The sequence below is a fragment of the Serratia sp. 22264 genome, assembly GCF_052045345.1.
Taxonomy (GTDB): Bacteria; Pseudomonadota; Gammaproteobacteria; order Enterobacterales; family Enterobacteriaceae; genus Serratia; species Serratia plymuthica.
This window is the reverse complement of sequence record NZ_JBQEOY010000003.1, coordinates 171,422-228,492: the sequence shown is the minus strand read 5'-3', so window position 1 is coordinate 228,492 and position 57,071 is coordinate 171,422. Positions and strand designations below refer to the sequence as shown.

The following is a 57,071-nucleotide window of genomic DNA, read 5'->3' as shown; positions in this document are numbered from 1 at the left end:
TAAAATAGCGCCCTGAGCGCCGACGTCGAACTGCGTGTAAACGTTATGCGACACACCGTCCGCGCCAGGGCGGTTAATATTCACCACCGGCACCTGATTAGCATGGTCAACCGACGCGCCCCCCGGCTGAGGCGTTATTTGCGCTAACAATGGCGCGCTGGGCATCAGTAAAGCCGCTGCCGACAGCAACAAGGTCTTCTTATTCACCTTCATTAATTTTCTCCTTAAATAACCAGCTCCACTGCCGTCGCCGCCAATAAATATCAACATGAATGATATTTAAAGTCTGGACTATGCAATGGATATATCCTTTTTTGCGATGCGCTTATTCCTGAACGCAACATGAAGGCGTTTGCTCACGAGTGGCCAGCGTGCATTTGAAAGAAGGCACGCGTTCGACAAGCGCCAAGAATGAATTGAGCAGGAAGTCCGCAGACAGAAAGCCGACAGAACCGTCGATTTTCGATAGCTATAATACCGACAACCACTAATAATAAAATCAATAAATACTTAATATATTGAAGATGGATATTATAGATAGAATAAGAGAAAATAATTTTTATATTATTCGATAAAAATATAATTATAACGGTAGGGTTATTCAGTCGCGCAAATCACACGATGCAGGAAAATCGCCGGCGGCGGGCTGCGCCGGCGGGGATGGCTTAAGGGCGATAAACCTTCACATTGGTAAACCCCTGCTCCAGCAGGTACAGCGCCTGCAGGCGGCTCATCACGCCACGATCGCAGTACAGCAGGTAAGTTTTGCTCTGATCCAGGGAGCCAAACTGCGTGCTGAGTTTGTAGAACGGCAGCGGTTTCACCTCAACCTGTTCCAGCTTCAGCGGCTTCTCTTCTTGCTCGTCGTTAGAACGGATATCCAGGATCACTTCGTCAGCGCCAAAGGCCGCCACGGTTTCTACTTCAGCAACCTGTTCCTGCGCCTGTTCGGCGATGGTACGGATATCGACATTCTTCGCTTCACTCACCACGCGGTCGAGAATGGAAAAATCGAAGTGACTTTCCTCTTCTTCAATTTTGGCTTTGATCGCTTTTACCGTCGGGCTTTTCGAGATCACACCACAGTATTCCGGCATGGTCTTGGCAAAGTCTTCGGTGCCGATTTCGCGCGCCACTTTGATGATGTGTTCTTTGTCGTGCGAAATCAGCGGACGCAGGATCAGGGTATCGGACGCATTGTCGATCAAACGCAGATTAGTCAGCGTCTGGCTGGACACCTGGCCCAGCGCCTCACCGGTGACCAGCGCCTGTACGCCATAACGTTCCGCAACTTGCGAGGCGGCGCGCACCATCATGCGTTTGAGCACCACGCCCATCTGGCCATCGTCGACCTTTTCCAGGATCTCGCCGACCACGGGTTCGAAATCGATGGCGACAAAACGCACCTTGTGCGAGCTGGCAAAGCGGTTCCACAGATAATACGCCACCTGCTTGACGCCGATTTCATGCGCCGCACCGCCCAGATTGAAGAAACAGTAATGCACGCGGCAACCGCGACGCATCAGCATATAGCTGGAAACGCCCGAGTCGAAACCGCCGGAAATCAGCGACAGCACGTCTTCCTGAGTGCCCACCGGGTAACCGCCGATGCCTTCGCGGCGCGCTTTTACCAGCATCAGCTTGTCGTCTTCGATTTCCAGGTTGACCGTCACCTGCGGGTGCGACAGCTTAACGCGCGCACTTTCGATGTGCTGGTTCAAACCGCCGCCAACGTAACGTTCCACGTCCTGCGAGTTGAAGTCTTGCTTGCCACGGCGCTTAACGCGCACGCAGAAGGTCTTACCCTCCAATTGCTCGCGGTAGGCTTCCAGCGTCTGCTCGAAAATATGGTGGATATCGGTGTAGCCGCGGTCTTCCACTTCCAGAATATGGTGGATGCCGGGAATGCGCGTCAGCGCGTCGGCAATCACCGGCCGCTGATTTTCATCTTTGGCGCGAACTTCGATATGATCCCAGTGACGGACAACCGCCAGCGTTTCATCATACTGCTTCAGGACGTTGCGGATATTGGTCGAGAGAATCTTGATAAAGCGCAAGCGCACAGATTGACTCTTGATGGTGATTTCCGGGAACAATTTAATGATAAACTTCATGGCGGTCTTTATTGTCAGAATTACGAGGGAAAAGGATTTACAATGTATATGCGGCGCAGAGTATATCACTATCTGGTGAAGCCCGGTGCACAAAACCACACATGCGCGCCATGATTTGCTAATCAAAATCCGCTAGGATAGGCTCTGGCGCCACTGTTCACATGATGATGTAAAAAGAAAATTATGCCGAAAAAACCTGCACAATCAGACAGTACAGAGCAAAGCATCAGCTTTGAAAGTTCCCTCAGCGAACTGGAAAACATCGTGACGCGTCTGGAATCGGGTGAGTTACCGCTGGAAGACGCGCTGAATGAATTCGAACGCGGCGTTCAGTTGGCGCGTCAGGGCCAACAGAAGCTGCAACAGGCCGAGCAGCGTGTGCAAATTTTACTTAACGACAGCGCCGATGACGCCGCGCTGGCGCCTTTCACCCCGGATGCAGAGTAATCGTCATGTCTGAGATCGTCCAACAGGCCGCTTTTTCTGAGCAGTTACAGGCTTTTCGCCAGCGGGCCGACCGCGCGCTGCTGGATTTTATCGCGCCGCTGCCGTTCAATGAAGGCAACATGGTGGCCGCCATGCGCCACGGCGCGCTGCTGGGCGGCAAACGTCTGCGCCCGTTCCTGGTGTATACCACCGGGCAGATGTTTGGCGTTTCACTGAATAATTTGGATGTGCCGGCCGCTGCGGTAGAATGCATTCATGCCTATTCGTTGATCCACGACGATCTTCCGGCAATGGACGATGACGATCTGCGTCGCGGTCAGCCTACCTGCCATATCAAATTTGGTGAAGCCAGCGCGATCCTGGCGGGTGATGCACTGCAGACGCTGGCATTTTCCATTCTGGCCGATGCCGACATGCCCGACGTGGCGCTGCGCGATCGGCTGGCCATGGTGTCCGAACTGGCGACCGCCAGCGGCGCTGCCGGCATGTGCGGTGGCCAGTCGTTGGATCTCGAGGCTGAAGGCAGGCAAATTGATCTGCCTGCGCTGGAACTGATACACCGCCACAAGACCGGCGCATTAATCCGCGCGGCGGTTCGCCTTGGGGCTTTGGCCGCCGGTGAACCTGGCCGTGCAGCGCTGCCGCAGCTTGACCGTTACGCTGCGGCGATCGGCCTGGCGTTTCAGGTACAGGATGACATTTTGGACGTTGTCGGCGAAACCGAGAAAATCGGTAAACGCCAGGGAGCGGACCAGCAACACGGAAAGAGCACCTATCCAGCTTTGCTCGGGCTTGACAGCGCGAAAGCAAAAGCGTGGGATCTCTATCAGGAAGCTTTAGCTGCATTAGACACTTTGGCAGCGCAATCTTATAACACAGCGCCATTGCGAGCGTTAGCCAGCTTCATTATTGAACGCGACAATTAACGTGTGACGTTAACTCCTCTGATATGAGTATCGAATGAGTCTTGATATAGCCAAATACCCGACCTTGGCGCTAGTGGAAAATCCCGATGAACTCCGCTCGCTGCCAAAAGAGAGCCTGCCGAAGCTGTGTGACGAACTGCGGCAATACCTGCTGGACAGCGTCAGCCGCTCCAGCGGCCACTTTGCGTCCGGGCTGGGTACCGTCGAACTGACGGTGGCATTGCACTATGTTTACAACACACCCTTCGATCATCTGGTGTGGGACGTTGGCCACCAGGCCTACCCGCATAAAATTCTGACCGGCCGTCGCGACAGGATTTCCACCATCCGCCAGAAAGACGGCCTGCACCCTTTTCCCTGGCGTGCTGAGAGTGAATATGACGTGCTGTCGGTTGGCCACTCGTCTACCTCGATCAGCGCCGGCCTCGGCATGGCGGTTGCCGCAGAGCGTGAAGGCAAGAATCGCCGCACGGTCTGCGTGATTGGCGACGGTGCGATCACCGCCGGCATGGCGTTTGAAGCCATGAACCACGCCGGGGACATCAACCCGGATATGCTGGTGGTGCTGAACGATAACGAAATGTCGATTTCCGAAAACGTGGGCGCGCTGAACAATCATCTGGCGCAACTGCTTTCCGGCAAACTCTATTCCACCCTGCGCGAAGGCGGCAAAAGAGTGCTGTCCGGCCTGCCGCCCATCAAAGAGTTGGTCAAACGCACCGAAGAACACCTGAAAGGCATGGTAGTACCGGGCACGCTGTTCGAAGAGCTGGGTTTTAACTACATCGGTCCGGTTGACGGCCACGATGTCCAGGGGCTGGTCGCCACGCTGAAAAACATGCGTGATCTGAAAGGCCCGCAGTTGCTGCACATCATGACCAAAAAGGGCCGGGGTTACGCGCCGGCGGAAAAAGATCCGATCAGCTTCCACGCAGTGCCGAAATTCGATCCAGCCAGCGGCACCTTGCCGAAAAGCGCCGGCGGTCAACCGTCCTATTCAAAAATCTTCGGTGACTGGCTGTGCGAAACCGCCGCCAAAGACAGCTCGCTAATGGCCATTACCCCAGCGATGCGCGAAGGCTCCGGCATGGTGCAATTCTCTCGTGACTATCCGCAGCAATACTTTGACGTCGCCATTGCCGAACAGCATGCGGTCACCTTTGCCGCCGGTCTGGCGATTGGCGGCTACAAGCCGGTGGTGGCGATTTACTCCACCTTCCTGCAGCGCGCTTACGATCAACTGATCCACGATGTGGCGATCCAAAAACTGCCGGTGATGTTTGCCATCGATCGCGGCGGTATCGTCGGCGCCGACGGCCAGACTCACCAGGGGGCGTTCGATCTGTCATTCATGCGCTGTATCCCGACCATGGTGATCATGACGCCAAGTGATGAGAACGAATGCCGCCAGATGCTGTACACCGGCTATCACTATAACGAAGGCCCAAGCGCCGTCCGCTACCCGCGCGGTAACGGCACAGGTGCGCAGCTGGAACCGCTTGGCGCGTTGCCGATAGGCAAAGGCGTGGTGCGCCGGGAAGGCGAAAAGGTCGCGATACTGAACTTTGGTACCCTGCTGCCGGAAGCGGCTCAGGTGGCGGAGGCTCTCAATGCCACGCTGGTGGATATGCGTTTCGTGAAACCGCTGGACGAACAGCTGGTGCTGGAACTGGCTGCCAGCCACGAGGTACTGGTCACGCTGGAAGAGAACGCCATTATGGGCGGCGCCGGCAGCGGCGTGAACGAGCTGCTGATGGCCAAACGCCGCGCAGTGCCGGTACTGAATATCGGCCTGCCGGACAGCTTTGTGTCGCAAGGCAGCCAGGAAGAGGTTCGGGTCGATTTGGGCTTGGACGCCGCCGGCATACGGCGACAAATCGAAGCCTGGCTGGCGCAATAATCCCCGCGCCTGATTGACCGACGCCTCCGCTTTGCGGGGGCGTTTTCGTCTCAGTCATCCCGATAATCCACTACAGTTATAGATCTGTGCTGACACTCGGAGGCAAGCATGAAGTATCTGAAACTGGGTAACACCGATCTGAACGTCTCGCGCATCTGCCTGGGTTGTATGACCTACGGTGAACCCAACCGCGGCAACCACGCCTGGACGCTGCCGGAAGAAAGCAGCCGTCCGCTGCTGAAGCAGGCACTGGATGCCGGCATCAATTTCTTCGACACCGCCAACAGCTACTCAGACGGCAGCAGCGAGGAGATCGTCGGCCGGGCGCTGAGGGATTACGCGCGCCGTGATGACGTGGTGATCGCCACCAAAGTCTATTTCCCCCTGAGTAATCTGGAACGCGGGTTGTCGCGCGCCAAAATCATGCAGTCTATCGACGACAGCCTGAAACGATTGGGCACCGACTATGTCGATCTACTGCAAATCCACCGTTGGGATTATGAAACGCCCATTGAAGAAACGCTGGAAGCACTGCATGACGTGGTCAGGGCCGGTAAAGCGCGCTATATAGGCGCGTCGTCGATGTATGCCTGGCAATTCGCCAAAGCGCTGTACACCGCCGATCTGCACGGCTGGACGCGGTTTGTCAGCATGCAGGACCAGTACAACCTGATTCAACGTGAGGAAGAGCGCGAAATGCATCCGCTGTGTGCCGCCGAAGGCATCGCGGTGCTGCCGTGGAGCCCGCTGGCTCGCGGCCGTCTGACTCGCCCATGGGGTGAAACCACCGCACGGCTGGTGTCCGATCAGGTCGGCAAAAATCTGTATGACGAAACCGAAGGTATCGATGGCATTATCGCCGAACGCGTCGCCACCCTTGCACAAGAACGCAGTGTATCGCGTGCACAGATTGCGCTGGCCTGGCTGTTGAGCAAACCGGTGGTCAGTGCTCCTATTATCGGCGCCTCGCGCCAGGAACATCTGGAAGACGCCGTGGCCGCCGTCGATCTGGCATTAACGCCCGAAGAGATTGCCGAGCTGGAAACGGCCTATGTGCCGCATCACGTGACGGGGTTTGAATAACGCGGAGGTTTCAAGGGCGCAGCCGTGTTGAACTGCGCCCCTGCAATCAAAACAGCCCGAGCGGCCAGTGGTGGCCAATCAGGTAGATGATGCCGGCCGAAAGCACCCCGGCGACGATGTCGTCGACCATGATGCCCATACCGCCATGCACGTTGCGATCGAACCAGCGGATAGGCCAGGGTTTCCACATGTCGAGAATACGGAAAATCACAAAACCTGCGGCTACCCACTGCCAGTCGTTAACCGGCAACGCCATCAGCGTGATCCACATGCCGACAAACTCGTCCCAGACGATGCTGCCGTGATCGTGTACCCGCATATCCTTGGCTGTCTGGTGGCACAAATAGACGCCGATACAGATGCTGAACATCACCAGCAGCGAATAGAGCTGCCACGGCAGTTGGATCAGCAGCAACCAGAACGGAATTGCCGCCAGCGATCCCATGGTGCCCGGCACCACCGGTGACAGGCCGCTGCCGAAACCGGTAGCCAGCAAATGCCACGGATTGCTCATCCGCAGACGGCGTTTAGCTTCATCCATGTTACGCCTGCTCCGCGCTGAAATGATCGAAGCCCTTCCACGGCAGCTCCACCGCTTCATCGTTGCGGTAGAATTTAATGCCTTCGGAAAGCGGACCAATCTGGCCAATACAGGTGTAATCCGCGCCCAGATGGCTCAGCGCCACTTCCAGCGCACCGCGATTGATTTCCGGCACCGTAAAGCACAGTTCGTAATCCTCACCGCCAGTCAGCGCCCAGCGCAGCGCTTGTTCAGCGTCCGTATGGCTGCTCAACACCTGCGACAGCGGCAGCTCATCCAGAACGATGCGCGCCCCGCACTCGGAGGCTTTCAGCACGTGCTTCAGATCGGAGATCAGCCCGTCGGAAATATCGATCGCAGAGCTGGCCAAATCACGCAGCGCCTGCCCTTGCAACACCCGTGGCTGCGGCCGCAGATGGCGGCCAATCAGGTAATCGCGGGCGTCGGTATCCGCTACCTGCAGGCGATCCTGCAAGATAGCCAGGCCGGCGGCGCTGTCGCCCAACGTACCGGTAACGTAGATCCAATCACCGATGCGCGCACCGCTGCGGGTCAACGCCCGGCCGGCCGGGATCAAGCCATGAATGGTTAACGTCATGCTCAACGGGCCGCGCGTGGTGTCGCCGCCAATCAATTGCATACCGTAATAATTAAGCTGTTCGAACAGGCTGTCGCTGAACGCCTTCAGCCAGGGCTCATTCACGTCAGGCAAGGTTAACGCCAGTGAAAGCCAGGCCGGATCGGCGCCCATTGCCGCCAGATCGCTCAGGTTGACTGCCAGCGCTTTGTAGCCGAGATCGGCCGGATCGATATCCGGCAGGAAGTGAACGCCCGAAACCAGGGTGTCGGTACTGACGGCCAAAAGCTGTTTTTCTGCCACTGTCAGGAGTGCGCAGTCATCTCCAATGCCCAACTGTACGTCCCGGCGCAGACTCTTAAACCGGTCAAAATAGCGGGCAATGAGGTCAAATTCGCCGCATGCCATGGTCGATATTCCAATAGAAGAAATTAAGGCCGGCGATGCCGGCCTTAATTTTTTATTTTTTCTTGCGAATGCTTGGTGCTGCTTTATCCAGCACGCCATTCACAAACTTGTGGCTGTCTTCGGCGCCGAAGGTTTTCGCCAGTTCGATCGCTTCGTTGATAGCCACTTTGTAAGGCACATCCTCACGCATTTTCAGCTCAAACAGCGCAATACGCAGGACGGCTCTTTCTACCTGGCCCAGCTCTTCGAGCTGACGCGACAGGAAAGGTGCCATCAGGCCATCTAGCAGACCCGCATTCACCGCCACGCCGGACAGCAGCTCCCGAAAATAGGCGATGTCCACATCTTTGACATCTTGCTCCGTCAGGAACTGGTGTTCAACATCGGCAATGTCATTTTTAGACAACTGCCAAGAGTAAAGCGCTTGAACAGCGCACTCACGAGCGCGGCGACGAGCAGCAGGTTTCACGGAATTCCCCTTAACTAAATTCAGGCTTTAATAGCTTTGATAACATTAATCATTTCAAGTGCGGTCAGAGCCGCTTCAGCACCCTTGTTGCCCGCTTTGGTGCCGGCACGCTCGATAGCCTGTTCGATGCTCTCGGTGGTCAGCACGCCAAAGGCAACCGGGATTTCAGCGTTCAGCGAAACATTGCCGATGCCGGAGCTGGCTTCGCCCGCTACATATTCGAAGTGCGCGGTGCCCCCACGGATAACGGTGCCCAACGCGATAATCGCATCGTATTTGCCGGTGTTGGCCAGCACGCGAGCCGTCAGCGGCAGCTCGTAAGCGCCCGGGACCCAGACAACGGTGATGTTGTCGTCAGCAACCTGACCAATGCGCTTGAGTGCGTCGATGGCACCTTGCAGCAGGCTGTCGTTGATGAAATTGTTAAAACGTGCAATTGCGATCGCCACACGGGCATTTGGAGTAGCAACAACACCTTCGATAACTTTCATGGGCTTTCCTTAAAAATGGGTTCGATACCCCGCAGGGGGGCGGATTCTATCACATTCTTTATCTGCCTGCGCGGCGGTTTTGTAAAACGCCAATCGGAGCGGCAAACAGACTTTACATTCAGTATTTCGGCTTCAGCCGCAAGCGCAGGTCGGGGCCGATTTGCCGTACTTCGCTGAAGACGAATTCCGGCGCATCGGCCAGGTTTTCAAGGCCCGGCAACCGGCACAGGCCGCGCCCATTATCGCCCATCAGTTTTGGCGCGATGTACAAAATGAGCTCATCAACCAGCCCTGCCTGCAACAACGCGCCGGAAAGCGCAGCGCCGGCTTCTACCCAGATGGAATTCACCTGGCGTTTCGCCAGTTGCATCATCATCACAACCAGATCCACCCCGCCGCCGTGCGCCGGAAATGTCAGTTGTTCAACCTCCTGCGGCCAGTTCTGATCGTCCGGCTGCAACCGCGCCAGCCAGGTCGTTCCCGGCTGCTGCACTACCCGATGCTGCGGCGTTACGCGGTTCTGGCTGTCGAGGATAATGCGCAGCGGCTGGCGCAGATTTTCACGCGGGTAGAGGCTCTGAGTGGCGGTATCCAGCTCATCCCAACGCACCGTCAGCGATGGATCGTCGGCCAACACGGTGGCGCTGGTGCTCAGGATGGAGGCGCTTTGCGCTCTCAAACGCTGCACGTCCTGCCGCGCCTGCGGTGAGGTGATCCACTGGCTCTCGCCGGAAGCCATGGCCGTGCGGCCATCGAGCGAGGCCCCCAGCTTCAGTTGCACATAAGGAAAACCGGTGCGCATGCGTTTGAGAAAACCCGGATTCACCGCTTCCGCATCGCTCAGCATCAGGCCATGGCGCACGTCTATACCCGCCTGTTGCAGCTTGTACAGGCCACGACCGGCAACCTCCGGGTTGGGATCCTGCATCGCCGCAACCACGCGGGCAACACCGGCGGCGACCAGCGCATCAGCGCAAGGCGGCGTGCGCCCGTGATGGCTGCAAGGCTCCAGCGTGACATAAGCGGTGGCGCCGCGCGCGCGCGCGCCCGCCATGCGCAACGCATGCACTTCCGCATGAGGTTCGCCGGCGCGCAGGTGATAACCTTCACCGACGATTTCGCCGTCACGCACGATAACGCAGCCGACGTTCGGGTTCGGTGCGGTAGTGAAACGCCCCAGCCGCGCCAACTCAAAGGCACGTGCCATATAAAATTCGTCGTTATGCATGCGCTATCCCTTAGTCTTGCAGACGGGCGATTTCTTCGCCGAATTCGCGAATATCTTCAAAGCTGCGGTAAACCGAGGCGAAACGAATATAGGCCACTTTATCCAGCTTCTTCAGCGCGTCCATCACCAGGTTGCCGACCAGCTTGGTCGGTACTTCGCGTTCACCGGTGGCGCGCAGCTGGGATTTGATGTGGTTAATCGCATTTTCCACGTCGTCGGAGCTGACCGGACGTTTTTCCAACGCTTTCAACATGCCGCGACGCAGTTTGTCTTCGTTGAACGGCTCACGCACTTCGTCGCTTTTTATCACCCGTGGCATCACCAGTTCAGCCACTTCAAAGGTGGTGAAACGCTCATTACAAACCAAACACTGGCGGCGACGGCGCACCTGCGAACCATCGCCCACCAGACGGGAATCAATGACTTTGGTATCAACGGCGGCGCAAAAAGGGCAATGCATAACACGTCCTGATAAACGTTTTCATAGTTAAGAGCAGTTTACCCCGAAGTGCGGTCACAACAAAGGCCGTCGACCATTTGTTGCGAGCCGCGATACCGAATGGCGCTAAAACGGCGGCGCGCATGACTTTCCTCGCCGGGCGGGCTAAGCTGATAACAGGAGATATTGAATAGGAAATCGCCGCCATGACAACCCCTTATCCGAAAGTTTTCCTGCTCAGCGCGCTTATTCTGCTGGCGGGCTGTGCGCAAACTCACGAGGTGCCGAAGCTCCGCCACCAGGTGGTTGAACTGAATCAGAAATTAACTACGCTGACCCAGCAAGCCACCGTGCTGGAACAGCAGAACCAGCTGAATCAGAGCTCTACCAGCGGCGTCTACCTGCTGCCTGCGGCCAATAACGCCGCGCGCCTGCAAAGCAGCATCGGCGAACTGAGCGTGTCGCTCAGCCACGTAAAAGCCGAAGCCAACGGCACCCAGGCATTGCTGCACGTTCGCACGCTCTCGCAGGCTTCGCTGCCGGCATTTAAAGCGGTGGTGGAATGGGGGCAACTGGATGCCGTCACCGGTAAACCGCTAACCGCCGACTCGCTGTCACAACCGGTCGCCAGTGCAGACTCGCTGTTGCCGAAGCCGGAGCAGAATTTCGAACTGCGCTTTAGCGGCCTGACGCCGGAGCAACTGGGCTTTGTCCGGCTGCACAGTATCGTTCCGACCGCCCAACCGGCGGTGGTACAGCAACACTGATCCGCACTCCCTCGCCGCAGGCAAAAAAAAGGAGCGCCAAACGGCACTCCTTTTTATTTCACCGAAAAATCAGTGTATTAAGGCAGAATCGAAGGCTGATCTGCGCCCTCTTTTTCCACTTTCTGTTGCAGCATGTGCTCGCGTTTCATACCCAGTTTCAACGCCAGCGCGGACGCTACGTAGATAGAGGATACGGTACCGATAGACACGCCGATCAGCATCGCCAACGAGAAGCCCTGCAGCATGGCGCCACCGAAGATGTACAGCATCAGCACCACCATCAAGGTGGTACCGGAGGTCATCAATGTACGGCTCAACGTTTGGGTCAACGACACGTTCATGATTTCGTAAGGCGTTCCGCGACGGATCTTGCGGAAGTTCTCACGAATACGGTCGGAAACCACGATACTGTCGTTCAGCGAGTAACCGATAACCGACATCAACGATGCGACAATGGTCAGGTCAATCTCGATATGGAACAGCGACAGCACGCCCATAGTGATGATCACGTCGTGCGCCAGCGCAATAACCGCCCCCAGCGCCAGGCGCCATTCGAAGCGGAAACCGACGTAGATCAGGATACAGATCAACGCCACCAGCAACGCCATGCCGCCGGTCTGCGCCAGTTCACTGCCCACGCTCGGGCCGACGAACTCGATACGCTTCACGGTGGCGTTTTTATCCACCGCGCCGTTGATCACGCCGATCACTTTATTGCCCAGTTCCTGGCCTGCAGTGCCGGTCGCCGGTGGCATACGCACCATCACGTCACGGCTGCTGCCGAAGTTCTGAATAATCGGGTCCTGGAACCCGGCTTTTTCCAGCGTATCGCGCATCAGATCGAGGTTAGCCGGCTTTTCCAGGCTGATTTCGATTACCGTACCGCCGGTAAAATCCAGACCCCAGTTAAACCCGCGTACCGACATGGTGGCGATTGACGCGACCAACAGCAGCAATGAGATGCCGAAGGCCACGTAATCCCAGCGCATAAAGTCATAGACTTTACGGCCGTAGTTGAGTTGTTCAACAGTATAATCCTGTGCCACAACGCACTCCTCAGATAGACAGCTTGTTAATGCGTTTGCCGCCGTAAAGCAGGTTGACGATGGCACGGGTACCGACAATCGCGGTGAACATGGACGTCGCCACACCGATTGCGGTCGTAATCGCAAAGCCCTTGATCGAACCGGTGCCCACTGCGTACAGAATGATGGCGGTGATCAGGGTAGTGATGTTGGCGTCAACAATACTGGAGAACGCGCCTTTATAGCCTTCATGGATCGCCTGTTGAATGGAGCGTCCATTCTTCAGCTCTTCCTTGATACGTTCGTTTATCAGTACGTTGGCGTCGACCGCCACCGCCAGCGTCAGCACGATACCGGCAATGCCCGGCATGGTCAGCGTCGCCCCCGGCAACAGGGACATCACGCCGACAATCAGCACCAGGTTGGCCACCAGCGCCGTCGTGGCGATCATGCCGAACTTACGGTACCAAACCACCATGAACACGATGGAAGCCACCAGGCCCCACAGACAGGCTTCCAGACCTTGGGTAATGTTCTGTTGCCCCAGGGTTGGGCCGATAGTACGTTCTTCCACGATCTGGATAGGTGCAATCAGCGCACCGGCGCGCAGCAGCAGCGAGAGCTGACGTGCTTCGTTCGGGTTGCCGATACCGGTGATACGGAAGCTGTTGCCCAAGCGTGACTGAATGTTCGCCACGTTGATCACTTCTTCCTGCTTCACCAGAATCGCACGGCCGTTGGCGTCTTTCTTGCCGCTGTCCTTATATTCCACGAACAGGGTCGCCATCGGTTTGCCGATGTTGTCCTTGGTGAAGTTGGACATTGACGTGCCGCCGGCGCTGTCGAGCGAGATATTAACCTGCGGCTGGTTGTATTCGTCGGTGCTGGAGGTGGAGTCGGTGATGTGGTCACCGGTCAGGATCACACGCTTATACAGCACTACCGGCTGGCCTTCGCGCGTGTTTTTCACCTCGGAATCACCTGGTACACGGCCGTTGGCCGCGGCTGTCGCATCCGCGTTGGTGTTGACCAGACGGAATTCCAGCGTAGCGGTAGCGCCCAGAATCTCTTTGGCGCGTGCGGTGTCCTGGATACCCGGCAATTCAACCACGATACGGTCAGAGCCCTGGCGCTGCACCAGCGGTTCGGCAACGCCGAGCTGGTTGACGCGGTTACGCAGGATAGTGATGTTCTGCTGCACCGCATATTCGCGCGCTTCGCTCAGACGAGCATCCGTCAGGCTGGCTTTCAGGGTATTGGTGCCATTGGCGGAAAGCACCAGATCGCGCTGACGCGGGGTAATGTAGCTGATGGCCTGATCGCGAGCGGCATCGTCACGGAAGCGAACTTCCACGCCGTTGTTGTCCAGCTTGCGGATAGACGCATAAGGAATGCCCTTTTCACGCAATTCGCTGCGCAGGGTATCCATGGTTTGTTCCTGCAGCTTGCCCAGCGCGGTGTCCATGTCCACTTCCATCAGGAAGTGCACGCCACCACGCAGGTCCAGGCCCAGCTTCATCGGCTCGGCGCCCAACATGGCCAACCAGGCCGGCGTGGCCGGAGCCAGGTTCAGCGCGACGACGAACTTGTCGCCCAGCTCCGCCATCAAGGCTTCACGGGCACGCAACTGAACGTCAGGATCTTTAAAGCGAGCCAGGATGGCGCCATTTTCCAACGCAATCGACTTGCTCGCGATATTGTCTTTTTCTAATACGGTACGGACTTGGTCCAGCGTAGTTTCACTGGCGGCGACACCGCGCGCGCCAGTGATTTGTACAGCCGGATCCTCACCATAGAGGTTGGGAAGCGCATAAAGCAGACCGACGATGATCACCACGATCAGCATCAGATACTTCCACAAAGGATAACGGTTTAGCACGGCAATTCCCTTCGGGAAAACAAAATTACAGGGCCTTCATGGTACCTTTCGGCAGAACGGCCGCCACGAAGTCACGCTTGATCATCACTTCCGTGGTGTCGTTCAGCGCAATGGCGATGATGCCGGTGTCAGCCACTTTGGTTACGCGGCCAATCAGGCCACCGGTGGTCAGCACTTCATCACCCTTGCCAATCGAGTCCATCAGCTTCTTGTGCTCTTTAGCGCGTTTTTGCTGCGGGCGCAGGATCATGAAATAGAAAATCAGACCAAACACGACCAGCATAATGATCAGAGAGTACGGGCTTCCCTGAGCCGGGGCCCCTGCGGATGCGACGGCGTCAGAAATGAAAAAGCTCATTGAAATTCCCTCATTAAGTTATCAATTATTAATTCAAGCGTTTAAAGGTGGAATCGGTTTGCCGATCCGACCGTAGAAATCCGTAACAAACAGCTCTAATTTACCCTGTTCAATAGCCTGGCGTAAACCCGCCATCAGGCGTTGGTAGTGGCGCAGGTTATGAATGGTATTCAATCGGGCACCCAGTATTTCGTTGCAACGATCGAGATGATGCAAGTAGGCGCGGCTGTAATTGCGACACGTGTAGCAATCACAGTCTTTATCCAGCGGAGAAGTATCATCCTTGTGCTTGGCATTACGGATTTTTACCACACCGTCAGTCACGAACAAGTGGCCGTTGCGGGCATTACGCGTTGGCATCACGCAGTCGAACATATCGATACCGCGACGCACACCTTCAACCAGATCTTCCGGTTTGCCTACGCCCATCAGGTAGCGTGGCTTATCTTCCGGAATTTGCGGGCAAACATGTTCGAGAATACGATGCATATCCTCTTTTGGCTCGCCTACAGCCAAGCCGCCAACAGCGTAACCATCAAAGCCGATATCCACCAGCCCTTTTACTGAAACATCTCGTAAATCTTCGTAAACACCGCCCTGAATAATGCCGAATAAGGCGTTTTTATTATTCAGCTCGTCAAAACGTTGACGGCTGCGCTGCGCCCAGCGCAGTGACATCTCCATCGAGCTTTTGGCGTAATCCCAGTCGGCCGGGTACGGCGTACACTCGTCGAAGATCATTACGATGTCGGAACCCAGGTCATACTGGATTTCCATCGATTTTTCCGGGCTGAGGAACACTTTATCGCCGTTAATCGGATTACGGAAATAAACGCCTTCCTCTTTAATTTTGCGCATCGCCCCCAGGCTGAATACCTGGAAACCGCCGGAGTCGGTCAGGATCGGGCCGTGCCACTGCATGAAATCATGCAGATCGCCATGCAGTTTCATGATCTCCTGCCCTGGACGCAGCCACAGGTGGAAGGTGTTGCCCAGCAGGATCTGCGCGCCGGTCTCTTTCACTTCTTCCGGCGTCATGCCCTTTACCGTGCCGTAGGTGCCGACAGGCATAAAGGCCGGGGTTTCCACCACGCCACGTTCAAATACCAGGCGGCCACGGCGGGCGCGGCCATCGGTTGCTTGTAATTCGTACTTCACAAAACCTCCAGCGCCAGAGAAACAGTCTGGCGTCGTTAAAACAGGGCCGCGCCAAATGCGCAGCCCAGGGAATCAGGCGCCGACGGACTCGTGTTCCGCCTGCGGGTTACGGCTGATGAACATCGCATCGCCATAGCTGAAGAATCGGTACTGCTCGGCCACCGCCTGCTGATAAGCATGCATGGTGTTTTTATAACCGGCGAAGGCGGATACCAACATGATCAGCGTCGACTCCGGCAGGTGGAAATTGGTCACCAGCGCGTCGATCACCTGGTAGTGATAGCCCGGGAAGATAAAGATGCTGGTATCGCCGAAGAACGGCGCAATCAGCGCGTCCTTGCTGGCGTTGGCCGCGCTTTCCAGCGAACGTACGGAGGTGGTTCCCACCGCCACTACGCGCTTGCCCCGCGCCTTGCAGGCCAGCACCGCATCAACCACTTCCTGCGGAACCTCGGCGTATTCCGCGTGCATCACGTGCTCTTCGATGGTTTCCACCCGCACCGGCTGGAAAGTGCCCGCGCCCACATGCAGGGTGACAAAAGCCATCTCAATGCCCTTCGCGCGCAACGCAGCCAGCAGCGGCTCATCGAAGTGCAGCCCGGCGGTCGGTGCCGCAACGGCGCCCGGTTTCTCACTGTAAACCGTCTGATAAAGCTCGCGGTCGGCGTCTTCATCCGGCCGATCGATATAAGGCGGCAGCGGCATATGGCCAACGGCATTGAGGATAGTGAACACATCGCGCTCATCGTTGAAGCGCAATTCGAACAGCGTATCGTGGCGCGCCACCATGGTAGCGGCAACGCTTTCGTCATCGCCCAGCAGCAGTTCAGCGCCCGGCTTTGGCGCTTTTGAAGCGCGCACGTGCGCCAACACCCGATGATCATCCAGCACGCGCTCGACCAACACTTCAATCTTGCCGCCGCTGACCTTGCGGCCAAACATGCGCGCCGGGATCACCCGAGTATTGTTGAATACCAGCAGATCGCCGGCTTCCAGGTTATCCAGCAGATCGGTGAATACGCCGTGCGTCAGCGCCCCGCTTGGCCCGTCCAGCTGCAGCAAACGGCAACCGCTGCGCTCAGGCTGAGGATAATGGGCAATCAGGGACTCGGGAAGTTCAAAGGAAAAATCGGCGACGCGCATGGGTATTCACTTCTTCAATATAAGACTGGTTGGTAAAAAACAAGCGGCCTAGTCTAAAGCCGCGGGCGGTCAGCAGCAAGAAATAAGGAGGATTTGCACGACTTCGGATACAATGCCCGGATGAACTTCCTTGCACATCTCCATTTGGCTCAGTTGGCGGAAAGCTCGCTGCTGGGCAACCTGTTGGCCGACTTCGTGCGCGGCAACCCCGCAGGCGAGTACAATCCCGAGGTAGTGGCCGGCATAATGATGCACCGCCGCGTCGACGTACTGACCGACAGCCTGCCGCAGGTGAAGGTCTGTCGTGACTTCTTCAGTGACGAACACCGCCGCGTGGCGCCCATCACGCTCGACGTGGTGTGGGACCATTTCCTGGCACGCCACTGGCAGCAGTTGGAGCCGTCCCTCAGCCTGCACAGCTTTACCCAAGAAGCCCGCAGCCAGATCGTGCCCCATTTGCCGCTGACGCCGCCGCGCTTTCAGAACTTAAACGGGTATTTATGGCAGGAACGTTGGCTGGAGCGCTACGCCGAGCTGCCGTTTATCGGCACCGTGCTGGCGGGCATGGCCAGCCGCCGCCCACGCCTGGCCGCTCTGGCCGGTTCCTTCGCCGACGTGGAGCGCCACTATCATCAGCTTGAAACACAGTTCTGGCAGTTTTATCCGCAGATGATGCGGCAGGCAAAAGATAAACAGCTTTAACGTCAAACCAAACCCATTGAAAATGCGACGCTTTACAAGAAATCGGGTTTTAAGCCTTGCCCTTTTGCAGGAAAAGGTTACTTTTAAAGCTTGCTAAATTTAATCATCGAATTCGATAGGTAAAAGCTATCTCATCGATTGGTCTTTTACCCTTTATTCGCCGAGTCTTGGTCCCTATACTGGCCCTTGCTTTTACATCAACCCCTTAACACCTATTACAGGAGTAATTATGGTCCTGGTAACTCGTCAAGCCCCTGACTTCACTGCAGCTGCCGTATTGGGCAGCGGCGAAATCGTTGAAAACTTCAACTTTAAGAAGCACCTGAACGGTAAACCAGCCGTACTGTTCTTCTGGCCGATGGACTTCACCTTCGTATGTCCTTCTGAGCTGATCGCTTTCGATCACCGCTATGAAGAATTCCAGAAGCGTGGCGTTGAAGTGGTTGGCGTTTCATTCGACTCAGAATTCGTTCACAACGCATGGCGTAAAACCCCTGTCGAAAATGGCGGCATCGGTGAAGTGAAATACGCCATGGTTGCTGACATCAAGCGTGAAATTCAGAAAGCTTACGGTATCGAACACCCAGAAGCCGGCGTTGCGCTGCGCGGTTCTTTCCTGATCGACAAAGACGGTGTGGTTCGTGCTCAGGTTGTTAACGACCTGCCAATCGGCCGTAACATCGACGAAATGATCCGTACCGTTGACGCGCTGCAGTTCCACGAAGAGCACGGCGAAGTGTGCCCGGCTCAGTGGGAAAAAGGCAAAGCAGGTATGGGCGCATCTCCAGACGGCGTAGCTAAATACCTGTCCGAGAACGCTTCCAAGCTGTAATTTCAGCCTGCAAGTGAATCAACCGGCCCTCGAGGCCGGTTTTTTTTGCTCTTTTTTAGGGCAGCCTGCCCCTCATTCGGGCTTTATTTCCCTGTTTCCGCTCACATTTTCGGCCCTGAACACCGCGTAATCCCCCACCTGTAGCTACTATAAATAACGCTGGCTCGCTCTTTGCAGGGTAAAACGGCAAGCCAATCACAATAAGAACACTGACAGGGTAGGAATAACTATGTTTTTACAGAAATGGAGCAAGCCGCTGACCATGGCGGCGCTGCTGGTCAGCAGCAGCCTGTATGCCGCCTCCAACCCGGCGGTCGAAGCCAAAAATGGCATGGTAGTGACATCGCAACATCTCGCCTCGCAGGTTGGCGTCGATATCCTCAAGCTGGGCGGCAACGCCATCGATGCCGCAGTGGCGGTCGGCTATGCGCAGGCGGTGGTGAACCCCTGCTGCGGCAATATCGGCGGCGGCGGTTTTATGACGGTACACCTGGCCGACGGTACCGACACCTTTATCAACTTCCGTGAAACCGCCCCGGCGGCGGCCAGCGCCAACATGTATCTGGACGCCGAAGGCAACGTGAAAAAAGGCGCCAGCCTGTATGGTTATCTGGCGGCGGGCGTGCCGGGCACCGTGCTGGGCATGGAAACCGCACGCCAGAAATACGGCAAGCTGAGCCGTGAGCAGGTGATGGGGCCGGCGATCAAACTGGCGCGCGAAGGCTTTGTACTGACCCGTGCCGATACCGATATTCTCGACACCACCGTCGCCCGCTTCAAACAGGATCCGGAATCCGCCAAAATCTTCCTTCGCCCGGACGGCACCGCACTGCAACCGGGCGACCGTCTGGTGCAGAGCGATCTGGCCAACACCCTGGAAGCCATCGCCAAAGACGGTCCGGACGCCTTCTATAAGGGCAAGATCCCGCAGGCCGTGGAGGCCGCAGCCAAACAAGGCGGCGGCATCCTGACGGCGACCGATTTCGCCAATTATAAAGTCACCGAAACGCCGCCCATTACCTGCAGCTACCGTGGCTATAAATTCGTTTCTGCACCGCCACCCAGCTCCGGCGGCGTAACGTTGTGCGAAATCCTCAACGTGGTCGAAGGTTATGATCTGAAAAGTATGGGCTTCAACTCGGCGGCGGCCATTCACACCCTGACCGAAGCGATGCGCCACGCCTATATGGACCGTAATACCTACCTCGGTGACCCGGAATTCATCAAAAACCCGATAGATCGCTTGGTCAGCAAGAGCTACGCCGAAGAGATCCGCAAGAAAATTGTTGCAGACAAGGCCACGCCGTCAGAGAACGTGCAGCCGGGCATGGAACCCCACGAGAAACCGGAAACCACCCATTATTCGATTGTCGATCATGACGGCAATGCCGTCTCCACCACCTATACCGTCAACGGCCGCTTTGGTGCGGTAGTGATAGCACCGGGAACAGGTTTCTTCCTCAACGATGAAATGGACGATTTCACCGTTAAAGTCGGCGAGAAAAACCTCTACGGACTGGTGCAGGGCACCGCCAACAGCATTGCCCCCGGTAAGCGCCCACTATCGTCGATGAGCCCGACGCTGGTGACCAAAGACAACAAAATCTTTATGGTGCTCGGCTCGCCGGGCGGATCGCGCATCATCACCATCACCCTGCAAACCGCGCTGAACGTGATCGACCACGGCATGGCGCCGCAGGAAGCGGTGGATGCACCGCGTATTCACCATCAATGGCTGCCGGACGAAGTGTATTACGAGCAGCGTGGCGTCTCCGCCGATACGCTGAAACTCCTCGGCGGCATGGGTTACAAGATGGTCGAGCAAACACCGTGGGGCGCCGCCGAGCTGATTCTGGTGGGTTTGCCGGGTGCCGCGGGCGTCAGCCCGGCCAATTCCGGCAACGACTCTGCGGTTTCCGGCAAGGTACGCGAAGGTTATCTGTACGGTGCCAATGACGTGCGCCGCCCGGCGGGTTCAGCGGTAGGCTATTGATCTTATGGGAAGTGTGAACGCACACTAACTTAATCAGGGGCCGGCTTATCGGCCCCTTCGCTGCCTTAGCCTACCCGTCGCCACAAGGTGACCGACTCTTCGCCCAGTTGCAGCGTCATGCCATTTTGCTCTTCTCTCAGCTCACCATGCCCTTCCAGCCGCTGCCATTTGCCTGCGGCCAGCAGCGGGCTGTACGGCAATGCCACTTCACCGCTGCCGCCACGCTGTAACGCCACCACTACCTGCTCCCGTTGATAAAGGCGCACGAATACCAGCGTTTCACCGGCAGCATATAACACCTGGCAACCACCGCGACGCAGCGCCAGACTCTGTTTACGCAGCGCCGCCATCCGTTGGCATAGCGCCAGCAGACTCTGATCCCACTGATTTTCATCCCACGGGAACGGCTTGCGACAGAACGGGTCGTTGGCGCCATCCAGGCCAATCTCGTCGCCATAATATAAGCAGGGAACGCCAATCCAGCTCATCAGCCACACCGCCGCCATCCGCATGCGCGCCTGATTGCCCTGCAACAACGTCAGGAAACGCGCAGTATCATGGCTGTCGAGCTGGTTAAACTGAATCAGTTGGCTGCCGTGCGGCAATCCGGCACGGTAGCCGTCCATCCACTGCGCGCAGTCCGCAGCATCCATCTGCACCGGGTGATGCGCCACATCCAGTCCGGCAAGGAACCCCCTTACCGGCAGGGCGAAGCCCATATAGTTCATCGCCGCGTCTTCTACGCCGGCATGCAGCCAGCGGCGCGCATCGCCAAAATGTTCGCCCAGTACGTAGGCCTGCGGGTTTTCCTGTTTAACCGCCTGATAAATGCCGGCAAGGTGTTGGAGATTGCCGGTAGCACCGCCGTTCTCACCCAGCATATGCACCACGTCCAGCCGCCAACCGTCGATGCTGTAGGGTGGGCGTAACCAGTGGCGCACCACGCTACCCTCGCCGCGATAAATCCTCTCGGCCACCTGAGGTTCGGCAAAATTGAGCTTCGGCAGGCTGGCGTTGCCTTTCCAGTCCAGCGCCCGGCCGTCAGGGTAGAAATTGAACCAGCCGCGGTACGGTGAATCCGGGTGGTGGCAGGCGCCGTTGTCGCCCTGCTGGTGACGATCAAACCAGGGGTGGGAATCGCCGGTATGGTTAAACACCCCGTCCAGCACCAGTTTCATCCCCACCTTGTGAGTACTCACTCGCAAACGCTGCAAGGCAGCATTGCCGCCGAAATAGGGATCGACCTGGTAATAGTCTTCGGTATCGTATTTATGCACGCTCGGCGCGGTGAAAATCGGGTTCAGGTACAACGCCGTGACGCCCAGTTTCTGCAGGTAAGGCAGCTTTTGACCGATGCCATCCAAATCGCCGCCATAGAAAGTGGAAGCGGCATCCCGGTCTTCCAGCGGATGCTGCCAGTCGCGACGCACCACGTCGCAACCGGCCGCGTGATGGCGATAGCTGCCGTTTTGAATACCGTGCTCACCACCGCTGCTGGCGAAACGATCGGGAAAAATTTGATAAAATATCTGATCCGCCACCCAGGTCGGGCTGCGGTCAGGTTCGTCGAGCGCAAACTGCGCCAGTTGGCCCGGCGGGATCAGCGACCACCCCTGAGGCCCGAACCATTGTTGACGATCGGCCCACACCAGTTTGAAGCAGTAGCGCCGCGTGGCCTCTCCTTCGTTCAGCGTCAGGCTGGCCTGATAACGCCACCGGCCTTCAGCGCTGTGCGCTTTCATGATCAGCAGCCATTCTTCGTTATCCGGCTCGGCGCGTAAAAATACCCTCTCAGGCAAATCATCACCCTGTAACCACAGCGTGATATCCAGGCGTTGTCCCTTCTTCACCACAAAGGGCGGGACCGGTTGATGCCAGGCGTTAAGCATACTGTTCTCCTGCTGTACAAAACGAAATCGACGACGTTATTCAATGCCACGAACAATGCCACGTTGAGTGCAAGTCCCCCTCCTCTTTGGCCGCTAAACTCGGGGAGGAGCCGGGGGGTGGAGATAGGCAGCCGACGGCAACCCTATGTAAAAAAGGGTAAACAGCCGCACATTATGGCCTGCAGCCATTAGGCTAACGTCTTTTGAGTGTATTGGATATTTTTTGCGCATTTTTTAAAGGAGCGATAATGCAACAACAGATAACACTGTGGCTGGAGAAATTCGGGCTGGAATTCAGCGGGGTGATGTCTCTGCTGATGGTGCTCGGGCTGATCGTCCTGATTTCGGTGGCCATTCATCTGGTGCTGCACCGCGTGGTGCTGGCGACGATCCAGCGCCGCGGCCAGCAGTCGCAGCGCGTATGGCAACAAGCGCTCACCCAGTACAAGCTGTTTCAGCGCATGGCGCTGTTGCTGCAAGGGGTCATCATCAATCTGCAAGCGGTGTTGTGGCTGCACGCCGGCGGCGAGACGCAGGCATTCATCGTCACCGCCGCACAGGTCTGGATCATGGCCTTTGCCCTGCTGTCGCTGTTTTCGCTGCTGGATACGCTATTGGCGGTGCTGCGCCAAAGCCCACTGTCGAATCAACTGCCGCTGCGCGGCATTTTCCAGGGGCTGAAACTGGTAGCCGCCATTCTGATCGGCATCATGATCGTTTCATTGCTGATGGGCAAATCGCCATTGCTGCTGCTCAGCGGCCTGGGTGCGATGACTGCGGTGCTGATGCTGGTGTTCAAGGATCCCATCCTCGGGCTGGTGGCCGGCATTCAGCTTTCCGCCAACGATATGCTGAAAATCGGCGACTGGCTGGAGATGCCGAAATACGGCGCGGACGGCGCGGTCATCGACATCGGCCTGACCACGGTAAAAGTCCGTAACTGGGACAACACCGTCACCACCATTCCCACCTATGCGCTGATCTCAGATTCCTTCAAGAATTGGCGCTCAATGTCGGAATCCGGCGGACGACGCATCAAGCGCAGCATCAATATCGACACCACCAGCGTGCATTTTCTGTCCCCGGAAGAGCAACAGCGCCTGAATCGCAATCCGCTGTTGCAGCGTTATCTGAACGATAAAACGCAAGAACTGAGTCACTATAATCAGCAGAGTGCCGTGGATCTCAGCTCACCGCTCAACGGCCGTCGCCTGACCAATCTCGGCACGCTGCGCGCCTATCTGGTGGCTTACCTGCGCGCTCACCCCAATATTCATCAGAGCATGACGCTGATGGTGCGCCAAATGGCACCGACGCCGGAGGGCTTGCCGCTGGAGATTTACGCCTTCACCAATACCACGGTATGGGCGGAATACGAGAGCATTCAGGCCGATATCTTTGATCATATTCTGGCGGTGATTAACGAGTTCGATCTGCGCGTGCATCAAACGCCCACCGGCAACGACATGCGTAGCATGCTGAGCCAAATGCGAGCGGCGGCGGACATTTCCTGACGCAGGCTGACATAATTATGTCTGCTGGTAATAATTCCCTGCCGATTGCCAGCAGATGTCTCAAGGCGCTTTTCTTCTGCGATTAAAACGGCGTTAATGCTTTTTCCTCTACTGCACAGAAGAAGAGACGCCTTTGCTGAAATCGTTAAAACACCGGTTGTTTACCCTGCTGGCCACCCTGATGTTTATCGGCTGCCTGCATAGCGCCTCGCTGGATGAAAGCCGCATGAGCCGCACGCTGCAACCCTCGTTAAGTGCCCTCAGCAGCAGCATGCAGGATATCCGTGAAGTGCTGGCGCGCTGCGCCGGCGAGGGCAAAGAAGAACGACTGTGCGGCAGTAGTTTGCGCGTTGAAGCACGCGCCTCGGGTGACGATGAAACGGAAGATAAAAGATAAAAAAACACCGGCTCATGGCCGGTGTTTTCATTTTCAATCCTGCTGTGGCGCCAACACCGCCCGCTTTTTCTGACGGTTGATCTTGAAGTAGTAACCCGCCAGCAGCACCGCAACCCATACCAGGCCGGCGTACAACGAAACGCGGGTGGTTGGGAAATAGCCAATCAGGCCAATGATGAACGCCAGGAAGATAATCGCAATCACCGAGGTGAACACGCCGCCGCGCAGCGGGAACGCCAGCTTTTTCACCTGCTCTTTGCTCAGACTGCGGCGGAAGGCAATCTGCGAGCACAGGATCATGATCCACACCCACACGGTGGCAAAGGTCGCCAGCGAGGCAATCACCAGGAACACGTTTTCCGGCATGATGTAGTTGAGGTAAACAGCCAACAGCAACGCCAGCATCATCACCAACACCGTAACCCACGGAATGCCGCGCTTCGACACCTTGCTGAACATCTTCGGCGCATGGCCCTGCTCGGCCATCCCGTGCAGCATGCGGCCGACGCCGAACACATCGCTGTTAATCGCCGACAGCGACGCGGTGATCACCACAAAGTTGAGGATGCCCGCAGCCACGGTAATCCCCATGTGCTGGAAGGTCAGCACAAACGGGCTGCCGTTGGTGCCCACCTGATTCCACGGATAAATCGACATGATGACGAACAGCGTACCGACGTAGAACACCAGGATGCGCCACGGCACCGAATTGATGGCCTTGGGAATCGACGTTTTCGGGTCCTTGGCTTCACCGGCGGTGATACCGATGATCTCGATGCCGCCGTAGGCGAACATCACCAGTTGCAGCGACAGGATCATGCCGATAAAACCATTGCTGAAGAAGCCACCGTTGGACCACAGGTTATGGATACCTGTCGGTTGCCCACCGTTGCCAATCCCCCAAATGATGATGCCGATACCGGCGGCAATCATGATGATGATGGTGGCGACTTTGAAGAACGAGAACCAAAACTCAAGCTCGCCGAACACCTTCACGCTCATCAGGTTGATGGCACCAATCACCAGCACCACGCTCAGCACCCAAATCCAGTGCGGCACCTCGGGGAACCAGACGCCCATATAAATGCCGAACGCGGTCACGTCGGCGATGGCGACGATCAGAATTTCAAAACAGTAGGTCCAGCCGGTGATATACCCGGCCATCGGGCCAAGATAGTCCTGCGCATAACGAGAGAACGAGCTGGCCTGCGGGTTGTTGACCGACATCTCGCCCAAAGCGCGCATGATGATAAAAGCGACGACGCCGCCAATCAGGTATGCCAGCAAAACGCTCGGGCCGGCCATTTTAATGGCGTCCGCCGAACCGTAGAACAGGCCGGTGCCGATGGCCGAGCCGAGAGCCATAAAGCGGATATGACGCGTGCTGAGACCGCGCTTCAGCTTATTGGCCGCAGGGGCGGAGGGTGACTGTTGTTGCATGAAAATAACCCGTGTTTTTTAAACGTAAAAAGGCCACGGACAAGTCCGTGGCCCAAAATTCAGCCGGGGGATTATGGGTGCGCGGTCACTTCCGAACGCGTACAAACCCGGTCATAAATCGCGACCAACACCAGCATCAGCAGAGAAGGCGACAGCCATGCCAACCCCTGCGCAGCCAATGGCAGGTGATTGGTCCACTCCGGCAACAGGTGCTGGAAGGTGGACGCTTTCACCGCGTCAAGGATACCAAACAACAGGCTGACCAGCATCACCGGCGCTATGATGCGCGTCGCGCTGTTCCACCAGCGCAGGGTGAAGCTCAATACCACCAGCACGATACACGGCGGGTAAATCGCGGTCAGCACCGGGATAGAGATCTGGATCAGATGGCTCAGGCCCAGATTGGAAACCACCATCGAGAACAGACCCAGAATAAAGACCAGCGTTTTATAAGAGAACGGCAGGTACTGAGCAAAGAACTCGGCGCAGGCACAGGTCAGGCCTACCGCAGTCACCATACAGGCGATGAAGATCAGCGCCGCCAGGAAGAAGCTGCCCAACCCACCGAAGGTGTTTTGCACATAAGCGTGCAGGATCACCGCGCCGTTGGTCGCGTCCGGCACCAACACGCCACTGCCGGAACCCAGCTTGAACAGGCTCAGGTAAACCAGCGTCAGGCCCACACCGGCGATCAGGCCAGCCAAAATGGTGTAACGCGTCAGCAGGCCGGCATCTTTCACGCCGCGGGAACGCGCAGCGTTAACGATGACGATGCCGAACACCAGCGCGCCCAGCGTATCCATGGTCAGATAGCCGTTGACGAAGCCGGAAGAGAAAGGAACGTGCTGATAAATTTCGGTAGCCGGAATAGGCGTGCCCGCCGGCCAAACCAACGCCGCAATGCCGAGTGCGCCGAGCGCAACGATTTTCAGCGGAGCCAGCACGTGGCCCACGGTATCGAGCAAGCGGCCCGGATACAGTGAAATGCCGATTACCAGCGCGAAATACACCAGGCTGTAGATAAACAGCGGCATGGCGCCGTCGCCGGTCAGCGGTGCAATACCCACTTCAAAGGACACAGTCGCGGTACGCGGGGTGGCGAACAGCGGGCCAACCGCCAGATAGCAGACCGTCGCCAGCAGCAAACCGGCACTGCGGCCAATCGGTGTGCTAAGGGCGTCAATACCGCCGCCAACGCGAGCCAGAGCGATAACGGTTATCACCGGCAAACCGACTGCGGTAATCAGGAAACCGATTGCTGCGGTCCAGACGTGCTCACCGGATTGTAGACCGACCATCGGCGGGAAAATGATGTTCCCGGCACCGACAAATAAGGCAAAGGTCATAAAACCCAGCGCAATAATATCTTTTGACGTTAAACGATGACTCATACGATGTCGTGTTGCCTGTTCAAATGAAAAAAAGTACCCGATATCGTGGTGGCGTAATGCCCCCACCCGGTTGCCGGCTTGCCCTTTCATCGTGAGACCAATAAGAGCAGAAAACGCGTAACGTCCGGCGTTTTGTCCTTATTCGAAATTGACCACTCATGATGATGGACAGAGTTTTAGGAGTTATAAATGGAGGTTTAGTCCGACAACGGGGGGTAAGTTAAACGTTTATAGCGTTGAAAGGCAAGTCGCGTGACAAAAACCAGAGCTATCGACCAGATAATCTTTTGTCACCAGTCGATCATATTGGCTATCAATAAATATACACTACATGATTTGTATCATTTTTGAGCGTCGCATTCACAAACCGTGAAACATCCGGCTTGAGACCGCGCGAAAACGCCAATAAACGATCGGTTTTCGCGTGGTCTGAACGGGTTCTGTGCGCTTACCAAACCTCTCGGGCAATATTCACCACGCTTTGCAGCTTATTCCACTGCTGCTGTTCGCTCAGGCTATTGCCCTCTTCGGTCGAGGCAAACCCGCACTGGGTGCTGAGGCACAACTGGCGGCGATCGACAAACTGCGCGGCCTCCTCGAGACGCTGTTTCACCTGTTCCGGGTTCTCCAGCTCGCCGTTTTTGGTGGTGATCAGGCCGAGCACCACCTGCTGTTTACCGGGTTTGATAAAACGCAGCGGCTCAAAACCCCCGGAGCGCTCGTTGTCGTATTCCAGGAAGAAAGCGTCGATATTCACCTGGCCGAACAGGATTTCCGCCACCGGCTCGTAGCCGCCTTCAGAGATCCAGGTAGAGCGGAAATTACCGCGACACACGTGCAAGCCGATGGTCAGATCGTCCGGCTTGCCGGCGATCGCCGCATTCAGCACGTCGGCGTAGATCTTGGCCAGACGATCCGGATCCTCACCGCGCTCGCGGATCTGCCGTCGTTGATCGTCCGAGCACAGATAAGCCCAGACGGTGTCATCCAGTTGCAGATAACGGCAGCCTGCATCATAAAACGCCTTGATCGCATCACGGTAGGTCTGCGCCAGATCGTCAAAATAGGCATTCAGATCCGGGTAAACCTGGCTGTCGATGGCCTTGCGCCCGCCGCGAAAGTGCAGCACGCTCGGGCTGGGAATGGTCATTTTCGGCACCGCATCGCCGGCCGTCGCCTTCAGGAAACGAAAATCCGCCAGCATCGGGTGCTGGGGGTTAAAGCCCACTTTACCGACCACCTTGATGCTGCGTGCGCGGGTTTGCACGCCGTTGAACTGGATCCCCTGATCCGCATCATAACCTTCCACACCGTCCAACCCTTCCAGGAAGTCAAAGTGCCACCACGCACGGCGGAATTCGCCGTCCGTCACCACCGCCAAACCGAGGTCTTTCTGTTTTGCCACCGCCAAACGGATCTGCTCGTCTTCAACCGCGCGCAACCGGGCGGCATCGATTTCGCCTTGCTGGAACTGCTGGCGAGCGGTTTTCAGCGCCGCAGGGCGCAACAGGCTGCCGACAACGTCAGCGTGAAAGGCGTGGTGGCAATCGCACATATTTATGACTCCCGGTGACAGGCAAAGGATCGGGCCTCTTTGCTTCAATGATTGACAGTGTGAACTATTACGCTGAGTTACTTTGGACATCCAGACGTCCAAAAAATCCATTGGGGGGCATCCTGTCACGCCGCTTGTCGGGCGGCAATAGAATAATTTTCATTGGTGTTGAGAGATATTCATGTTGGGCGCCACTCGGCGCCCGTTGGAGGATTACTTCAGGCCCAGCGCCAGCCGGGTTTTGCGCAGCGTATCGGGTGGCAGCGGCAGATAACCGTCATGATTAACCAGCTTTTGCCCGGCATCGGACAGCACGCGATCGAGAAAAGCGGCGGTCAGCGGCTCCAGCGGTTGGTTGGGGGCCTTGTTGATGTAAATATACAGATAGCGCGACAGCGGATAGCTGCCGTTGCGCACGTTGGTATCATTGGGGACAACATAGTTTTCACCCGACTCCGCCAGCGGCAGCAGACGCACGCCACTGGCGCGAAAACCGATGCTGGCGTAGCCAATGCTGTTCAGCGAGCCGGCCACCGCCTGCACCACCGAGGCCGAACCGGGCAGCTCATTGACCCGCGGCATAAAATCGCCGCCGCACAGGGCGCGCAGTTTGAAATAGCCGTAAGTGCCGGAGGCGGAGTTACGCCCGAAACGTTGGAGGTCTCGCTGTTGCCAACTGCCGGTCAACCCCAATTCGCCCCAACGCATCAGCGGCCGGCTTTCGCCGCAGCGCCGGGTAGCGGAGAAAATGCGGTCGAGCTGCTGCAGGTTCAGGCCACGCAACGGGTTGTCCTGATGCACCAGCACCACCAGCGCATCCACCGCTACCGGCACGGCCAGCGGCGCATAACCATAACGGTGTTCGAACGCCGACACTTCCGCCGCCTTCATCGGCCTGCTCATTGGCCCAAGCTGCGCTGCGCCCGCCGCCAGTGCGGTAGGCGCGGTTGAAGAACCGGCGGCCTGGATCTGCAAATTGACGTTAGGGTAGTGCTGACTGAAGTCCTGCGCCCACAGCGCCATCAGATTCGCCAGCGTATCGGAGCCGACGCTCGACAGGTTGCCGGACAGCATACCGTCCGGCTGCGCCAGTGCGCCGCGGCTCGCCAGCAGCGCCAGGCACAGCAACAACCATCGGGTAATTCGGATCATGCCAGCCTCTCGCGCGTTAATTTTTCACCGCATTCTCTGATAAAGCTGCAGGAACAATCAACCGGTTAGGCAAGGTAAAGATGAAACGGGTGCCGATCCCCTGCTCGCTGAGGATCTCCAACCGCGCATCGTGGTGGCTGAGCGCATGCTTGACGATCGCCAGCCCCAGCCCGCTGCCGCCGGTCTGGCGTGAACGGGCTTTATCGACGCGGTAGAAACGCTCGGTCAGGCGCGGAATATGTTCGGCGGCGATGCCCGGCCCGTTGTCGCTGACCTGGAATTGCGCGCCGTTTGGCGTCTGTTGCCAGCTCACCTCAATATGGGTGCCTTTCGGCGTGTGATTGACGGCGTTATACACCAGATTCGACACCGCGCTGCGCAATTGGTCATCGTTGCCGAACACCTTGAGCTGCTCGTTCACCCGGAAGGTAATCTCATGGTTGTCGCCGCTCAGCGACTGCGCCTCACGCTGCAACACCCGCAGCATCAGCGGAATATCGACCCGCTCGTTCATATCGACGTTAGGTGCCGCCTCAATGCGCGACAGCGTCAGCAGCTGTTTGACCAGCCCGTCCATACGCCGGGTCTGTTCCTGCATGGTGCCCAGCGCCTTGCCGCGCAACGAGCCGTCCAGCTCCTCGTCGCTCATCATCTCCAGGTAACCCTGCAATACCGTCAGCGGGGTACGCAACTCATGGCTGACGTTGGCGAAGAAGTTGCGGCGCGCGCCTTCAAGCTGGCGCATTTGGGTGACGTCGCGCGCCACCATCAACAGTTGCCCTTCCGAATAGGGCATCACGCGGAACTCGACGTAGTGCTCGTTATTGAGTTGCAGCGTCAGTGGCCGCGTGAATTCCTGCTGTTGCAGATAGTGGCTGAACTCTGGGTAACGCAACAGGTTAAGGATGTGCTGGCCGTTGTCTTCCGGCCAGCGGAATCCCAGCAGATGCTGCGCCAACCCGTTGCACCAGAAGATATTGCCTTCGACGGTGGTCATCACCACCGCATCGGGCAGCGATTCCGCGCCGCTGCGAAAACGTTTGATCAACAACGCCAGTTCACGGCGACGTCGACGGTTGCGCTGTTGCATCTGGTAGAGGCCGTAAAACAGCGGCTCCCAGCTCCAGCGCCCAGGCGGCGGCGTCATGCTGCGATCGACCCACAGCCAGTGGGAAAGTTTGAGTTGGTTGTAGAAATTCCAGACCAGCGCCGCCAGCACGGCGGCCAGCAGCAGCCAGGGCAGATAGCCGAAAATCAGCCCCAGCAGTAAGGCAGGTAAACAGAAAAGAGCCAGCTCCAGGGCCAGCCTCTTCCAGGAAAGGCGTTCTAGCACAGCATATTCTCCAGCGCGACGCGATCAGTAACGCGTTGAGAATCGGTAGCCGGTGCCCCGAACGGTTTGAACCATTTTGTCATGACCAGTGGTCTCTAACGCCTTGCGGAGCCGGCGGATATGCACGTCAACGGTGCGGTCTTCCACATAAACGTTAGTGCCCCAGACGTGATTAAGCAACTGTTCACGGCTATAAACACGTTCCGGATGGGTCATAAAGAAATGCAGCAGTTTGAACTCGGTCGGCCCCATATCCAGCGCCTGCTCATTAGCCATTACGCGATGTGAGGAAGGGTCCAGGCTCAGCCCTTGCATTTCAATCACTTCTTCCACCGCCATCGGCGAAATGCGGCGCATTACCGCTTTGATGCGCGCCACCAGTTCCTTCGGCGAGAACGGCTTGGTAATGTAATCGTCCGCACCCACTTCCAGGCCGCGCACCCGGTCTTCTTCTTCACCGCGTGCGGTCAGCATCATCACCGGAATATCGCGGGTCAGCGCTTCACGCTTCATGTGTTTGATAAACTGGATACCGGAACCGCCGGGTAACATCCAGTCGAGCAACACCAAATCAGGGAACGGCTCAGACAGGCGCGTCACGGCGCTGTCATAATCCTCGGCTTCCAACGGTTGGTAACCATTCTGTTCCAACACAAAGCACACCATCTCACGGATCGGCGCTTCGTCTTCCACCACCAGTATGCGTCTTGCCATCGTCAATCCTGCCAATGTGTTAGCGATCACAGTTGATTGCGGGCGCCATTATGCGTCAGTTTTGTGACACTTTTATGAAAAAACCAGCCTGTTATAGCCAGTAAGCATAGCGATTATTTCCAGCTTCAAAGAAAAATCATTCAGTTGTCATAATCATTGCGTCACGACAGGAGAGTCTGCCCCCTTTATAATCCCCCCATTAGTTTATCGCCCCGGGAGTGTCATGCGCCTGATCCACACCTCTGACTGGCATCTTGGCCAGTACTTTTTCACCAAAAGCCGTGCCACCGAGCACCAGGCTTTTTTACGCTGGCTGATCGAGCAAATTGAACAGCAACGGGTGGATGCGCTGATCGTCGCCGGGGATCTGTTCGACACCGGGTCGCCGCCGAGTTACGCCCGCGAGCTGTATAACCGCTTCGTGGTGGAGCTGCAGCGTACCGGCTGCCAACTGGTGGTGCTGGGCGGTAACCATGACTCCGTGGCAACCCTGAATGAATCGCGTGAATTGCTTTCTTGCCTGAATACAACGGTGATCGCCAACGCCCAAAGCGACATCCGGCAGCAGATCCTGGTACTTAACCAGCGCGACGGCCAACCGGGTGCGGTGTTGTGCGCCATCCCGTTCCTGCGCCCGCGCGATCTGACGACCAGCCGCGCCGGCGAATCGGGCGCGCAAAAGCAGCAGGCGTTGCAAGAGGCCATCGCGGAACACTATCAACAGCTCTACCAAGCGGCCTGCGCACGCCGCGATGAACTGGGGCTAACCTTGCCGATTGTCGCCACCGGCCACCTGACCACCGTGGGGGTTACCACCTCCGATTCGGTGCGCGATATTTACATCGGTACGCTGGATGCCTTCCCGGCGCAGGCGTTTCCGCCGGCCGACTACATTGCGTTGGGGCATATTCACCGGGCGCAAAACGTCGCCAAATCCGAGCATATCCGCTACAGCGGTTCGCCTATCCCGCTCAGTTTCGATGAGCTGGGCAAACCCAAGAGCGTGTTTATGGTGGATTTCGCCGAAGGCGCCCTGCAACAGGTCACCGCACTGGATATCCCCAGCTTCCAGCCAATGCAACTGATCAAGGGTGATTTGGCGCAGATCGAGCAACAATTGCGGCAGTTCGCCGATTATCAGGGGGAGCTGCCGGTATGGCTGGATATCGAAGTGGCCACGCAGGATTACCTCAGCGACATTCAGCGCCGTATTCAACTGCTGGCGGATCAACTGCCGGTGGAGGTGGTATTGCTGCGCCGCAGTAAAGAGCAGCGCCGCCAGGCCCTCGAACAGCAGGACAAGGAAACGCTCAACGAACTGAGCGTCGATGAGGTCTTCGAGCGGCGGCTGGCGCAGGAGACGGAAATCACTGAGCCTCGCCAGCAGCGGATGCGCCAAATGTTCCATCAGGTGGTCGAGGCCGTACGGCACAACGACGAGGAGCCGACCCAATGAAAATCCTGAGCCTGCGGCTGAAGAACCTCAATTCATTGCAAGGCGAGTGGAAGATCGATTTCACCGCTGAGCCTTTTGCCAGCAATGGGCTGTTCGCCATCACAGGGCCAACCGGCGCGGGCAAAACCACCCTGCTGGATGCCATCTGCCTGGCGCTGTACCACCAGACACCGCGCCTTAACGTGACACCTAGCCAAAACGAACTGATGACGCGCCACACAGCCGAATCGTTGGCGGAGGTCGAATTTGAGGTCAAAGGCGTCGGCTACCGCGCCTTCTGGAGCCAACGCCGCGCCAAAAATGCGCCGGACGGCAATCTGCAAGCGCCAAAGGTGGAGCTGGCGCTGCGTGAAGACGGTAAAATCCTGGCGGATAAAGTCCGCGACAAGCTGGATCTGACCGCCGCGATCACCGGGCTGGATTTCGGCCGCTTCACCAAATCGATGATGCTGTCCCAGGGGCAGTTCGCCGCCTTCCTCAATGCCGATGCCAATGACCGGGCCGAACTGCTGGAAGAGCTGACCGGCACCGAGATCTACGGCCAACTTTCCGAACGGGTTTTCGAGCAGCACAAACAGGCCAAAGCCGATCTGGACGCCTTGCATCAACGCGCCAGCGGCATTGAGCTGCTGAATGACGAACAGCGTCAGCAATTGGAGAGCCAATTAGCTGAGCTGAGCGCGCAGGAAACCGCCCTCAGCGGGCAGACCCGGCAACAGCAACAGGCGCTGAACTGGCTGCAACAGTGGCAGCGAACGCAGCACCAGCAGCAGGAATACCAACGCCAGTTGAGCGTCGTGCAACAGGAGCAGGCTGCGGCCGAACCGCAGTTGCAGCAGTTGGCGCGCAGCGAACCGGCGGAGAAACTGCGGCCGCTGCATAACGACCGTCACCGCTGCCGCAGTGAGCAGCAGGCGCTGCAACAGCAGATCGCCCAAATGGCGCAGCAGCAGGAACATCAGCTTGCGCAGATGGCGCCATTGCAGCAGGCAGTGGAAAAAGCGCGCGCCGAGCAGCAGGCGCAGGCCGAGCGCCAGCAGATCCAGCAGCGGCTGATCGACGAGCAGATCGTCCCGCTCGACCACCAGATTGCTCAGTTGCAAAAAACGCAGACGGAATTGCAGCAGGCGTGCGACAACGCCGCCCGGCAGTGCCATCAGCAGACAACGGATCTGGAGCAGTTAAACGTTCAACGCAGCCAATTGACCGCACAGGCCGGGCAACATCAGGAGAAGCTTAACGGTCTTAACGCGGCGTTGATGGCGCAGCAACAGCAGCAAAATGCGCTGGAAACGCAGTCACCGCTGGCGGCGCTGCGCCGGCGTCAGACCGCGTTGGCCGAGCTGCGCCCGGCACGCCAGCAGCTGTTCACCCTTTCCTCGCTGTTCCGCCAGACCAGCGAGCGGCTTGAACAACAGCGCAAAGAGTTTACCGCCCGTCAGGCGCAGCTTGGCGAACATGAGCAACAGCTGGAAGAAACGCGGCGGCACTACAAGCAGCAAAAAGCGCATCAGTTGGACGTGGAAAAAGCCCTTGAGCTGGAAAAACGCATCGTCAGTCTGGAGGCCGAACGCGCACTGCTGCAAAGCGGCGAGCCCTGCCCGTTATGCGGTTCCGCCAGCCATCCGGCCATTGAGCAATATCAGGCGGTAAAACCGTCCGAGACGGCATTGCGCCTGGCGGAAATGCGCGTCAAAACCGAGGCGCTGTACACCCAGGGCACCGAACTGCGCACCCGTTGCGAAAGCCTGAAGGAGCAGCAACAGCGCCAACAACAGCAAATAGAGCAGGACGAGCAGCAACTCGCCGCCCAGCGCCAACAGTGGCAAACCCTCAGCGCGCCGCTGGCGTTTGATTTCGATCTGCAAGATGCCGAGCGCCTGAGCCAGTGGCTGAACGCCTGCGACAACGAAGAACGCCAGGGCCAGCAAGGGCTGGCGCAGCACGAGCAGGCAGCACAGGCGGTACAGCAGGCGAAAGATGCACTGGCCGAGCTCCAGGCGCAGCAGCAACAAGCGCAACAGCAACAAGCGCTGCTGGACGAGCGCTTCACCCTGCTGGAAAAAAACCACGCCGACGCGCAGTTGCAACAGCAGCGCTTGCAACAACAGTGGCAAGAGGGCGAGAAAACCCTGAGCGAACACCGCGCGCAGCGGCTGGCGCTGTTTGGCGAACAACACATTCCGCAGGTGCGCGAACAGCTGCGTGCCCAACTGGCCGCCTGCGAGCAGGCCAGCCATCAGGCGGCGGAACAATGGCAGAAAGCTCAGGAACAGCGCGATCGCCTGGCCGGCCAGCTTGCCGGCCTGCAACAACAGCAGCAAAGGCAGAGCGAGAGGCTGCAACAGGCGGAACAAACCTGGCTGGAAGCACTGGCCGCCAGCGAATTCAGCGACGAAGCCGCATTCAGCGCCGCGCTGTTGGATGAGGCACAGCGCCGGCAATTGCAGCAGCATAAAGAACGGTTGCACCAGCGGCAGGTGGAGGCCAGCGCCCTGCTGGCACAGGCGGTTCATACGCTGGAACAACAGCGGCAACAGCGCCCGGAAGGGCTGGATGAAACCCAGGCCGACGCGCCAGCCCTGAGTCAGAGCCTGGAGGCGTTGGCGCAGCAATTGAAAACCTTGCAACTGCGTCAGGGCGAAGTGCGCAACCAATTGGAAAGCGACGCCGCACGCCGTCTCAATCAGCAATCGCTGTTTGAGCAAATCAGCCAGAGCCAGCAGCAGTACGACGACTGGAGCTACCTCAATCAGCTGATCGGTTCCAAAGAAGGCGATAAGTTCCGCAAATTTGCCCAGGGGCTGACGCTGGATCACCTGGTATACCTGGCCAATAACCAGTTGGGGCGGCTCCACGGGCGCTACCTCTTGCAACGCAAAACCAGCGACGCGCTGGAACTGCAGGTGGTGGATACCTGGCAGGCGGACGCGCTGCGTGACACCCGCACCCTGTCCGGCGGCGAAAGTTTCCTGGTCAGCCTGGCATTGGCGCTGGCGTTGTCTGACCTGGTCAGCCACAAGACCAGCATCGACTCGCTGTTTCTCGACGAAGGCTTCGGCACGCTGGATGCGGAAACCCTGGATACCGCGCTGGACGCCCTCGACAGCCTGAATGCCTCAGGTAAAACCATCGGCGTGATCAGCCATGTCGAAGCGATGAAAGAACGCATTCCGGTGCAGATTAAGGTGAAAAAGGTCAACGGACTGGGTATCAGCCGGCTGGAGCCGCAGTTTCGGCTGGAAAGTTAGGCCGGCAGTTGCCGCCACTGGCGTGGACTGATGCCAAACCAGCGGCGAAAAGCGCGTGAAAACGCGCTGACGTCGGAATACCCCAGCAGCAGCGCCAACTCGGCAATCGGCAGGTGGCGCTGCTGCAAATAATGAGTCGCCAGCTCGCAGCGCACCTTGTCCACCAACGCGGTAAAGGTCGCCCCCTGTTCACGCAGGCGGCGCTGCAACGAACCGGCGGACAGGCCCATTTTCTCGGCGATGATTTCCAGCACCGGTTCTCCGCTCAGCAGCGCTTGGCGCACCTGGGCGCGGGTACGGTCCACCAGCGTCAGTTCGGCATTGCGCCGTTGACACAAAATCACGCCGTGCTCCACCGAATAGTCGAAACGATAGCCTTCCCTCTTGTTCTCCCGCCGCGTCAGACCGGCTTCCAACTGAGTGCATGCTTCCGGCTGGCAGGAAAGCGCTGTCGGCATGATGTATTCCACTGTGGTTGTAACGGTGCAGGGAGGTAAGCAACTTCCGTACCAGCTTACCGGTCCGCCTCCCGCCGCTGCACCGGTCAAAAAATCACCAACAAAGCACAGTTTCGTCGCCACGCTGCCCACTTTTGGTGCGCGCTCAGGCGGCCCTTAAGCCACGCCCCCGTGCTGGCAGAGAGGCGTCGTCATGGCATAAAACCTGCAGCGTTGTGAGTGGATACCTTCTTTATCAGCGCAGGCGGTTTTTTCGATCGGGAGAGCAACATGACAATGCAACTTAAACCTACCCTGGGCACCCTGCATCTTTGGGGCATTGCCGTCGGGCTGGTGATTTCCGGGGAATATTTTGGCTGGAGCTACGGCTGGGGCGTGGCGGGGACGCTCGGTTTCCTGATCACCACCCTGATGGTGGCGACCATGTACGGCTGTTTTATCTTCAGTTTTACCGAGCTGACCACCGCCATCCCTCACGCAGGCGGGCCTTTCGCCTACAGCCGCCGCGCCTTTGGCGAAACCGGCGGCCTGATCGCCGGGCTGGCGACGCTGGTGGAATTCGTGTTCGCACCGCCGGCGATTGCCATGGCGATCGGGGCTTATCTCAACGTGCAATATCCGGCGCTTGACCCCAAGTGGGCGGCGGTGGGCGCCTACGCCATTTTTATGACGCTGAATATCCTCGGCGTTAAGCTGGCGGCGCTGTTCGAGCTTTGCGTCACCGTGCTGGCGGTTTTTGAGCTGCTGGTATTTATGGGCGTAGTGGCGCCGGGCTTTAGCTTCAGCAACTTCGTGCTCAACGGCTGGGCGGGCAGCGATCATTTCGGCAGCGCGGCGCTGTCCGGTATCTTCGCCGCCATTCCGTTCGCGATCTGGTTTTTCCTGGCCATCGAGGGCGCGGCAATGGCGGCGGAAGAGGCCAAGGATCCGAAACGCACCATTCCGCGTGCCTACATCTCCGGCATTCTGACGCTGGTGGTATTGGCGCTGGGCGTGATGCTGCTGGCGGGCGGCGCAGGCGACTGGAGCAAACTGTCGAACATCAACGATCCGTTGCCGCAGGCGATGAAAATGGTGGTAGGCGAAAACTCCGGCTGGATGCACATGCTGGTGTGGATTGGCCTGTTTGGATTGGTGGCCAGCTTCCACGGCATTATTCTCGGCTATTCGCGCCAGTTCTTCGCGCTGGCGCGCGCCGGTTACCTGCCGACCTCGCTGGCGAAACTGTCGCGCTTCCAGACGCCGCACCGGGCGATCCTGGCCGGCGGCGTGATCGGCATCGCTGCGATCTTCAGCGACAGCTGGATCAACCTTCAGGGCATGAGCCTCACCGCCGCCATGATCACCATGGCCGTATTCGGTGCCATCGTGATGTACCTGATGAGCATGCTCAGCCTGTTCAAATTGCGCCGCATTGCGCCGGAGCTGGAGCGCAGCTTCCTGGCGCCGGGGTACCCGCTGGTACCGGCCATCGCGCTGGTGCTGGCGCTGGTATGCCTGATCGCCATGCTGTGGTTTAACCCGGTGATCGGCGGGGTATTTATCGCCCTGATGGCCTGCGGTTATCTCTATTTCCTGCTGACCAAAACCCAGCGCCGAAATGCGCCGCAGGACCTGATGTTGTCCGGCAGCGACTGAGAAGTGTGACCACAGCGGCACTCCCTGGCAAAAAGCGTTGAGCCGCCGCTGACAAGGGTTATGATGCTGCTGATAACAGGATTGCTACTGTATACCTAAGAATTTCAAGCTGCAGCCTTGCCCGGTGACTCTGACTCCAGGCGTAGTATGCAGCTCCCCTGCCAAACCAGGGGAGAGAGATATCCGAATACAGGCAAAACCTGACGCAGGGGATCGCTCCCGTGCGTCAGGTTTTTTCGTTTTCAGCGCGCTGAAACAGCAGGGAACAACCATGAAAATCGCAAAAATACTTAATAATAACGCGGTGATTACCTTGGACGACCGTCAGGAAGAAACGGTAGTGATGGGTCGCGGCATAGGGTTTAAAAAGAAAGCCGGCGATCTGCTGGACGAAAGTCTGATCGAGAAGATCTTCACCCCCAACGGCGGCGAGATGGGCGAACGCTACAAAGAGCTGCTGGCGGAGATCCCGCTAGCCTGCGTGACCACCGCCGACAAAATCATCACCCTTGCCCGCCAGCGCCTGCCGGGCAAGCTGCACAACATCGTCTATATCACGCTGACCGACCACATTCACTTTGCACTGCAACGCCACGACCAGGGGCTGGACATCAAAAACGTGCTGCTGTGGGAAATCAAAAAGCTTTATCCGGCCGAATTTGCCGTCGGACTGGAAGCGCTGGATCTTATCACCCAGCGGCTGGGCACCGCCCTGCCGGAGGACGAAGCCGGGTTTATCGCCCTGCACCTGGTCAACGCCCAGTTGAACGACGAAATGCACAACACCCTGCACATCACCCGCGTGATGCAGGAGATCCTTAACATCGTCAAATACCATTTCCGCTTCGATTACAACGAAGAAGCGCTGAGTTACCACCGTTTTGTCACTCACCTGAAATTCTTCGCTCAGCGCCTGCTGGGGAAAAACTACGTCGACAGCGACGATGATTCGCTCTACCAGGTGGTGAAAGAGAAATACCGCGAGTCATTCGCCTGCGCCGGCAAAATCAATCAGCACATCGAAAAACATTACCAACACCAGCTAACCAGCGAAGAGATGATGTTTTTGACCATTCATATCGAGCGGGTGCGCAGCGAGAGCGAGGTGAAATAGGATCGGCGTCAGCATGCGATCGCAAGGATCGTCGTGGTGCGGCAATTGCCCACTGCGGATGGATTAAAGCGCGAACAGGCTCGCGCTTTTTTGCAAGGGTTATCTCTGTGGCCACAGCCAGGCCGCGCCGCGCACGCCGCTGGAATCGCCGTGGATCGCTTTGCGTATTGGCGTTTCGCATTCGCCGCCGAATACCCAGGATTTCACCAACTGCGGCACGTGCTGATACAAGCGATCCACATTGCTCATGCCGCCGCCCAGCACCACCACGTCCGGATCGAATATATTGATCACATGCGCCAGCGATTTCGCCAGCCGCAGTTCATAGCGGCCGATGGCCCGCTCCGCCAGGGCATCACCTTGCGCCGCCAGGGTCATGATCTCATGGCCTTTCAGCGGGTTGCCGCTCAGGCGCGCATAGTCGGTTGCAAAACCGGTGCCCGAGATAAAGGTCTCGATGCAGCCTTGCTTGCCGCAGTAACAAGGCACCTCGGTGCGAAAACGCAGTTCGTCGTCATCCATCCAGGGCAAGGGGTTATGCCCCCATTCGCCGGAAATACCGTTGCCGCCGGAATGCGCCTGCCCGTTAATCGCCACGCCTGCGCCGCAGCCGGTGCCGATAATCACCGCAAACACGGTTTTCTGACCGGCCGCCGCGCCATCGGTGGCTTCCGAGACCGCCAAACAGTTGGCGTCGTTGGCGATGCGCACTTCACGCGCCAACATCGTCGACAGGTCCTTATCCATGGGCTGGCCGTTGAGCCAGACCGAGTTGGCGTTTTTCACCAGCCCGGTATAAGGCGACAGCGTACCGGGAATGCCGACGCCGACAGAACCCTGCTGCCCGGTCTTTTCTTCCGCCAGCTTCACCAGGCCGGTGATTGCATCCAGCGTTTGCTGATAGTCATGACGCGGCGTAGCGATACGATGACGGAACAGCTCATGCCCGTCGTTGGCCAACGCGATCACTTCAATTTTGGTGCCACCCAGATCGATACCAATGCGCACGATTTCTCTCCTCAATGCACAACAACATTGCTACAGACTACTGTAACCGGCATGCCGGATCATCCCCTTGCCGCCGAATGTGACGGCGATGGCAATTTCCGCATCAGACACCCTGCCGGCTGCCGCTTATTAATTAGCCATCAGGTACACTGTTTTTAAACAGTTCCACATAATAAATCCGGAGAGCAGCGATGAAACCTGCCGTACTGATCGTCGATGACGACCCCGCTATCTGTGACGTGCTCTGCGACGTACTCAATGAACACGTATTTACCGTTCATGCCTGCCACCGGGGTAGCGAAGCGCTTGCCTTACTCAACCAGCAGCCGGACATTGCTCTGGTGCTGCTCGACCTGATCCTGCCGGATACCAACGGCCTGCTGGTGCTGCAACAGATCCACCGCCTGCGCCCGGATTTGCCGGTGGTGATGCTGACCGGCCTCGGTTCCGAGTCTGACGTGGTTGTCGGCCTGGAAATGGGCGCCGACGATTACATCGCCAAACCCTTCAACCCACGCGTAGTCGTGGCCCGCGCCAAAGCGGTGCTGCGGCGTACCGGCGCGCTGGCGCTCGAGCCGGTTGCGGTTGGCCAGGGCAAGCCCGAAGGCTGGCAGTTCAACGGCTGGTGTCTGGACGCCGCCCGCTGCACCTTGCACAATCCGCAGCGACAACTTGTCGATCTGACTCAGGGCGAATATGGCCTGCTGCTGGCGCTGGTGCAGCATGCGCGCAAAGTGCTGACCCGTGACCGCCTGCTGGAGTTGACCCACAGCGAAACGCTGGAGGTCTTCGATCGCACCATCGACGTGCTGATCATGCGGCTAAGGCGCAAGATCGAGATCAATCCGCATCAACCCGAACTGATCCGCACCATTCGCGGTCTGGGCTATGTGTTCGCCGCCGACGTCAGTCAACCGGTGGCTGCCGCCTGATATACGCCTGCAGTTCCGATAACGGCCGTGCGCCGTCGATAGCATTGGCGCACAGCAGATTGAAACGCGCGCAGGCGTGCGCCAGTTGCAATGTCTCCACCAAAGGCCAGTCTTCATGGCTGGCGTACAACACCCCGGCACAAAACGCATCCCCGGCACCGACGCTGCCGACAATCTCGCCCTCGTTCAGGCGCCATGAGGGCTGCCAGCGCGCATCACCGCCATTTTCCAGCCCGTACGCCCCTTCCGGGCAGTGGATCACCACCCGTCGCCGCACGCCGGCCTGCAACAGCTGCTGCGCGGCCTGCGCCATCAAATGCGGCTGCAAAGCGCCGTTGGCTGATCGCAGCGCCAGCCCGGTAAACTCCCCGGCCTCCAGTTCGTTGATCACCAGATAATCCAGCCAGCGCAGCGCCGGCAAGACCAGCGGCCGGTAGCGCGGATCGCCCTGACGCGACACCAGATCCAGCGACGTCCGGTAACCGCGCTGCTGCATCTGCGCCAGCAGCCGCGCGCTGCGGGTGCCGAACGCCTCATCCGGGCGATCCAGGCTGTCGAGCAGCAGCAGATAACCGAGATGGAAAATTTTGTGTTCGCTGTAGAGCCCGTCGAAAGCGTCCAGATCCAGCAGCCGATTGGCGCCCGGCGCATGGAAGAAGGTTCGCTGCCCACCCGGTTCGGTCATCACCTGCGACATGGAGGTCATCGCCCCTTCGCAGCGCTGCACCCAACTGCCATCCACCCGGTGTTGCGCCAGCATCTGCATGATGTAATCGCCGTCCGCGTCGCAGCCGATCAGCCCGATTGCCGCCAGCGGCAGCCCGGTTTCCATCCGCGCCAGCGTCAGCAGCACGTTAAGCGGCGCGCCGCCGGTGGCGCGCTGGCTGCGTTCAATCTCAACCAACCAGCCGGGCTGCGGCCAGTGAGCGATGTGATGTACGTGATCCACCAGCATATTGCCGGCCGAGACAATGCCATGCCGGGTCATTACAACCGCCCGGCGCTGCCGAAAATATGCATCTGTTGCTGCACCACTTCGCTAATCGACTGCTCCACCGCCAGCAGTACTTCGGCGAACTCATCGTAAATTGCGTGGCGCTGCGTCATCCGCTGCTCGATCGCACCCAGCGCCGCCTGAGACATACCGGTGTAGAAATTGATCTTGTGAATGCCCAAGCCAATCGCCCGCTTGAAATCCGCGTCGCTGATACCGGAACCGCCGTGCAATACCAGCGGAATGCCGACCTGCTGCTGGATCGCCGCCAACCGGTCGAAATCGAGCTTCGGCTCGCCCTTGTATTTACCGTGCGCATTGCCAATCGCCACCGCCAGCGCATCGATGCCGGTCAACCCGACAAACTCGCGCGCCCGCTGCGGATCGGTGAATTTATTGCTGTCGGCCTCGCCGTACAGCGCGCCGCCTTCGTCGCCGCCGACCGCGCCCAGCTCAGCCTCGACCGAAACGCCGGCCGCGTGGCACATGCGCACCACTTCCTGCGTCTGGCGCACGTTCTCTTCATAGCTCAGGCCGGAGCCGTCGAACATCACCGAACTGAACCCCAGGCGCAGCGCCTGTACCACCGCCTCGAAATGCAAACCGTGATCCAGATTCAGCACCACCGGAATAGCGTGCTGCGCCGCTTCGCTTTTAATCGCCGCCACCAGCGACTCCAGCGAGACGTACTTAAAGTGCACTTCGGCAATATTGATAATAAACGGCGATCGCGCCGCCTGCGCTGCGGCAAACAGCGCACGCAGGAAGTGGCTGTCGAGCACGTTGAACGCGCCAAGCGCATAGCCGTGCCGACGAGCGTGCGCCAATCCCTGCGCCAGTGAAATCAGTGCCATAGCTGTTCTCCTTTAATCGATAAAGCGCGAATATTCGTTGCACAGCAACCACTGCGGCGGCTGGTCTTCCGTTATTTGGCCAAAGCGGCTGAGCGGCGTCAGGAAACGGTTGTCGTTGTCGTCATCGTTGACCGTCGAGACTTCGCCCACCAGCACGTCACCAAAGCCCTCCTCACCCCAAAAGCTGTGATAAATGCCCGGCGTCAGGCAGATGCTTTCTCCCGGCGCCAGCCGCAGACGCGAACCGGCGGCATGGGTCTGCCGGCAACCGTCCAGGGTAACGGTCACCGCTCCCTCAGCCAGCCGTTCATCGGCATCGGCGTTGTGCAGTTCGACGATCAGATTGCCGCCGCCGCGGTTGATGATGTCCTCGCGTTTGCGCCAGTGGAAATGCATTGGCGTCACCTGCGCTTCGCGGCAGTGCATGATCTTCTCCGCATAACATTTGGCATAGGGCTGGCCGCCGGGCGAACCGTTGCGCAGCGTAAACAGCGTCAGGCCACTGTGCGCAAAGTCATCGCCGCCGAACGCGGTGACATCCCAACCGAGTTTCAGATCGAAGACCTCCTGCCACGGCTGGCGATCGAGCTGCCGCCAGGCCGACGGGCTAAAATGAGCGAAAGGCGGCAGATGGACGTCGAAGCGGGCAAAAAAGTGCTGGGTTTGCTGCAGGATCCGGTTCACGGCGGAACGGTTCATGGCACCTCCGGGCGTGGTGATGAATAAGGGGGCCGGACTGAGCCGGCCCCTGGCGGCAGAAGGTTATTTCACCGTCCAGCCTTTGTAGCTGCCGATATTGTTTTTATCGATCATGGTCACCGGGATCAGCACCGGGCCGGTTGGCGCGGGTTTGCCCTGCAGAATGTCGTAACCGATCTCGACCGCCTTGGCCGCCATCACCTGCGGATCCTGCGCCGGCGTCGCCACAAACAGCGAGTTGTCGCGCTTGAGCGCCTCTTCACCGTCCGGCGAGCCGTCTACGCCGACGATAAAGAACTCGCTGCGCTGCGCCTGCTTGGCCGCCAGATCGGCGCCGATCGCCGTCGGATCGTTAATCGCGAATACGCCGTCGATCTTCGGATTGGCCGCCAGCAACGAGGTCATGATCTCCAGGCCGCCTTCGCGGCTGCCCTTGGCGTTCTGGTTATAGGACAGCAGCTTGATATCCGGGTGTTTCTTCAGCTCGGTCATGCAGCCCTCCACCCGGTTTTGCACCGCAGAAACCGGAGGCCCGTTGATGATCACCACGTTGCCTTTCTCTTTCAGGCGATCGCTGATGTATTTACAAGCCATCGCACCCGCCTGGGTGTTATCCGAAGTGATGGTCGCGTCGGCGCCTTCGGCCGCCACGTCTACCGCCACCACCACAATGCCGGCGTCCTTGGCGCGTTTGACCGCCGGGCCGATGCCTTTGGAATCGGCGGCGTTGAGGATGATCATATCGACCTTGGCGGCGATGAAGTTGTCGATCTGCGCCACCTGCTGGCCAAGATCGTAACCGCTCGACACCAGTGTCACATTCACCTTGTCACCGGCCAGCTCACGCGCTTTCAACTCCGCGCCCTTGGTGATCTGCACAAAGAACGGGTTGGCCAGATCGCCCACCGTCACCCCGATCGATTTCAATTCTTTCGCCTGGACCACAGAGGCGCTGCCGAGCGCGGCGGTAACCAACAAAGCGGTAATCAATGGCTTGAAACGCATAGTGTTTTCCTCATTATTATCCAGATGTTATGAAGCACTGCGATTAGTGTTGATAGTTTCGGGTACGGTATTTATCAATCAGCACCGCTATGATGATCACCGCCCCTTTGATCACCAATTGCCAGAAATAAGAAACCCCCATCAGCGTCATGCCGTTGTTCAGGGTCGCGATAATCAGCGCCCCCACCAGCGTACCGGTAATGGTGCCGATACCGCCGACGAAGCTGGTACCGCCGAGGATCACCGCGGCGATGGCATCCAGCTCATAACCCATGCCCAGGTTGCCGTTGGCGCTGTAGAGCCGGGAGGCGCTCATCACCCCGCCCAGCCCGGACAGCAGGCCGCTCATGCCGTAGACGAACAGCAGCACCGCGCCCACCTTGATGCCGGTCAGGCGCGCGGCCTGTATATTGCCGCCCACCGCATAGATATGAACCCCGAGCGTGGTGCGACGCAGGATGAACCAGCACAGCGCGATCACCGCAAAGGCGATAATCACCAGCCAGGGAATCGGCCCCAGATAAGCATTGCCGATCCATTCAAAACTGATATTCGAGTTGATGATGGTGGTGCCGTCCGCCAGCAAATAAGCCGCGCCGCGCAGGGCGGTGTAGGTACCCAGCGTAACGATAAACGGCGGTAAACCGGCGTAGGCCACCAGAAATCCATTGAACAGCCCCATCCCCAACCCGGCCAGCAGCGCCAGCGGGATCGACAGCCCGGCCATACCCGGCATCAGCGAAACCGCCATCGCCACCACCGCCGTGGTGCCCAGCATCGAACCGACCGAGAGATCGATACCGCCGGTAAGAATGATGAAGGTCATGCCCGCGGCCAACACGATGTTAATCGACGCCTGACGGGCGATATTCAGCAGGTTGGCATCGGTAAAGAAATTCGGCGCGACAAAACCGAAAACCGCGACGATCAGGATCAGGATCGGCAGAATGCCGACGGTTTGCATCATATCGCCCAAGATCGCCCGTTTCAGCGTGGGATTTTTTGCGCCAGGCGGCAGCGGATTCGAAGTCATGGCAGGCTCCTTGAGCGTACGGATTGAATTATTCATGGTCGGCGGTTTCCACGGCGGTTTCGACGCCGGTAGCCAGCGTCATGATGTTTTCCTGAGTAATGTCGCTGCCGCTCAGTTCACCGGCGATACTGCCTTCGTGCATGACGTAAACCCGATCGCTCATACCGACCACCTCCGGCAGTTCGCTGGAGATCATCAGGATCGCCACTCCCTGCTGCGCCATCTGGCTCATGATGCGGTAAATTTCGCTCTTGGCGCCGACATCGACGCCGCGCGTGGGTTCATCGAGGATCAAAATGCGCGGGCCGATCGCCACCCAGCGAGAAATCAGCAGCTTTTGCTGGTTGCCGCCGGACAGGCCGCCGGCGCGGACCTGAGCATGCGGCACACGGATATTCAGCAAGCCGATAGCGTCGCTGGAAATGCTCTGCGCCTTGCGGCGATTCAGCAGGCCGTAGCGGCCATCGCGCTCCAACGTTGCCATAACGATATTTTCATGCGCCGCCAGATCGAGAAACAGACCCTGCTCCTTGCGGTTTTCGGTGAGAAAACCGATGCCCTGAGCGATGGCGTCGCGCGGTGAATGGATATTGGCCGTTTTGCCGTCAATCTCCACAGTGCCGCCGCTCGCCTTGCGCACGCCGAAAATCAGCTGCGCCAGTTCGGAGCGCCCGGCGCCCACCAGTCCGGAAAGGCCGACAATCTCGCCGGCGCGCACCTGCAGACTGACCGGCTTCACTTTCTTGCCGTCGGTCAGCCCGCGCAACGTCAGGCGCGGTTCACCCACCGCAATCCCCTGTTCCTTATTGAACAGATCGCTCAGCGGGCGGCCCACCATCATGCGCACCAGCTCGCTAGCGGACAGCTTGTCGCGCGTCAGGCTACCGACGTACTGGCCGTCACGCAGCACGCTGACGCGATCCGACAGTTCGTACACTTCCGCCATGCGGTGGCTGATGTAAATGATCGCCATCCCCTCATCGCGCAGGCGCTTGATCAGCTCGAACAGCCGATGCGTTTCACGCGAAGAGAGCGCCGCCGTAGGTTCGTCCATCACCAGGATGCGGCTGTTGCGATGCAACGCGCGGGCGATTTCCACCTGCTGCTGCTCGGCGATGGTTAATTTCATGACCCGATCGCCGGCGCTGAACTGCGCGCCCAGCCTGTCGATCACCTTCTGCGCTTCCAGCAACATCTGTTGGCGTTTCACCAGGCCACCGCGCTGGATCTCGCTGCCCAGAAAAATGTTCTCCGCCACCGTCAGATTCGGTGCCAGATTCATTTCCTGGTAAATCAGCGTGATACCTGCCGCCAGGGCGTCTTTTGGCCCTTTGATGGCGAACGGCTGCCCATCGATAAAAATTTCCCCGCTGCTGGCGATATACGCGCCGGCCAATATTTTCATTAACGTGCTTTTACCCGCGCCGTTTTCACCCATCAGCGCGTGGATCTCACCGCGATACACCGTCAGGTCGACGCCTTTCAGCGCATAAAACTGACCAAAACTCTTGGCGATGTTGTGCATTTCCAAAATCGGGGTCACGCTCATCGTCATACCTCAGGTTGCGGTTCGGATTACATGCAGTTAACCACGCATAAATAAATGCAAAATGTCAGCGCCCGTTCATGTTTGTCATATTGTTAATGGAACGGGGATTTATACTGCGAACAGTCAGTTACGGGAGATACGATGCGCAGACTGCCTTTCCTTGCCGGTGCGCGTGGGCGCCTGCTGATGTTCAACCTGCTGGTGGTGGCGGTGACGCTGATGGTCAGCGGCGTGGCGATCGTCGGCTTTAAACATGCGGGCAAGCTGCAGGAACAGGTGCAGGCGCAAACGCTGAAAGAGATGAACGGCAGTATGGCGCTGAGCCGGGATACGTCGAACGTCGCCACCGCCGCCATTCGGCTTTCGCAGGTGGTTGGCGCGCTGGAGTACCAGAGCGAATCCGCCCGGTTGAAACAGACCCAGTTGGCGCTGCAGGCGTCTCTCAACCGGCTGGCGGACGCCCCGCTGGCCCACAGCGAGCCGGCGCTGGTCAAGCGCATCATCAGCCGCAGCAACGCCCTGGAAACCAGCGTCACCCGCATGCTGGAACTCGGCCACGCGCGGCACCTGCAACGCAACATTCTGCTCAGCGGGCTGTACCAGGCGCAGAGCACGCTGCGGCATATCGCCAGCCTGAGCCAACGCGATAATCTGGACCAGCCTTCGCAGCCGCTGCTCGGCCAGATCGACCGGCTGCTGGCCATCGCCATTCAGACCCCAACGCCCAAGGCGGCCGCCCAGCAACTCGACAGCGTCATGGTCTACTGGCCGCAGAGCAGCCCGGATGCGCTGGTGGACGAGAAAATGCGGCAGTTTCGCGCCAGCGAACAACGCCTGTTGCCCGAAACGCTGGAACTGGAGCAAAGCGACCTCGCCCTGGCCTATTATACCTACCATATCAAAGCGTTAGTCGCGATGCTCAACGACGACATCAACCTGTACGTGCAAAAAGTGGCAAAAGAGTCGGAGCTGCGCACCCACCAGACGCACCACGAGCTTAGCTCCATCAGCGTATTTATCGGCCTGTTCGCTTTGCTGGCATTGGTGATTACCGGCTTCGCCGGGCTGTATATCTACCGCAACCTCGGTTCTAACCTGACGGCGATCGCCAATGCCATGACGCGGCTGGCGCGCGGTGAACATGACGTCAGCGTGCCGGCGCTGCAACGCCGCGATGAACTGGGCGAACTGGCGCGGGCTTTCAATGTGTTTGCTCGCAATACCGCCTCGCTGGAACAAACCTCTCGCCTGTTGAAAGAAAAAAGCACCCAGTTGGAAACCACCTTTCTGGCGATGCGCGACGGCTTTGCACTCTTTGATAACGACGGACAACTGGTGGTGTGGAACCCGCAATACCCGCTGCTGCTGGGGCTGGACGAACACCAGTTGCACCGCGGCCAGCACTACCGCGAGTTACTGCAGCACGTAACGCCGCCACGGGGCCAGCGCTGGGAGGCGGTGCTGGCCAATCTGTCCAGCGAACTGCCGCAGCCGCAGGAACTGCGTCTGGATGACGGCCGCACCGTCGAACTGCGTTTCAGCCCGGTGCCCAACCGCGGGGTGGTGAACGTGGTGCTCGAACGCACCGAGCGCAAGGCGCTGGAAGAGGCGCTACTGCACAGCCAGAAAATGAAGGCGGTCGGTCAGCTTACCGGCGGCCTGGCGCACGATTTTAACAACCTGTTGGCGGTGATTATCGGCAGCCTGGAACTGACTACCGGGCAAACGCAGGACGCGCAAACCGCACAACGCATCGCCCGCGCACTGAAAGCCGCCGAACGCGGTGCGCAACTCACTCAGCGCCTGCTGGCGTTCTCACGCAAACAGGCGCTGCACCCGCAGGCCATCGCACTGCGCACGCTGGTGGAAAACCTGCAGGAACTGCTGCGCCATTCGCTGCCCGCCACGCTGTCGCTGACCATTGAGGCGCAACAGCCCGGCTGGCCGGCGTGGATCGATGCCAATCAGTTGGAAAATGCGCTGATCAACCTGGTGGTCAACGCGCGGGATGCGATGGAAGGCCGCAGCGGGGTGGTGAAGATCCGCATTTATAATCAGCGGGTGGTGCGCAGCAGCGGCAAAAAACAGGACATGGTGGCGCTGGAAGTGATCGACACCGGCTGCGGGATGTCGGAGGAGGTCAAGGCGCAGGTGTTCGAGCCCTTCTTCACCACCAAGGCGGTCGGTAGCGGCAGCGGGCTTGGCCTGTCGATGGTTTACGGTTTTGTCCGCCAGTCCGGCGGGCGGGTACAGATTGAAACCGCACCGGGCAAAGGCACGCTGGTGCGCCTGCAATTGCCCCGAGCCCCCATGCAGGCGGTAACGGAAACGCCGCTGCTGCCGCTTGACGACAGTGACGGCACCGACAATCTGGTGCTAGTACTGGAAGATGAGAACGACGTGCGCCACACGCTGTGCGAACACCTGCACCAGCTCGGCTACCTGACGCTGGACAGCGCAGACAGCCAGGAAGCGCTGGCGCTGCTGCGCCAGACGCCGGATATCGCGCTGCTGATAAGCGATCTGATGCTGCCGGGCGAACTGAACGGCGCGCAGGTGATTGAGCAGGCGCGGAAGATCAATCCCCACCTCTGCGCTCTGCTGATCAGCGGCCAGGACATGCGCCGCCACTCTCAGGGAGATCTGCCTGAGCTTGAGCTGCTGCGCAAGCCTTTCAGCCAGCGGCAACTGGCGCTGGCGCTGCAACGGGCGCGGAGAAGAAACGCGGTCGGCGACGCAATTCAGAGGGAATGAGGCGATTTTTCGCCTCTGATTCGTTATCATGCCGCCCTGCTTTTGATGAACAAGCGTGCCGACTGCACGCCCAGCCAGGGACAACATTATGCTGTGGTTTAAGAATTTGATGGTTTACCGTTTGAGCCGCGAAGTTGCGCTAAACGCGGATGAAATGGAAAAACAGCTCAGCGCTTTTGCTTTCACCCCTTGCGGCAGCCAGGACATGGCGAAAACCGGCTGGGTCTCCCCAATGGGTTCCCACAGCGACGCCTTGACGCACGCGGTTAACGGCCAGATCGTCATCTGCGCGCGCAAAGAAGAAAAAATCCTGCCTTCGCCGGTCATCAAGCAAGAATTGCAGGCCAAGATTGAGCGGCTGGAAGGCGAACAACACCGCAAACTGAAAAAAACCGAGAAAGACGCGCTGAAAGATGAGGTGCTGCACAGCCTGCTGCCGCGCGCCTTCAGCCGTTTCAACCAGACCTTTATGTGGATCGACACCGTCAATGACCTGATCATGGTTGACGCCGCCAGCGCCAAACGCGCCGAAGATACCCTGGCGCTGCTGCGTAAAAGTCTGGGTTCGCTGCCGGTAGTGCCGCTGACCATGGAAAGTCCGATCGAGCTGACGTTGACCGAGTGGGTGCGCTCCGGCGAGTTGCCGGCCGGTTTTATCATTCAGGACGAAGCGGAACTGAAGGCGATTCTGGAAGACGGTGGCGTGATCCGCTGCAAGAAGCAGAACCTGATCAGCGACGAAATTGCGGTGCATATCGAAGCCGGCAAGCTGGTGACCAAACTGGCGGTGGACTGGCAGGAGCGCATTCAGCTGGTGCTGGCGGACGACGGCTCGCTCAAGCGCCTGAAGTTTGCAGACGCGCTGCGTGAGCAGAATGACGATATCGATCGTGACGACTTCGCCCAACGTTTTGACGCTGATTTTATCCTGATGACCAGCGAACTGGCGGCGTTAATCAAGAACACCATCGAAGCCCTCGGCGGCGAAGCCCAGCGTTAAACACACAAAGGCGCAAATCACTGCGCCTTGCTCTAGATACGCCGCTTTTACAAAACAAACAGCATACCCAAATTAATTGGAGTTGCAGCTAGGCGGCAAGTGCGGGAGTCCCCAGGAGCTTACTCAAGTAAGTGACTGGGGTGAGCGCACGCAGCCAACAACGCTGCAGCTTCAAGTAAGAAGGGTATGGACTACTAACTTAAATAACGGCACAGATAGGCGGTTGCATCAGCAACCTGCAGGTTGAACTCACTGTGAGCCGGTACGAAGAATTTCTCACCCGGCATAAACACCTGCCAATCCGGCGAGCCCGGCAGCAACACTTTCAACGCGCCGGTAATCACGGTCATCTCTTCCGGCTGGGCGGTGCTGAAGGTGTACTCACCCTCTTCCATCACACCGACGCTGGCAAGGCCGATGCTGCTACTATCGAAACCGATAGACTTCACTTTTCCGGCAAAATACTCGTTCACTTTCAGCATAGACTGGCACCCGCATAATCAACTTTATGAGAAATCCATATTGGGGGATTGCGCTTGATCTGTCACTGGTTTTTCACGCGAAATGCGATCGTGGCGCAGAGTAAAATTCTGCCCGGCGATCGGTCGTCAGCCTTCCGTTCTGAATCCGCAACAAAAATAGCGCCGGGCCACCGCCGGACAGTCAGCGCCATGGCATTTTATTAGTATTCGAATCAGATAATTAACTCAGCGGCCGGCAAAAACAATGCGCACGAAGCGGCCTTAAGCAAAAGGCAAAAAAAGAAACCGGCATCGCGCCGGCTTCTGTAGGGTACAGGTTAATCTTCCAACGCCTGATCCTCGTAACGATGCTTGGCGTCGAGCGCTTCCTGCTCGGTCGAGTGCTCACTGAGCAGCGTATTCGGCTCAATGTCGTCGGTGCGCACCTCAAAACGATGGATATGCAAGCTGGGGTCGCCCCGGTCAACTTCGACCACCCGAGCGCTTCTCGGATAGCCTGGTCGGTTATTTTCGCGCATGCTGTTCTCCCGTGTGAATCACACAGGGTTAAGTATAGCAGCCGAGTTTATGCCGACACGCGCGATCCCAGATCGCGATCGCCATGTTCGCCTTCCAGCAGTTGCGTCAGCTCATCGCAGGCACAGATCTTGCCGTCACGTACGGTGAAATGCGCCAGCACTTTGACCAGGCTGCGGCCACCGTCGCGCTTTTCCACCCGCACCTGATGATGCGTCAGCACCGCCTCCCCCTGTCCGGCGACGGCGATAATGTCCAACGCCATGCTGCGGGTGAGCTGCTTCAACAGGGCCATATGCTGCATAAATTGCGCATAATCGAGTGATTTTCCGTCCACCTGCTGGCGATAATCTTCGCTGAACAGTTCGGCTATCAGCGCCGGCTGGTGTTGCGAGCAGGCAACCACCCGTTGCAAGGCGTCGAGTACCACGGCTATTGAGGGGTTTTCGTTCATAGAGGATATCCAAAAATGGAATGAGACGGGGATCATAGCGAAGGCAGGCGGTGGCATAATAACCGTACCTGGACTTTTTATACCGGTAATCGGCCAACATGATGATCCTGCGCAGCGAACGGCTTTTGCATGAGAAAAAACACCTCACGCCCTGGCACCACCATGCCGACGGGCAGATCTATCTGTTAACGCACGGCATGATGGCGCTGGAAACCGCAGGGAGGCAATGGGCAATGACCGCCGGCAGTATCGGCTGGTTGCCGCCACACTGCGCACACCAGGCGTTGGCCTGCGGTAACGTGGCGGGCTGGATCCTGTATCTGGGAGAACAACGCGGTGCGGCGTTACCGGAGCACCCCCGGCTGAGCGCCGCCTCAACGCTGATTCAGGCGCTGGTCGAGCGTATCGCGCAGTTTGCCGGGCAGCCGCTGAGTGCATCGCAACAGCGGATGTTGCAGGTATTGCTGGATGAAATGCACGTTCAGGAAAGCCCCCCGCTGCAACTGCCGCTACCGCAAGATGCGCGGCTGCTGAAAATCGCCCGCGCACTGCTGAACGAACCTGCCGGCGAGCGCACTCAGCGTGAATGGGCCGACTGGGCCGGGTTGAGCGTCCGTACCCTGAGCCGCCGTTTTATCGGCGAAACGGGCGTGACTTTTTCGCGCTGGCGCCAGCAAGCCAGGGTACTCCGCTCGCTGGAACCGCTGTCACGGGGGGAACCCGTCGGCCAGATTGCCGCTGACTGCGGTTACGACAATGTCAGTGCCTATATCGCCGCCTTCCGCGAGCGTTTCGGCACCACGCCGGGGCGGTATTTTACTCAGCGTCCGCCGGCAACAGCGCCTGACGCGCCGCGTTGAGAAACTGTTCCGACAACTCGTCGCCGCGAGTCGCCCGCGCCAGCGTCAGTGCCCCCACCAGCATCGCCATCTGCGCCAAAGCCTGCTGATGCCGCTGCTGTTCATCTACCGATGGCGACAGCGACTCCAGCCGCGCCAGCATCGATTTTGCGCCGCTCAGGTAGGCCTGGTGCACGGGTTTATCGGCCCCTTCCCGCGCCACGTCGGCGGCCAGCGCGGTGACCACGCAGCCTTCGGCGGGGCAGTCACGGTGTTTCACGTTCAGATAGCTGTCAACCAGGGTTGGCAAAGTGTGTTTGCCGGGCTGGCTGCTCAGCGCCTCCCAACGCTGGTCCGACTCCTCCGCCGCTCTGCGGCTGGCTACCGCCGCCAATTCATCCTTGGAGGCAAAGTGACCATAGAAACCGCCGTGGGTCAGCCCCACCGCCGCCATCAGATCGTTAACGCTGACGCCGTTCAGGCCACGTTCCCGAAACAGTTGTGAAGACACCCGCTCGATCGCCTCGCGATTGCGTTCCATTTGTTGCTTTGATACCCGCGCCATGGTGTTTTCTCCTTATCAATCCGGCATCATCTTAGGCCATCCGCTGACCGCACTCAACGATGATGCCTTTCATCAAAAGACTCAGGCACGCGGGGGGCGCGGTGCGGCAAAACGGTCGCTGTCACCGCCCTGCGCTCGCGCCAGCGTGTCGGCAATCTGCCGGTGAGGCGTACCGGGCTCGATAGCACTTACCCGATCCAGACGCGCCACTTGCTCTTCGCTCAGCGTCAAACTGAGCGCCGACAACGTATCGTCCAGTTGCGCCAACGTGCGCGGCCCCAGAATGGGGATCAGGCTGGTGCTGGAGTGCGCGGCCCGGTTGCGCAGCCAGGCGATGGCGACGTGGGTCGGCTGGGCACCGTGCTCCTGCGCTATTGCCAGCACTTCATCCAGCAGCGCGGTATCTTTCTCGCGATGCACCAGGCGCCCCAGTTCGGTCAGCCGCCCGGCGTTGCTGTGGCGATATTTCCCGGTCAACAGGCCGCCACCCAGCGGCGACCACAGCGTAGCGGCCATCCCCAACGCTTCGGCCATCGGCAGCAGTTCGCGCTCGGCGGTGCGTTCCACCAGGCTGTATTCCACCTGAATGCCGGCAATGCGCGCCCAGCCGCGTAGTTCGGCCAGAGTGTCCGCCCGGGCAATGCGCCAGGCCGGGAAGTTGGACAGCCCGGCATACTGGATCTTGCCGGCACGAATCAGATCGTCAAACGCGCGTACGATCTCCTCAAGCGGGGTCAGATTGTCGGAGAAATGCGCCCACAGCAGGTCGATACGATCGGTTTTCAGGCGTTTCAGGCTAGCCTCCACCGAGGCGATCATGTTTTTACGGCTGTTGCCGGTGTGCGCAACACTTGCCTCCGGCGTGGCGCCCAGCGTGTACTTGGTGGCGACGACGAAGCGATCGCGCTCGGCGGCGATAAATTCCCCCACCATTTGTTCCGACTGACCAAACTGATAGGCGTCAGCCGTGTCGATGAAGTTGCCGCCGGCGTCGACGTAGCGATCGAATACCTGTCTGGCCTCTTCCTTTTCCGAGCCGTAGCCCCAGCCCGTGCCAAAGGTGCCGGTGCCCAGAGCCAGTTCGGCAACGCGCAGGCCGGTATTGCGGCCAAAGGGAGTGTATTTCATACAGATGCCTCGCAATAAGCTTGAGTTAAATAATATAAATGATGAGTGTCATTTATTTATATATGTCACTCATCATTTATAAAGGCAAGCGCGATTTGTCGTCAGACCGGAAAAATCAGGGGAGAAAAACAGAGTATTGGGCACAACGCACTGTGCCCAAAGGAAAATTCGCGGTGGATTATTTTACCGTTTCGCGCTGCAGCGCCGAGAGGATTTGCTCGACCACCTGCTGCGGACTGCCGGTACCATCCATGACGAAATGCGCGGCCTCCTGATACAGCGCTTCGCGCGCCGCCAGCACTTCAAGCATCTCTTCGGCAATGGGGCGGCCGGTGAGCGTTGGGCGCTGAGCGTCCTGCGGATACTCTTCCAGCCGCTGCGCCAACACGTCCGCAGGCGAACGCAGGTAAATCACGGTGCCGTGCTGGCGCATGAAGCGACGATTTTCTTCCGCCAGGATCATGCCGCCGCCGGTGGCAACTACAGTTGACGGTTGCGTCACGGTTTGCAGGGCAATGCTTTCACGGCGGCGAAAGCCCAGCCAGCCTTCATGGGCGACCATTTCCGCCACGCTCATTTGCGTGGTCTGCTGCATAAACAGATCGGTATCGGTGAAGTGATAGCCCATTGTCTGCGCCAATGCGCTGCCCACCGTGGTTTTACCGGCTCCGCGAGCGCCTACCATGAAAATGGTTTGTGTCATTACGGGTTGTCCCTTATACGGTGACTTGATTGCATTTGTACGCCTGAAGATCGGCGCGCAGATCCTGCGATGGCGTGGTTGCTTGCATCATACCGCCATCAGCCTGTATTTCAATATTTACGATAGTGTAAATTCCATTGCACAGCGGCTACCGGCAACAAATCCCTGCGCCGCCTCTTCAGCAAGCCGTTGCCGCAGCGGCAAGTTGAGCCGAACGGCTGCGATCGGCTGGAACCCTAACCGCCGGTAGTAAGGCGCATTCCAGGGCACGTCGATAAAGGTGGTCAGCGTCAGGCGCTGCGCGCCCTGCGATTTTGCCTGCATGGCAACCTCGGCGATCAAACGACGGCCAATGCCGCGCCGCTGCCAGCCGGCGTCTACCGACAGCTCGGCGATGTGCCAATCCTGCTGCTGCGGCAATACGGCGATAAACCCGGCCACCTCACCCGACGTGCTTTCAGCCACCCACTCCCGCTGTTGCTGAATAAAATCAGCATGCTGCTGACGGCTCATCACCGGGCCATCGGCAAGAAAACGCCACGCCGGTTGCTGAAGAAACAGCTGCGCCGCCGAGCGTTCTATGGCGATCAGTTGGGGGATATCCTGCAGTTGCGCTAAACGAACAAGCGGGCTCATCGGGTTCTCCTTAACGACCGGGCAGCTCTGTAACCCAACGTCGGTGTTGAACGCAAGCTGCCAGGGGCAGTGCCCTCAGCAGCCACGTTTGGCGTTATTGGTTATTCAGTTGGCTCCAGTAGGTGCCTGAAAAAGGTA

General features: G+C 58.3%; 53 protein-coding genes and 1 pseudogene (2 of these 54 running past the window's edge). 18 read left to right on the top strand and 36 right to left on the bottom strand.

Translation table 11 applies throughout. The features are described from left to right. Positions 1 to 213: the start of a filamentous hemagglutinin N-terminal domain-containing protein gene (locus ACTJJ1_RS14495; RefSeq protein WP_440834203.1), read on the bottom strand. 1,365 nt of this gene lie to the left of the window's left edge; only the first 213 of its 1,578 coding nucleotides appear in the window; it begins with the start codon at positions 211 to 213; its stop codon lies beyond the left edge, outside the window. A 452-nt stretch (positions 214 to 665) separates the two neighbouring features. Continuing rightward, entirely contained in the window at positions 666 to 2,114 is a 1,449-nt protein-coding gene (thiI, locus tag ACTJJ1_RS14490) for a tRNA uracil 4-sulfurtransferase ThiI (RefSeq protein WP_004949278.1), read from the bottom strand. Between the two features lie 183 nt (positions 2,115 to 2,297). Between thiI and xseB the strand changes: the two genes are divergently transcribed. From xseB to ACTJJ1_RS14470, 4 genes are all read left to right on the top strand, one after another. Continuing rightward, entirely contained in the window at positions 2,298 to 2,561 is a 264-nt protein-coding gene (gene xseB / locus ACTJJ1_RS14485) for an exodeoxyribonuclease VII small subunit (RefSeq protein WP_004949276.1), read from the top strand. Positions 2,562 to 2,566: 5 nt separating this feature from the next. After that, the gene (gene ispA / locus ACTJJ1_RS14480; RefSeq protein WP_004949273.1) at positions 2,567 to 3,487 is read left to right on the top strand and encodes a (2E,6E)-farnesyl diphosphate synthase; all 921 of its coding nucleotides are present in this window, start codon (positions 2,567 to 2,569) and stop codon (positions 3,485 to 3,487) included. Between the two features lie 34 nt (positions 3,488 to 3,521). Further along, the gene (gene dxs / locus ACTJJ1_RS14475) at positions 3,522 to 5,387 is read left to right on the top strand and encodes a 1-deoxy-D-xylulose-5-phosphate synthase (protein WP_004949271.1); all 1,866 of its coding nucleotides are present in this window, start codon (positions 3,522 to 3,524) and stop codon (positions 5,385 to 5,387) included. Between the two features lie 108 nt (positions 5,388 to 5,495). Continuing rightward, entirely contained in the window at positions 5,496 to 6,470 is a 975-nt protein-coding gene (locus ACTJJ1_RS14470; protein WP_440834199.1) for an aldo/keto reductase, read from the top strand. Positions 6,471 to 6,516: 46 nt separating this feature from the next. Here the strand turns inward: ACTJJ1_RS14470 and pgpA are convergent, their stop codons facing one another. The 6 genes from pgpA to nrdR all read right to left on the bottom strand — a co-directional run bounded on the left by pgpA (position 6,517) and on the right by nrdR (position 10,644). Beyond that, a complete protein-coding gene (pgpA, locus tag ACTJJ1_RS14465) occupies positions 6,517 to 7,071 on the bottom strand; it encodes a phosphatidylglycerophosphatase A (protein ID WP_170865747.1) in 555 nt (184 codons plus the stop codon). Continuing rightward, on the bottom strand, positions 7,013 to 7,996 hold the full coding sequence (gene thiL, locus ACTJJ1_RS14460; protein ID WP_004949265.1) for a thiamine-phosphate kinase: 984 nt from the start codon (positions 7,994 to 7,996) through the stop codon (positions 7,013 to 7,015). Before thiL ends, pgpA begins: the two co-directional genes overlap by 59 nt. Before the next feature lie 52 nt (positions 7,997 to 8,048). Beyond that, entirely contained in the window at positions 8,049 to 8,465 is a 417-nt protein-coding gene (nusB, locus tag ACTJJ1_RS14455) for a transcription antitermination factor NusB (RefSeq protein ID WP_006319758.1), read from the bottom strand. 20 nt (positions 8,466 to 8,485) lie between these two features. Further along, positions 8,486 to 8,956 carry a 6,7-dimethyl-8-ribityllumazine synthase gene (ribH, locus tag ACTJJ1_RS14450; protein ID WP_004949262.1) on the bottom strand — a complete coding sequence of 157 codons (471 nt, stop codon included), beginning with the start codon at positions 8,954 to 8,956 and terminating at the stop codon, positions 8,486 to 8,488. 118 nt (positions 8,957 to 9,074) lie between these two features. Next, positions 9,075 to 10,184: a bifunctional diaminohydroxyphosphoribosylaminopyrimidine deaminase/5-amino-6-(5-phosphoribosylamino)uracil reductase RibD gene (gene ribD, locus ACTJJ1_RS14445; RefSeq protein WP_440834196.1), complete on the bottom strand. Its 1,110-nt coding sequence runs from the start codon at positions 10,182 to 10,184 to the stop codon at positions 9,075 to 9,077. Positions 10,185 to 10,194: 10 nt separating this feature from the next. Next, positions 10,195 to 10,644 carry a transcriptional regulator NrdR gene (nrdR, locus tag ACTJJ1_RS14440; protein WP_004949256.1) on the bottom strand — a complete coding sequence of 150 codons (450 nt, stop codon included), beginning with the start codon at positions 10,642 to 10,644 and terminating at the stop codon, positions 10,195 to 10,197. A 185-nt stretch (positions 10,645 to 10,829) separates the two neighbouring features. On the opposite strand from nrdR, the gene ACTJJ1_RS14435 reads away from it, so the two are divergent. Further along, positions 10,830 to 11,390 (top strand): DUF3251 domain-containing protein, encoded by a 561-nt coding sequence (locus ACTJJ1_RS14435; RefSeq protein WP_440834193.1) that lies wholly within the window; start codon positions 10,830 to 10,832, stop codon positions 11,388 to 11,390. 77 nt (positions 11,391 to 11,467) lie between these two features. Here ACTJJ1_RS14435 and secF read toward each other — a convergent pair whose 3' ends face one another. The 5 genes from secF to queA all read right to left on the bottom strand — a co-directional run bounded on the left by secF (position 11,468) and on the right by queA (position 16,953). Beyond that, on the bottom strand, positions 11,468 to 12,436 hold the full coding sequence (gene secF, locus ACTJJ1_RS14430; RefSeq protein WP_004949252.1) for a protein translocase subunit SecF: 969 nt from the start codon (positions 12,434 to 12,436) through the stop codon (positions 11,468 to 11,470). 10 nt (positions 12,437 to 12,446) lie between these two features. Then, positions 12,447 to 14,294, bottom strand: coding sequence for a protein translocase subunit SecD (secD, locus tag ACTJJ1_RS14425; protein ID WP_071531432.1), 1,848 nt, complete (start codon positions 14,292 to 14,294; stop codon positions 12,447 to 12,449). 25 nt (positions 14,295 to 14,319) lie between these two features. Next, positions 14,320 to 14,652: a preprotein translocase subunit YajC gene (yajC, locus tag ACTJJ1_RS14420; protein ID WP_004949246.1), complete on the bottom strand. Its 333-nt coding sequence runs from the start codon at positions 14,650 to 14,652 to the stop codon at positions 14,320 to 14,322. Between the two features lie 33 nt (positions 14,653 to 14,685). Then, entirely contained in the window at positions 14,686 to 15,810 is a 1,125-nt protein-coding gene (gene tgt / locus ACTJJ1_RS14415; protein ID WP_004949244.1) for a tRNA guanosine(34) transglycosylase Tgt, read from the bottom strand. Positions 15,811 to 15,882: 72 nt separating this feature from the next. Beyond that, positions 15,883 to 16,953 (bottom strand): tRNA preQ1(34) S-adenosylmethionine ribosyltransferase-isomerase QueA, encoded by a 1,071-nt coding sequence (queA, locus tag ACTJJ1_RS14410; protein WP_004949242.1) that lies wholly within the window; start codon positions 16,951 to 16,953, stop codon positions 15,883 to 15,885. Positions 16,954 to 17,073: 120 nt separating this feature from the next. Between queA and ACTJJ1_RS14405 the strand changes: the two genes are divergently transcribed. The 3 genes from ACTJJ1_RS14405 to ggt all read left to right on the top strand — a co-directional run bounded on the left by ACTJJ1_RS14405 (position 17,074) and on the right by ggt (position 20,480). Next, the gene (locus tag ACTJJ1_RS14405) at positions 17,074 to 17,655 is read left to right on the top strand and encodes an ACP phosphodiesterase (RefSeq protein ID WP_004949240.1); all 582 of its coding nucleotides are present in this window, start codon (positions 17,074 to 17,076) and stop codon (positions 17,653 to 17,655) included. Positions 17,656 to 17,884: 229 nt separating this feature from the next. Beyond that, positions 17,885 to 18,487: a peroxiredoxin C gene (locus ACTJJ1_RS14400; RefSeq protein ID WP_004949238.1), complete on the top strand. Its 603-nt coding sequence runs from the start codon at positions 17,885 to 17,887 to the stop codon at positions 18,485 to 18,487. Positions 18,488 to 18,716: 229 nt separating this feature from the next. Further along, positions 18,717 to 20,480 carry a gamma-glutamyltransferase gene (ggt, locus tag ACTJJ1_RS14395; protein ID WP_208904681.1) on the top strand — a complete coding sequence of 588 codons (1,764 nt, stop codon included), beginning with the start codon at positions 18,717 to 18,719 and terminating at the stop codon, positions 20,478 to 20,480. 65 nt (positions 20,481 to 20,545) lie between these two features. On the opposite strand, the gene malZ is transcribed toward ggt, so the two are convergent. Next, a complete protein-coding gene (malZ, locus tag ACTJJ1_RS14390; RefSeq protein ID WP_440834189.1) occupies positions 20,546 to 22,369 on the bottom strand; it encodes a maltodextrin glucosidase in 1,824 nt (607 codons plus the stop codon). Between the two features lie 248 nt (positions 22,370 to 22,617). Between malZ and ACTJJ1_RS14385 the strand changes: the two genes are divergently transcribed. Both ACTJJ1_RS14385 and ACTJJ1_RS14380 read left to right on the top strand, forming a co-directional pair. Beyond that, positions 22,618 to 23,883, top strand: coding sequence for a mechanosensitive ion channel family protein (locus tag ACTJJ1_RS14385; RefSeq protein WP_004949232.1), 1,266 nt, complete (start codon positions 22,618 to 22,620; stop codon positions 23,881 to 23,883). Between the two features lie 133 nt (positions 23,884 to 24,016). Continuing rightward, complete coding sequence (locus ACTJJ1_RS14380; protein WP_041417309.1) at positions 24,017 to 24,280, top strand: hypothetical protein; 264 nt, start codon at positions 24,017 to 24,019, stop codon at positions 24,278 to 24,280. 33 nt (positions 24,281 to 24,313) lie between these two features. Here ACTJJ1_RS14380 and proY read toward each other — a convergent pair whose 3' ends face one another. The 6 genes from proY to phoB all read right to left on the bottom strand — a co-directional run bounded on the left by proY (position 24,314) and on the right by phoB (position 31,865). Further along, positions 24,314 to 25,720 (bottom strand): proline-specific permease ProY, encoded by a 1,407-nt coding sequence (gene proY, locus ACTJJ1_RS14375; protein ID WP_440834186.1) that lies wholly within the window; start codon positions 25,718 to 25,720, stop codon positions 24,314 to 24,316. Positions 25,721 to 25,791: 71 nt separating this feature from the next. Beyond that, positions 25,792 to 27,111 carry a branched-chain amino acid transport system II carrier protein gene (gene brnQ / locus ACTJJ1_RS14370; RefSeq protein ID WP_006323899.1) on the bottom strand — a complete coding sequence of 440 codons (1,320 nt, stop codon included), beginning with the start codon at positions 27,109 to 27,111 and terminating at the stop codon, positions 25,792 to 25,794. Between the two features lie 448 nt (positions 27,112 to 27,559). Then, positions 27,560 to 28,666, bottom strand: a complete 1,107-nt coding sequence (locus ACTJJ1_RS14365) for a cobalamin-independent methionine synthase II family protein (protein ID WP_440834184.1) — start codon at positions 28,664 to 28,666, stop codon at positions 27,560 to 27,562. Positions 28,667 to 28,879: 213 nt separating this feature from the next. Further along, positions 28,880 to 29,818, bottom strand: a complete 939-nt coding sequence (locus ACTJJ1_RS14360; RefSeq protein WP_020438537.1) for a PstS family phosphate ABC transporter substrate-binding protein — start codon at positions 29,816 to 29,818, stop codon at positions 28,880 to 28,882. A 16-nt stretch (positions 29,819 to 29,834) separates the two neighbouring features. Then, on the bottom strand, positions 29,835 to 31,151 hold the full coding sequence (gene phoR, locus ACTJJ1_RS14355; RefSeq protein WP_004949223.1) for a phosphate regulon sensor histidine kinase PhoR: 1,317 nt from the start codon (positions 31,149 to 31,151) through the stop codon (positions 29,835 to 29,837). Positions 31,152 to 31,175: 24 nt separating this feature from the next. Next, complete coding sequence (phoB, locus tag ACTJJ1_RS14350) at positions 31,176 to 31,865, bottom strand: phosphate response regulator transcription factor PhoB (protein ID WP_004949222.1); 690 nt, start codon at positions 31,863 to 31,865, stop codon at positions 31,176 to 31,178. Between the two features lie 223 nt (positions 31,866 to 32,088). Between phoB and sbcD the strand changes: the two genes are divergently transcribed. Then, entirely contained in the window at positions 32,089 to 33,321 is a 1,233-nt protein-coding gene (gene sbcD, locus ACTJJ1_RS14345; protein WP_440834181.1) for an exonuclease subunit SbcD, read from the top strand. Then, positions 33,318 to 36,572 (top strand): exonuclease subunit SbcC, encoded by a 3,255-nt coding sequence (sbcC, locus tag ACTJJ1_RS14340; RefSeq protein ID WP_440834179.1) that lies wholly within the window; start codon positions 33,318 to 33,320, stop codon positions 36,570 to 36,572. The genes sbcD and sbcC overlap by 4 nt, the downstream gene beginning before the upstream one ends. On the opposite strand, the pseudogene ACTJJ1_RS14335 reads toward sbcC, so the two are convergent. After that, positions 36,569 to 36,877 (bottom strand): annotated as a pseudogene (locus ACTJJ1_RS14335) (helix-turn-helix transcriptional regulator); the annotation flags it as partial. The gene sbcC and the pseudogene ACTJJ1_RS14335 sit on opposite strands and share 4 nt — an antisense overlap. Positions 36,878 to 37,300: 423 nt before the next feature. Between ACTJJ1_RS14335 and eat the strand changes: the two are divergent. Then, positions 37,301 to 38,668 (top strand): ethanolamine permease, encoded by a 1,368-nt coding sequence (gene eat, locus ACTJJ1_RS14330; RefSeq protein WP_004949215.1) that lies wholly within the window; start codon positions 37,301 to 37,303, stop codon positions 38,666 to 38,668. 271 nt (positions 38,669 to 38,939) lie between these two features. Next, positions 38,940 to 39,782, top strand: a complete 843-nt coding sequence (gene licT, locus ACTJJ1_RS14325) for a BglG family transcription antiterminator LicT (RefSeq protein ID WP_004949213.1) — start codon at positions 38,940 to 38,942, stop codon at positions 39,780 to 39,782. Positions 39,783 to 39,881: 99 nt separating this feature from the next. On the opposite strand, the gene mak is transcribed toward licT, so the two are convergent. Then, a complete protein-coding gene (mak, locus tag ACTJJ1_RS14320) occupies positions 39,882 to 40,790 on the bottom strand; it encodes a fructokinase (RefSeq protein ID WP_004949211.1) in 909 nt (302 codons plus the stop codon). A gap of 191 nt (positions 40,791 to 40,981) precedes the next feature. Here mak and ACTJJ1_RS14315 point away from each other — a divergent pair, with 191 nt between their 5' ends. Next, a complete protein-coding gene (locus tag ACTJJ1_RS14315; protein WP_202291139.1) occupies positions 40,982 to 41,722 on the top strand; it encodes a response regulator in 741 nt (246 codons plus the stop codon). Here the strand turns inward: ACTJJ1_RS14315 and ACTJJ1_RS14310 are convergent. From ACTJJ1_RS14310 to ACTJJ1_RS14285, 6 genes are all read right to left on the bottom strand, one after another. Beyond that, positions 41,697 to 42,710, bottom strand: a complete 1,014-nt coding sequence (locus tag ACTJJ1_RS14310; protein ID WP_006323892.1) for a carbohydrate kinase family protein — start codon at positions 42,708 to 42,710, stop codon at positions 41,697 to 41,699. The two genes, ACTJJ1_RS14315 and ACTJJ1_RS14310, sit on opposite strands and share 26 nt — an antisense overlap. Next, a complete protein-coding gene (locus ACTJJ1_RS14305) occupies positions 42,710 to 43,570 on the bottom strand; it encodes a ketose 1,6-bisphosphate aldolase (RefSeq protein WP_440834176.1) in 861 nt (286 codons plus the stop codon). The genes ACTJJ1_RS14310 and ACTJJ1_RS14305 overlap by 1 nt, the downstream gene beginning before the upstream one ends. 12 nt (positions 43,571 to 43,582) lie before the next feature. Continuing rightward, positions 43,583 to 44,269, bottom strand: a complete 687-nt coding sequence (locus ACTJJ1_RS14300; RefSeq protein ID WP_006323890.1) for a D-lyxose/D-mannose isomerase — start codon at positions 44,267 to 44,269, stop codon at positions 43,583 to 43,585. Positions 44,270 to 44,332: 63 nt separating this feature from the next. Beyond that, the gene (locus tag ACTJJ1_RS14295; RefSeq protein ID WP_004949201.1) at positions 44,333 to 45,274 is read right to left on the bottom strand and encodes an ABC transporter substrate-binding protein; all 942 of its coding nucleotides are present in this window, start codon (positions 45,272 to 45,274) and stop codon (positions 44,333 to 44,335) included. Positions 45,275 to 45,317: 43 nt separating this feature from the next. After that, complete coding sequence (locus tag ACTJJ1_RS14290) at positions 45,318 to 46,307, bottom strand: ABC transporter permease subunit (protein ID WP_004949199.1); 990 nt, start codon at positions 46,305 to 46,307, stop codon at positions 45,318 to 45,320. Positions 46,308 to 46,335: 28 nt separating this feature from the next. Beyond that, on the bottom strand, positions 46,336 to 47,856 hold the full coding sequence (locus ACTJJ1_RS14285) for a sugar ABC transporter ATP-binding protein (RefSeq protein ID WP_073440798.1): 1,521 nt from the start codon (positions 47,854 to 47,856) through the stop codon (positions 46,336 to 46,338). Positions 47,857 to 47,997: 141 nt separating this feature from the next. Here ACTJJ1_RS14285 and ACTJJ1_RS14280 point away from each other — a divergent pair, with 141 nt between their 5' ends. Both ACTJJ1_RS14280 and rdgC read left to right on the top strand, forming a co-directional pair. Continuing rightward, the gene (locus tag ACTJJ1_RS14280; protein ID WP_440834172.1) at positions 47,998 to 50,610 is read left to right on the top strand and encodes an ATP-binding protein; all 2,613 of its coding nucleotides are present in this window, start codon (positions 47,998 to 48,000) and stop codon (positions 50,608 to 50,610) included. Positions 50,611 to 50,698: 88 nt separating this feature from the next. Continuing rightward, on the top strand, positions 50,699 to 51,610 hold the full coding sequence (gene rdgC / locus ACTJJ1_RS14275; RefSeq protein ID WP_006321205.1) for a recombination-associated protein RdgC: 912 nt from the start codon (positions 50,699 to 50,701) through the stop codon (positions 51,608 to 51,610). Between the two features lie 194 nt (positions 51,611 to 51,804). On the opposite strand, the gene ppnP is transcribed toward rdgC, so the two are convergent. The 3 genes from ppnP to ACTJJ1_RS14260 form a co-directional block, all read right to left on the bottom strand. Further along, the gene (ppnP, locus tag ACTJJ1_RS14270; protein ID WP_004949189.1) at positions 51,805 to 52,092 is read right to left on the bottom strand and encodes a pyrimidine/purine nucleoside phosphorylase; all 288 of its coding nucleotides are present in this window, start codon (positions 52,090 to 52,092) and stop codon (positions 51,805 to 51,807) included. 317 nt (positions 52,093 to 52,409) lie between these two features. Then, entirely contained in the window at positions 52,410 to 52,610 is a 201-nt protein-coding gene (locus tag ACTJJ1_RS14265; RefSeq protein ID WP_004949187.1) for a YaiA family protein, read from the bottom strand. 47 nt (positions 52,611 to 52,657) lie between these two features. Then, positions 52,658 to 53,062, bottom strand: coding sequence for a nuclear transport factor 2 family protein (locus ACTJJ1_RS14260; RefSeq protein ID WP_041416773.1), 405 nt, complete (start codon positions 53,060 to 53,062; stop codon positions 52,658 to 52,660). Between the two features lie 98 nt (positions 53,063 to 53,160). On the opposite strand from ACTJJ1_RS14260, the gene ACTJJ1_RS14255 reads away from it, so the two are divergent. After that, positions 53,161 to 53,922 (top strand): helix-turn-helix domain-containing protein, encoded by a 762-nt coding sequence (locus ACTJJ1_RS14255; protein WP_020438531.1) that lies wholly within the window; start codon positions 53,161 to 53,163, stop codon positions 53,920 to 53,922. Here ACTJJ1_RS14255 and ACTJJ1_RS14250 read toward each other — a convergent pair. The 5 genes from ACTJJ1_RS14250 to ACTJJ1_RS14230 all read right to left on the bottom strand — a co-directional run. Next, on the bottom strand, positions 53,879 to 54,466 hold the full coding sequence (locus tag ACTJJ1_RS14250) for a TetR/AcrR family transcriptional regulator (protein ID WP_006323881.1): 588 nt from the start codon (positions 54,464 to 54,466) through the stop codon (positions 53,879 to 53,881). The two genes, ACTJJ1_RS14255 and ACTJJ1_RS14250, sit on opposite strands and share 44 nt — an antisense overlap. Positions 54,467 to 54,547: 81 nt before the next feature. Beyond that, on the bottom strand, positions 54,548 to 55,594 hold the full coding sequence (locus tag ACTJJ1_RS14245) for an aldo/keto reductase (protein ID WP_004949178.1): 1,047 nt from the start codon (positions 55,592 to 55,594) through the stop codon (positions 54,548 to 54,550). Between the two features lie 178 nt (positions 55,595 to 55,772). After that, positions 55,773 to 56,297 (bottom strand): shikimate kinase AroL, encoded by a 525-nt coding sequence (gene aroL / locus ACTJJ1_RS14240; protein ID WP_004949177.1) that lies wholly within the window; start codon positions 56,295 to 56,297, stop codon positions 55,773 to 55,775. Between the two features lie 117 nt (positions 56,298 to 56,414). Beyond that, entirely contained in the window at positions 56,415 to 56,933 is a 519-nt protein-coding gene (locus tag ACTJJ1_RS14235) for a GNAT family N-acetyltransferase (protein ID WP_440834167.1), read from the bottom strand. A gap of 94 nt (positions 56,934 to 57,027) precedes the next feature. Further along, positions 57,028 to 57,071, bottom strand: the end of a protein-coding gene (locus ACTJJ1_RS14230) for an ABC transporter substrate-binding protein (RefSeq protein WP_006323880.1). It continues 1,072 nt past the right edge of the window; only the last 44 of its 1,116 coding nucleotides appear in the window; its start codon lies off the right edge, out of view; the stop codon is at positions 57,028 to 57,030.

Coding starts and splice junctions, on each gene's coding strand:
- thiI (WP_004949278.1), bottom strand. CDS start 2,114: ATGAAGTTTATCATTAAATTGTTCCCGGAAATCACCATCAAGAGTCAA.
- sbcC (WP_440834179.1), top strand. CDS start 33,318: ATGAAAATCCTGAGCCTGCGGCTGAAGAACCTCAATTCATTGCAAGGC.
- sbcD (WP_440834181.1), top strand. CDS start 32,089: ATGCGCCTGATCCACACCTCTGACTGGCATCTTGGCCAGTACTTTTTC.
- ggt (WP_208904681.1), top strand. CDS start 18,717: ATGTTTTTACAGAAATGGAGCAAGCCGCTGACCATGGCGGCGCTGCTG.
- ACTJJ1_RS14300 (WP_006323890.1), bottom strand. CDS start 44,269: ATGAACCGTTCCGCCGTGAACCGGATCCTGCAGCAAACCCAGCACTTT.
- ACTJJ1_RS14265 (WP_004949187.1), bottom strand. CDS start 52,610: ATGCGCGAAAATAACCGACCAGGCTATCCGAGAAGCGCTCGGGTGGTC.
- ACTJJ1_RS14400 (WP_004949238.1), top strand. CDS start 17,885: ATGGTCCTGGTAACTCGTCAAGCCCCTGACTTCACTGCAGCTGCCGTA.
- ACTJJ1_RS14245 (WP_004949178.1), bottom strand. CDS start 55,594: ATGAAATACACTCCCTTTGGCCGCAATACCGGCCTGCGCGTTGCCGAA.
- ACTJJ1_RS14385 (WP_004949232.1), top strand. CDS start 22,618: ATGCAACAACAGATAACACTGTGGCTGGAGAAATTCGGGCTGGAATTC.
- xseB (WP_004949276.1), top strand. CDS start 2,298: ATGCCGAAAAAACCTGCACAATCAGACAGTACAGAGCAAAGCATCAGC.
- ACTJJ1_RS14310 (WP_006323892.1), bottom strand. CDS start 42,710: ATGACCCGGCATGGCATTGTCTCGGCCGGCAATATGCTGGTGGATCAC.
- ppnP (WP_004949189.1), bottom strand. CDS start 52,092: ATGCTGAAAGTGAACGAGTATTTTGCCGGAAAAGTGAAGTCTATCGGT.
- dxs (WP_004949271.1), top strand. CDS start 3,522: ATGAGTCTTGATATAGCCAAATACCCGACCTTGGCGCTAGTGGAAAAT.
- queA (WP_004949242.1), bottom strand. CDS start 16,953: ATGCGCGTCGCCGATTTTTCCTTTGAACTTCCCGAGTCCCTGATTGCC.
- phoB (WP_004949222.1), bottom strand. CDS start 31,865: ATGGCAAGACGCATACTGGTGGTGGAAGACGAAGCGCCGATCCGTGAG.
- ACTJJ1_RS14360 (WP_020438537.1), bottom strand. CDS start 29,818: ATGATCCGAATTACCCGATGGTTGTTGCTGTGCCTGGCGCTGCTGGCG.
- eat (WP_004949215.1), top strand. CDS start 37,301: ATGACAATGCAACTTAAACCTACCCTGGGCACCCTGCATCTTTGGGGC.
- licT (WP_004949213.1), top strand. CDS start 38,940: ATGAAAATCGCAAAAATACTTAATAATAACGCGGTGATTACCTTGGAC.
- yajC (WP_004949246.1), bottom strand. CDS start 14,652: ATGAGCTTTTTCATTTCTGACGCCGTCGCATCCGCAGGGGCCCCGGCT.
- ACTJJ1_RS14315 (WP_202291139.1), top strand. CDS start 40,982: ATGAAACCTGCCGTACTGATCGTCGATGACGACCCCGCTATCTGTGAC.
- thiL (WP_004949265.1), bottom strand. CDS start 7,996: ATGGCATGCGGCGAATTTGACCTCATTGCCCGCTATTTTGACCGGTTT.
- ispA (WP_004949273.1), top strand. CDS start 2,567: ATGTCTGAGATCGTCCAACAGGCCGCTTTTTCTGAGCAGTTACAGGCT.
- ACTJJ1_RS14285 (WP_073440798.1), bottom strand. CDS start 47,856: ATGAGCGTGACCCCGATTTTGGAAATGCACAACATCGCCAAGAGTTTT.
- ACTJJ1_RS14365 (WP_440834184.1), bottom strand. CDS start 28,666: ATGTGCGATTGCCACCACGCCTTTCACGCTGACGTTGTCGGCAGCCTG.
- ACTJJ1_RS14435 (WP_440834193.1), top strand. CDS start 10,830: ATGACAACCCCTTATCCGAAAGTTTTCCTGCTCAGCGCGCTTATTCTG.
- ribD (WP_440834196.1), bottom strand. CDS start 10,184: ATGCATAACGACGAATTTTATATGGCACGTGCCTTTGAGTTGGCGCGG.
- ACTJJ1_RS14280 (WP_440834172.1), top strand. CDS start 47,998: ATGCGCAGACTGCCTTTCCTTGCCGGTGCGCGTGGGCGCCTGCTGATG.
- rdgC (WP_006321205.1), top strand. CDS start 50,699: ATGCTGTGGTTTAAGAATTTGATGGTTTACCGTTTGAGCCGCGAAGTT.
- ACTJJ1_RS14255 (WP_020438531.1), top strand. CDS start 53,161: ATGATGATCCTGCGCAGCGAACGGCTTTTGCATGAGAAAAAACACCTC.
- ACTJJ1_RS14260 (WP_041416773.1), bottom strand. CDS start 53,062: ATGAACGAAAACCCCTCAATAGCCGTGGTACTCGACGCCTTGCAACGG.
- ACTJJ1_RS14305 (WP_440834176.1), bottom strand. CDS start 43,570: ATGGCACTGATTTCACTGGCGCAGGGATTGGCGCACGCTCGTCGGCAC.
- ACTJJ1_RS14235 (WP_440834167.1), bottom strand. CDS start 56,933: ATGAGCCCGCTTGTTCGTTTAGCGCAACTGCAGGATATCCCCCAACTG.
- aroL (WP_004949177.1), bottom strand. CDS start 56,297: ATGACACAAACCATTTTCATGGTAGGCGCTCGCGGAGCCGGTAAAACC.
- pgpA (WP_170865747.1), bottom strand. CDS start 7,071: ATGAAGCGGTGGAGCTGCCGTGGAAGGGCTTCGATCATTTCAGCGCGG.
- ribH (WP_004949262.1), bottom strand. CDS start 8,956: ATGAAAGTTATCGAAGGTGTTGTTGCTACTCCAAATGCCCGTGTGGCG.
- ACTJJ1_RS14295 (WP_004949201.1), bottom strand. CDS start 45,274: ATGCGTTTCAAGCCATTGATTACCGCTTTGTTGGTTACCGCCGCGCTC.
- ACTJJ1_RS14470 (WP_440834199.1), top strand. CDS start 5,496: ATGAAGTATCTGAAACTGGGTAACACCGATCTGAACGTCTCGCGCATC.
- ACTJJ1_RS14250 (WP_006323881.1), bottom strand. CDS start 54,466: ATGGCGCGGGTATCAAAGCAACAAATGGAACGCAATCGCGAGGCGATC.
- nrdR (WP_004949256.1), bottom strand. CDS start 10,644: ATGCATTGCCCTTTTTGCGCCGCCGTTGATACCAAAGTCATTGATTCC.
- malZ (WP_440834189.1), bottom strand. CDS start 22,369: ATGCTTAACGCCTGGCATCAACCGGTCCCGCCCTTTGTGGTGAAGAAG.
- ACTJJ1_RS14290 (WP_004949199.1), bottom strand. CDS start 46,307: ATGACTTCGAATCCGCTGCCGCCTGGCGCAAAAAATCCCACGCTGAAA.
- brnQ (WP_006323899.1), bottom strand. CDS start 27,111: ATGAGTCATCGTTTAACGTCAAAAGATATTATTGCGCTGGGTTTTATG.
- proY (WP_440834186.1), bottom strand. CDS start 25,720: ATGCAACAACAGTCACCCTCCGCCCCTGCGGCCAATAAGCTGAAGCGC.
- ACTJJ1_RS14405 (WP_004949240.1), top strand. CDS start 17,074: ATGAACTTCCTTGCACATCTCCATTTGGCTCAGTTGGCGGAAAGCTCG.